Source organism: Streptomyces sp. NPDC020192 (assembly GCF_044388685.1).
GTDB lineage: Bacteria > Actinomycetota > Actinomycetes > Streptomycetales > Streptomycetaceae > Streptomyces.
Map to the genome: position 1 here is coordinate 113,263 of NZ_JBIRXG010000008.1, position 55,523 is coordinate 168,785.

A 55,523-nucleotide genomic window follows, 5' to 3' on the forward strand; every position below is an offset into this window, starting at 1 on the left:
AACACGGGCCGGGAAGCCTGCCGTCCAAACCGGGCTTCCCGGCCCGTTCCCAACGTCCCGTCGATCACACTGGTCCCATGACGGTGACGACGGACGACGGCGTACGGCGGCCGCTCCGAGCGGAGCGAGGGCCCCTGGACGACCGAGCGTTTCGTGGCCGATCTCGACGCCGTACGACGGCACTTCGGGCTGGAGCGGATGGCGCTCCTCGGCCACTCCTGGGGCGCCCAGCTCGCGTTGAGCCACGCCCTCGCGCACCCGGACCGGAGGCTGAGCCGGAAACGGAACCGCACCGAGGACGAGGCACGGCCGTCGACTCCCTCGCCGAGGCGCTGCCCCGCGTCCACCGGGTGACCCTGCCGGAGGCCGGGCACCTGCCGTGGGTGGAGGACCCGGACGGCTTCCGGGCGGCGCTCAGACTGGGGGTCCCCCCGCTCGAGCGAAGCCGAGAGTGGGGGAGGGAAGACGCCGGCCGAGAAAGTCCCGCATGAGCGTGGCGATCTGGTCCGTGTGGGTCTCCAGGGCGAAATGCCCCGTCGGCAGCAGATGGATCTCCGCCTCCGGCAGATCCCGGCGGAAGGCGAGCGCGCCCTCGGGGACGAAGATCTCGTCGTGGGCGCCCCACACGGCGAGCAGGGGGACCTGACTGTCCCGGAAGTACGCGTGGAAGTCCGGGTACAGCGCGAGGTTGCCGCCGTAGTCGGAGATCAGGTCCAGCTGGATCTCCGCCTGACCGGGGCGGGCCAGGCCGGCGGCGTCGTGCTCGTAGGCGTCCGGGCTGACCAGGGTCGGATCGGAAACCCCGTGCAGATACTGCCACTTGACGCCGTCGAGGGTGTAGATCTCCCGCACCGGCGCCTCCGTCTCGGGCGTCCGCTTCTCGATCAGCGCCAGCACGGGCGCCCAGGCCTCGGCGCCGAGCCCTTCCCCGTAGGCGTTGCCGTTCTGCGTGACGATCGCGGTCACCCGCTCGGGGTGCGCGAGGGCGAGACGCAGGCCGATCGGGGCGCCGTAGTCCTGGACGTAGAGGGCGTACCGCTCCAGGCCCAGCAGCTCGGTGAACTCCCCGGTGACGGCGGCCAGTTCGGCGAAGGTGTACGGGAACTCCGTGGCATCCGGCGTCGCCGAGCGCCCGAAGCCGATGTGGTCCGGGGCGATCACCCGGTACCGGTCCGCGAGCAGCGGGATCAGCTCGCGGAACATGTGCGAGCTGCTCGGGAAGCCGTGCAGGAGCAGCAGCACCGGGGCGTCGGCCGGGCCGGCCTCCCGGTAGTACACGTCGAGGCCGCGGACGGTCACGGTGCGGTGGTGGACCTGGTGCGTCATCAGCATGGGAGCAGTGCAGCACCTCTCGGTCTAACCAGTCAAGTATATTTTAAGGGTTAGGTGAGACAGTGGGGTCATGAGCATCCGACTGCATCTCGCCCACACCGCCGCCCTCGACCCCGCCGAACTCCAGGGCGTCCGTGCCCTGTTGGACGCGGCGTTCGACGGGGACTTCTCCGACGAGGACTGGGAGCACGGTCTCGGTGGTCTGCATGTCCTCGTCCACGACGACACCGGGCTCGCCGCGCACGGGTCCGTCGTGATGCGGCGCGTCCGGCACCGGGGGCGCTGGCTGCGCACCGGATACGTCGAGGCCGTCGCCGTACGCCCCGACGCGCGGCGACAGGGGCTCGGCGGGCGGGTGCTCGGGGAGCTGGAGCGGGTGATCGAGCGGGCGTACGACCTCGGTGCCCTCTCGGCGAGCGAGGACGGAGCCCTGCTGTACACCGCCCGGGGCTGGCAGTTGTGGGGCGGGCAGGTGCACGGCCTGTCGCCGGACGGGATCGTGCGGCTGCCGGAGGAGGAAGGGGGCATGTACGTCTGGCCCGCGCTCGCCGGAGCCCTCGACCCCGCCGGGGAATTGGTCCTCGACTGGCGTGATGGAGACGTGGCCTGACCGTGCGTCAATTCTTTGCGGCCTGAACCAGGATCTTGCCCGTGTTTCCGCCGCGCAGCATCAGCAGGAACGCCTCCACGATCCGCTCGAAGCCGTCGATCACCGTCTCGTCCGCCGTCAGCGCCCCGCTGCGCAGATGCGGTACGGCGAAGTCGTACAGCTCGTCCTGGGTGTCCCGGTAGTCGCTCACCAGGAAGCCCTCGATGCGCAGGCGCTTCTCCACGACATCGGCGTGGTTGAAGACGACCGGCGGGGCGTCCGGGGTGTTGTACTGGCTGATCGTGCCGACCCGCACCACCCGGCCCCGCTCGCGCAGCGCGCCGATCGCCGCGCCCAGGTGCTCGCCGCCGACGTTGTCCACGAAGACGTCGATGCCGGTGGGGGCCGCCTCGGCGAGCAGACCGGCCACCGGGGCCGTGCGGTAGTCGAAGGCGGCGTCGTAACCGGCCTGCTCCGTCAGGTACTTCACCTTCTCCGGAGTGCCCGCGCTGCCGATCACCCGGCCCGCGCCGAGCAGCCGGGCGAAGCGGCCGGTCGCCGTGCCGACCCCGCCCGCCGCGCCGGAGACGAAGAGGTCCTCGCCCGCGCGCAGCCCGGCGATCCGGGTCAGGGCGACGTACGCCGTCAGACCCGTGCCGCCCAGCACACTCAGATACGCCGACAGCGGCACGCCGGGGTGGTGCGGGAGCCGCCGGACCTCCTCCGGGCGGACCACGGCGTGCGTGCGCCAGCCCTGGCGGTGGAAGACGATCTCGCCCTCCGGCAGCTCCGGGCTGCGGGAGGCGACGACTCTCCCCAGGGTCCGGCCCTCCAGCGGGGCGTTCAGCTCGAAGTCCGCGTCCATCATTTCGCGGTGGTACGGGTCCACCGACCACAGCACGTTCTCCACCAGGGCCGTACCGGGAGCCGGTTCCGGCACCGGGGACTCGGCGAAGCGGAAGTGGCCGGCGGTGGGGAAGCCGGTGGGGCGGGCGGTCTGCTGCACGGTGAGCGCGGTCTCGGTCATGACAGGGGACCGTAGGGAGGAATGCCGGGCAGGTGCAGAGGGTTGCGTTCATGGAACGCGCCGATCCATGAATCGTCCTCATATGCGCAGGTGGGAGCCCTCTCGTGACAGCAGTCGACCTTGCCCCGCAGGAGCTGAGGATCCTGGTCGCGGTGGCCGACGAGGGTGGGTTCTCCGCCGCGGCCGCCCGGCTGGGGGCCACCCAGTCCGCCGTCTCGCACGCCGTGCGCGGGATCGAGCGGAAACTGGGGGTCGTGCTCTTCGAGCGGGGCCGGTTCGGGGCCCGGCCCACGGCCGCCGGGGAGCGGGCGGCCGCCCATGCGCGGCGCGTGCTGCGCATGCTCCGGGCGCTGGCCGCCGACGCCCGCGGCGCCGACACCGGGGAGGTCTGCGGGCCGCTGCGGATCGCCGCCTTCCGCAGCGCGGCCCTGCACCTGCTGCCGGCCGCCCTGGAGCGACTCGCCGCGCAGCACCCCGGCATCGAGGTGAGCGTCACCCTCGTACGGGAGCTGGGCGCCGGCACCGCGGGCGAGGTCGCCGCCGGACGGGCCGACCTCGGCATCGCCACCCTGAGCGGGCCGCCGCCGGCCGGACTGGTCGGCGGGGTGCTGCTGGAGGAGCCGTACTCCCTGGTGCACCCGGCGGGCCACCCGGACCCGCGCGCCCTGCCGCTCGTCGACTGGGCGGAGAACTGCGGCTCCTACACCCGCTCCTGGTGGGCTGCCCAGGACTGGATCCCGGCCGCGACCGTGAACGCCGAGGACGACGGGGCGGTGCTGTCGATGGTGGGCAGCGGGCTGGGCATGGCGATCATGCCGGCGCTGTCCCTGACCGGCGCGCCGTCCGCCGTCGAGATCACCGACCTGGGCCATGGGCGGCCGTACCGCTCCGTCGGCTACGTCACCACTCCCGAACTGGCCACCACCACCGCCGTACGGGCCCTGATCCGCACCCTGCGTTCCCTCTCCCAGCCGTCCCCCGAAGGCACGAACACCCAGCTCAGAGCCGTGTGACACGAGTCGCCGTCTCAGATAGTAGGAAGTCCGAGTAATTGTGCAGACAGGAGCAGGCCGCTCCCTTAGCTTTGTAGAAGCCGAACGCATCGCTCGATCCAGCGAATGGCGGTCGTGAGCCGGGCCCGTGCAGGCAACCCCTGCGGCCGTGCGCTCCCCGCCCCTCCGGCGTCGTAACCCCCCTTGCGTGCTCCATGTTCGCCGAAGGAGTCGATTCCCATGGCCGAGACGACTGTCTGCCGCCGAGTCCGCCACGTGTCCCGCACGAGCGACGACGACCGCAAGAACGCCGCCGCCGCCCTCCAGCGCGCCCTCGACCGCCGCGACAACGGCGGCGAGACCGGCCACTGAGAACGCCGACACGGTGTCCGCATCGCGGACACCGCATGTCATCACCTGGGACGAGGAGTAGGGTGCCCGCATGTCTCGCAGCCTCAATCTCGCAGTGATTCCCGGTGACGGCATCGGCCAGGAGGTCGTGTCCGAGGGTCTGAAGGTCCTCTCCGCCGCGCTCCCGCAGGATGTGAAGCTGGAGACGAAGGAGTACGACTTCGGCGCCAGGCGGTACCACGCCACCGGTGAGACCCTCACCGACGCCGACCTCGACGCCCTCAAGCAGCACGACGCGATCCTGCTCGGCGCCATCGGCGACCCGTCGGTGCCGTCCGGCGTCCTGGAGCGCGGCTTCCTGCTCAAGCTCCGCTTCGCCTTCGACCACCACGTCAACCTGCGGCCGAGCAAGCTGCTCCCCGGTGTGGCGACCCCGCTCGCCGGACAGCCGGAGATCGACTTCGTCGTCGTCCGCGAGGGCACCGAGGGCCCGTACACCGGCAACGGCGGCACGATCCGCAAGGGCACCGAGCACGAGGTCGCGACGGAGGTCTCCGTCAACACGGCCTACGGCGTCGAGCGCGTCGTCCGTGACGCCTTCGCCCGCGCCCAGGCCCGCCCGCGCAAGAAGCTCACGCTGGTCCACAAGAACAACGTGCTGACCTTCGCCGGTCACCTCTGGACGAACATCTTCAACAAGGTGGCCCAGGAGTTCCCCGAGGTCACCACCGACTACATCCACGTCGACGCGGCCACCATCTACCTGGTCACCGACCCGGCCCGGTTCGACGTCATCGTCACCGACAACCTCTTCGGCGACATCATCACCGACCTCGCCGCGGCCGTCTCCGGCGGCATCGGCGTGGCCGCGAGCGGGAACATCAACCCCTCCCGCGAGTTCCCCTCGATGTTCGAGCCGGTCCACGGCTCGGCCCCGGACATCGCCGGCCAGGGCAAGGCCGACCCCACCGCCACGGTCCTGTCCGTCGCCCTGCTGCTGCGCCACCTCGGCTACGACACCGAGGCCGACCGCATCGACGCGGCCGTCACCGCGGACCTGACCGAGCGCGCGGCCAAGCCGGCCCGCTCCACGTCCGAGATCGGCGACGCGCTCGCCTCCCGAGTAGCCGGCTGACCCGGCGCTCCCGCACGAGAAGCCGCCGGGTCGGACGACCACCCGGCGGCTTCCGCATGTCCCCGCCGGGTGCCACCATCAACCACTGGGCCGCTTTCACCCCGATTCCGTCCGCCGCAAGCCCCGCGCGATAATCGAACGCGGAGCCGCGGTATGAGGGAAAGCTCGGACGTCCTAGCACCGACTGAGAAGCCGGTGCGGGCGTGAGCGCGGCCCGGTCACTACAACCGGTGAAGGACACCCACTCATGACGACGCCCACGATCGAGCTCAAGCCCTCCGCCAGTCCCCTCGCCGCCGCCGAGCGCGAGGCGATCCTGACCAGCCCGGGGTTCGGCCGCCACTTCACCGACCACATGGTGACGATCAAGTGGACGGAGGGCCGCGGCTGGCACGACGGGCAGCTCGTTCCGTATGCGCCGATCCCGCTCGACCCGGCGACCAACGTCCTGCACTACGCCCAGGAGATCTTCGAGGGCCTGAAGGCCTACCGTCAGCCCGACGGCTCGGTCGCCCTCTTCCGTCCGGACCAGAACGCCAAGCGCTTCCAGCGGTCCGCCAAGCGGCTCGCCATGCCCGAGCTGCCGGTCGAGACGTTCATCGAGGCCTGTGACGCGCTGGTCCGGCAGGACATCGACTGGGTGCCGGCGCATGGCGGCGAGGAGTCCCTCTACCTGCGCCCGTTCATGATCGCCACCGAGGTCGGCCTGGGCGTCAAGCCGGCCAACGAGTACCTCTTCCTCGTCATCGCCTCCCCGGCCGGCGCCTACTTCCCGGGCGGCGTGAAGCCGGTCTCGATCTGGGTCTCCGAGGACCGCGTCCGCGCCGTCCCCGGCGGCATGGGCGACGCCAAGACCGGCGGCAACTACGCCGCGTCCCTGCTGGCGCAGGCCGAGGCCGCCGCCAAGGGCTGCGACCAGGTCTGCTACCTCGACGCCGTCGAGCACCAGTGGGTCGAGGAACTGGGCGGCATGAACCTGTACTTCGTGTACGGCGACAAGATCATCACGCCCACCCTGACCGGCTCCATCCTGGAGGGCGTCACCCGTGACTCCCTGCTGGCCGTCGCCCGTGACCTCGGCTACCAGTCCGAGGAGGGCCGCGTCTCGGTCGAGCAGTGGCAGCGCGACTCCGAGAACGGCACCCTCACCGAGGTCTTCGCCTGCGGCACGGCGGCCGTGATCACCCCGGTCGGCACGGTGAAGCGTGCCTCTGCCGAGTGGAAGCAGGGCGGCGGGGAGCCGGGTGAGGTGACCCTCCGCCTGCGCCAGGCCCTGCTCGACCTCCAGCGCGGCACGGCGGAGGACAAGCACGGCTGGATGCACAAGATCGGCTAACGGTCGGCGGACACACTCAGGGCCGTCCCGGACTCATCGGAGTCCGTGGCGGCCCTCGTCTGTTCCTCACCGGCCGTCAGCAGCAGGTACACCATCCCGCCCACCGCCCCCGACAGCAGGAAGCTGCAGTCCACGCCGCCGGTCAGGCGCAGCAGCGGTCCCTGGTACGAGGGCAGGGAGACCGCCAGCAGGCCGACACCGGCGCCCAGCGCCCAGGAGACGGTGGCCCGTACGTTCCAGCCCGCCCGGTACCAGTAGATCCCGCCCCGCGAGCGGCGGTTGAAGACCTGGAGGGCGTCGGCGTCGTACACCCCGCGACAGCGGGCGAAGCCGATGAGGGTGATGACGGCCCACGGGGTGCCGATCGCGGTGAGCAGCAGCACGAAGGACGTCATCGCGGACTGGGCGTTCCAGGCGTAGTGACCGACGAACACGCAGGCCGTGGCGACGACGGCGACCGTGTAAGTGGCCCGCGCCCGGGACGCCCCGGGCAGGATCGCGTCCAGGTCCAGGCCCATCGAGTACAGCATCAGACCCGCGTTGCCGACCGAGCCCGCGGAGGCGGACAGCAGCAGCGGGATCAGGTACCAGGTGGGGGAGGCCGTGACGAGGGGGCCCGCGTAGTCGGTGGCCGCCTTCGCCGCGTACGCCGTGAAGGTGCCGAACAGTTGCGGCACCAGCAGCCCCAGGATCAGGCCGAGCCAGGTGGCGTGCAGCACGCGGCGGTTGGTGTGGCGGGACGGCGAGACGTAGCGGGTGTAGTCACCGAGGAGCGTGATGAAGGCGATGGGGCCGGACAGCCCCGCCGCCACGGCCGCCAGGAACCAGGTAGGCCAGAACGAGCCCAGCAGATAGCCGCCGGCGCCGGGCAGCGCGGATGTGGTGAAGTGCGGGGCGTAGGCGAGGATCCCGAGGATCAGCAGGGCCGTCATGCCGATGGACAGCACCTTGGACATGCCGAGCAGCACCCGGTAGCCGTAGACCGCGCCCGCCACGGTCGCCGCCGCGAGAACCGCGTAGACCACGGCGTACGACACCCCGTCCGCGGGCAGCCCGACCATCCGGCCGAGCACGCCGATCATCACGTCCCCGCCGATCCACACGGTCAGCGCGGTGTAGCCGAGGGCCAGCAGCAGGCCGACGACCGAGCCGACCAGCCGGCCCCGGACGCCGAACTGGGCGCCGGAGGACGTGGACAGGTTGGTCGCGGTGCGCAGGGAGATCAGCGCCAGCGGGGCCGTCACGGCCGTACCGACGATCGTGCCCGACACGATCGCGCTCACCGACGCCCACCAGCCGAGCCCGAAGGACGGCGGCAGCCAGCCGAAGATGATCACTCCGAGGCAGAGGTTGGAGCCGAGCAGGATCGAGACGAGGTCGCGCGGACCGCTGGTCCGCTCCTCGTCCGGGATGGTGTCGACTCCGCGCTGTTCTATCGGCATGGCTGGTCTCCTTCGACGGCCGCCGGGGACTTTAGAGCGACGTTCAATGTGGGTGACCCGAATCCGGATGTCAATGTTTCCCATCCGTGAATTTACGGTTTAGAGTGGCGTTCTAAATGTAGGAAAGGCAAGGAGGTGTCGGGACGTGAGACTGACCCCCACGGAGCGTGACCGGCTGCTGCTGTTCGGCGCCGCCGAGCTGGCCCGGGCCCGCCGGGCGCGCGGCCTCAGGCTGAACGTGCCCGAGGCGACCGCGCTGATCGCGGACACCGTCTGCGAGGCGGCCCGGGACGGCAGGCGGCTCGCCGAGGCCATCGAGGCGGCCCGGTCCGTCCTCGGCCCCGAGGACGTGCTGCCGGGTGTCGCGGACGTCGTCACCGAGGTGATGGTCGAGGCGGTCTTCGACGACGGCTCGCGCCTCGCGGTGGTCCCCGATCCCATCGGGGGCGGCGGGCTGGGCGACCAGGGTCCGGGGGCGCTGCTGCCGGGTCCCGGGCACGCCGAGCCGGCGGCGGTCGTACGGCTGTCGGTCACCAACACCGCGACCGTGCCGGTCTCCGTCACCTCCCACTTCCACTTCTTCGAGGCCAACCCGCGCCTCGACTTCGTCCGGGAGAAGGCCTACGGCATGCGGCTCGCCGTACCCGCGGGCTCCTCGGTGCGCTTCGGCCCCGGCGAGAGCGTCGAGGTGGGACTGGTGCCCGTCGGCGGCGACCGGATCGCCATCGGCTTCGCCGGACTGGTCGACGGACCGCTGGACGCCCCCGGCGCGCGGGAGGAGGCCCTGCGCAGGGCCGCGGCCTGCGGATATCTGGGAGTCGATGCTCAGGGAGGACACCGATGAACCCCTACGAGTACGCCGCCACCCACGGCCCCCGCGCCGGCGACCGCATCCGCCTCGGCGACTCCGGGCTCACCGTCCGCGTGGAGTCCGACTCCCAGCGCTACGGCGACGAGTTCCTGGCCGGCTTCGGCAAGACCGCCCGTGACGGACTGCATCTGAAGGCCGCCGCCGTCCGCGAGACCTGTGACGTCGTCATCAGCAACGTGGTCGTGATCGACGCCGTGCAGGGCATCCGGAAGGTGTCCATCGGCATCCGGGAAGGCCGGATCCGCGCCATCGGGCGCGCCGGCAACCCGGACACCCTCGACGGCGTGGACGTCGTCGTCGGCACGGGTACGTCGATCGTCTCCGGTGAGGGACTGATCGCCACCGCCGGTGCCGTCGACACCCACGTCCATCTGCTCTCGCCCCGGATCATGGAGGCCTCCCTCGCCTCCGGTGTCACCACGATCATCGGGCAGGAGTTCGGCCCGGTCTGGGGCGTCGGCGTCAACTCGCCCTGGGCGCTGCGGCACGCCTTCAACGCCTTCGACGCCTGGCCGGTCAACATCGGCTTCCTGGCCCGGGGTTCGTCCTCGCACAGCGCCCCCCTGATCGAGGCGCTGGCGGAAGGCGGGGCGAGCGGCTTCAAGGTGCACGAGGACATGGGCGCCCACACCCGCGCCCTGGACACCGCCCTGCGCGTCGCCGAGGAGCACGACGTCCAGGTCGCCCTGCACAGCGACGGGCTGAACGAGTGCCTGTCGGTCGAGGACACCCTTCGCGTCCTCGAAGGAAGGACGATCCACGCCTTCCACATCGAGGGCTGCGGCGGCGGACACGTGCCCAACGTGCTGAAGATGGCCGGTGTCCCGAACGTCATCGGCTCCTCCACCAACCCCACCCTGCCCTTCGGCCGGGACGCGGTCGCCGAGCACTACGGCATGATCGTCTCCGTCCACGACCTCAAGCCCGACCTGCCCGGCGACGCCGCCATGGCCCGCGACCGCATCCGCGCCGGCACCATGGGCGCCGAGGACGTACTGCACGACCTGGGCGCGATCGGCATCACCTCCTCCGACGCCCAGGGCATGGGCCGCGCCGGAGAGACGGTCCGCCGTACGTTCGCCATGGCCGGCAAGATGAAGGCCGAGCTGGGGCCCCTTCTTCCCCATGGCGGGGAGGGCGGCGACTGCGAGGGCGACGACAACGCCCGCGTCCTGCGCTACATGGCCAAGCTGACCGTCAACCCGGCCATCGCACACGGCCTTGTCCATGAGGTGGGCTCGATCGAGGTCGGCAAGCTCGCCGACATCGTGCTGTGGCGCCCGGAGTACTTCGGCGCCAAGCCGCAGCTCGTCCTCAAGTCCGGCTTCCCGGCGTACGGCGTGGTCGGCGACCCCAACGCGGCCACCGACACCTGCGAACCCCTCGTGCTCGGGCCGCAGTTCGGGGCGTACGGCGCGACGGCGGCCGACATCTCGGTGGCGTTCGTCGCCCAGGCCGCCGTGGACCAGGGCGACGACCGGATGCCCACGCGCCGGCGCAGGGTCGCCGTGCGCGGCACGCGCGGCATCGGCCCGGCCGACCTGCGGCTGAACGCCCGTACCGGAGCGGTCGACGTCGACCAGCGCACCGGACTGGTCACCCTCGACGGCGACCCGCTGCGCTCCGCGCCCGCCGACTCCGTCTCCCTCAACCGTCTGTACTTCCTCTAAGGATCACCATGTCTGCTGCCGCCGACGGCTTCCGTATGCCCGCCGAGTGGACCCCGCACGAGCGCACCTGGATGGCGTGGCCGGGCCCCAACCCCACCTTCGACGACCCGGACGACCTCGCCGCCTCCCGCGTGGCCTGGGCGTCCGTGGCCCGCGCGATCCGCCGCTTCGAGCCGGTGACCGTGGTCTGCGGCCCCGGCGGGTCGGCGGAGGCACGGGCGCTGCTCGGTGACGGCGTCGACACCGTCGAGCGGGACCTGGACGACGCCTGGATGCGGGACATCGGCCCCACCTTCCTGACCAACGGCAAGGGCGAACTGGCCGCCGTGGACTGGACGTTCAACGGCTGGGGCGCCCAGGACTGGGCCCGCTGGGAGCACGACGCGAAGATCGCCGCGTATGTCTCCGACCTCGCGGGCGCGAAGACGTACGCCTCGAAGCTGGTCAACGAGGGCGGCGCGATCCACGTCGACGGCGAGGGCACGGTCCTGCTGACGGAGACGGTCCAGCTGGGTCCCGAGCGCAACCCGCACTGGACGAAGGAGCAGGTCGAGGCCGAGATCCACGCCCACCTCGGCACCAGCAAGGCGATCTGGCTGCCGCGCGGCCTCACCGGCGACTACCCGCCCCACGGCTTCGGCACCCTCGGCCACGTGGACATCGTGGCCGCCTTCGCCCGGCCGGGTGTCGTGGTGGCGCACTCCCAGCCGGACCCCGCCCACCCCGACCACGAGGTCACCAAGGAGGTCATCGGCATCCTGCGCTCCCAGACGGACGCCCGGGGCCGCGCCCTGGAGGTCGTGGAGGTACCCGCGCCGACCGTCCTGGAGGCCGACGGCCACTGGGCCGACTACTCCTACATCAACCACTACCTCTGCAACGGCGGCGTCGTGCTCTGCGGCTTCGACGACCCGCGCGACGAACTGGCCGCCGGGATCTTCCGCCGCCTCTTCCCCGAGCGGACGGTGACCCTGGTGGACGCGCGTACGATCTTTGCGGGTGGCGGCGGCATCCACTGCATCACCCAGCAGCAGCCGAAGGTCTGATCATGTAGGAGAGTCACAGATGGCCGGTGCGGCACGGACGCGGAAAAACGCGCCGCCGCGCGAGGAGGTACTCGCCGCCGCCATGGACATGATCGCCGAGCGCGGTCTGGAGAAGCTCACCATGGCGGCGCTCGGCCGCGAGGTCGGGATGAGCAGCGGCCATCTCCTCTACTACTTCCACTCCAAGGACGAGCTGCTGCTCCAGGCGCTGGAGTGGAGCGAGGGCCGCCTCGGCGCGGAGCGCGGCCGCCTGCTCACCGGTCCCGGGACCGCCCGTGAGCGCCTCGCCGCCTACGTCGACCTGTACGTTCCCGACGGCCACCGCGACCCCCACTGGACCCTGTGGCTGGAGGTCTGGAACCGCTCCCAGAACGCCGACGACGACGCCCGCGCCCGCCAGGCCGCGATCGAGGGCGCCTGGCATCGCGACCTGGTCGCGCTGATCGCCGAGGGGGTCTCGAGGGGGGAGTTCCGGAGGGTGGACGCCGACCGCTTCGCGGCGAGGCTGCGCGCGCTGCTGGACGGGTTCTCCATCCACGTGGCGATCGGGTTGCGGGGCACTGATCGCGAGCAAGTGCTGGCACATGTACGGGAGTTCATCGAGGACGTACTTTCGGCGGGCGACGCCTGAAACCCTGTCCAGGTTGTACGCGTTCCGGCGGATTGACCCGGCTCGCCCCCTTGGGATTGCATCCCCCCTGGGCCCTCGGCGCTGGGCCGGGGGATACGCGTCAGGGGGTACGGCATGGGGAAGAGCAGCAGAGCGGGGCTGCTGGCGGTGGCCACGGTTCTCGGTCTGGCGGTTGCGCCGCAGGCCGTCGCGGCGCCGCGGCACGGCATCACCCGCATCAGCACCACGGCGGCCGGTGCCCAGTCCGCCACCGCCTCGGCCGGAGGCACCGTCAGCGCCGACGGACACTACGCCGTCTACGGCACCAAGGGCCCCGGCGGCGAAGGCTGCCCGACCGCATACGGGTGGTGCGTGTTCGTCAAGGACCTGCGCACCGGTAAGACCGTCCAGGTCCCGGGCACCGGCGTCGAGGCCTACGACCCGATGATCAGCGGCGACAGCTCCAAGGTCGGCTACACCAGCGGCACTTACCACTTCTTCCGCGCCAAGGTCTACGACCGCCGCACCGGCACACTCCAGACCCTGTGGCCCACCGACCCGCCGAAGGACAACTGGTACGAGCGCTCCGACCTCACCGGGCTGAGCGCCGACGGCCGCTACGCCGCCTACACCATCGGCAACCGCGACGGCAACGCCAACACCGCCCACCTCCTGGTCCGGGACCTGACCACCGGCACCGACGAGGTGGTGGACCAGCCCGGTCACCCCGGCTACCTCGGCGGGGGCCGGCTCAGCGCCGACGGCCGGTACGTCGCCTACAGCGCGCAGGGCAGCGGCGTCAGCGCCCTGTATGTCAAGGACCGGAGGACCGGGAGGACGCGGAGCATCGGCATCCCCGCCGGCGGCGGGGCCTCGGTCGTCGACATCTCGGCCGACGGCCGCCACGTCCTGTTCGACTTCGGTGCCTCCTACCCGGGTACGACCGTCCAGACCTACCTCGCCGACAGCCGCACCGGCCGCGCCGTACCCGTCGGACCCGAGGGAGCCACGGCCCTCGCCCTCGACCCCACCGGCCGGTACGCCCTGCTGAAGGACTCCGCCGGCGCCCTCCGCCTGCTGGACATCCGCACCGGACGCCGGCGCACGGTGGCCCCCTCGGCCGCAGCCGCCACCGCCGTACCCGGCGCCGTCACCCGCCACGGCCGTACCGTCGTCTTCACCTCGGCCGCACCGGACCTCGTCCCGGACGACACGAACGGCGTATCGGACGTGTTCGCACGCGGGCTCGGGTAGTCCGCCCGGGTAAAGGAATCGTTCGCTCCGGGGCCGGGCAGGTAACGGCCCATGGGACGACAACACTGGAAGAAGATCTGGGTCGGCTCGGCGGGCAACATGGTCGAGTGGTTCGACTGGTTCGTGTACGCGAGCTTCGCCACCTACTTCGCCGGCGCGTTCTTCCCGAGCGGCAATCCCACCGCCCAGCTCATGAACACGGCGGGCATCTTCGCCGTCGGGTTCTTCATGCGCCCCGTGGGCGGCTGGCTGCTCGGCAGGGTCGGTGACCGCAAGGGCCGTAAGGCGGCGCTGACGCTGACCGTCACGCTGATGTCGGCGTCGGCGATCCTCATCGCCGTCGCGCCCACCTACGCGGTCGCCGGCTACGGCGGCGCGCTCGTGCTGCTCGTCGCCCGCCTGCTGCAGGGACTGTCGGTGGGCGGCGAGTACGCGGCCAGCGCCACCTACCTGACCGAGGCCTCGGCCCCGGGGAACCGCGGCTTCGCCTCCAGCTTCCAGTACGTGTCGATGACCGCGGGCCAGATCCTCGGCCTCGGCATCCAGATCATCCTCCAGCGGACCATGTCCGAGAGCGCCCTGCACAGTTACGGCTGGCGCATCCCGTTCGTCGTCGGTGCGCTGGGCGCCGCCGTCATCTTCTATCTGCGCCGCACCATGCTGGAGACCGAGGTGTACGAGGAGGACGCCTCGCACGCCGAGGAGCGCGGCACGCTGCGCGCGCTGTGGCAGCACCGGCGGGAGGCGTTCCTGGTCATCGCCCTCACCATGGGCGGCACGGTCGCGTACTACACGTACACCACGTACCTGACCAAGTACCTGTCCAACTCGGCCGGCCTGTCCAAGCAGACCGCGACGCTCGTCTCCTTCACGGCGCTGATCGTCTTCGCCTGCCTCCAGCCGCTCGCGGGCCGGCTGTCCGACCGGATCGGCCGGCGCCCGCTGCTGATCACCTTCGCGGTCGGCTCCACCTTCCTCACCGTGCCGATCATGACCCTGCTCAAGCACGCGAACGGCTACTGGCCCGCACTCGGCCTCGCCCTGCTCGCGCTGATCGTCGTCACCGGCTACACCTCGATCAACGCCTGTGTGAAGGCCGAGCTGTTCCCGACCGGCATCCGCGCCCTCGGCGTGGCCCTGCCGTACGCCATCGCCAACGCCCTCTTCGGCGGTACGGCGGAATACGTCGCGCTGTGGTTCAAGAACGCCGGGATCGAGTCCGGCTTCTCCTGGTACGTGGCCGGCTGTGCCGCCGTGTCCCTGGTGGTGTACGTCACCATGCGTGAGACGAAGGACCTGGACCTGGCCCGGGCGAGGGACCGTTCGGATTCCAGTCTGACGACCGCATCCTGAGACGGGCGCTGAGCCGGGGGCGGGGCTGTGCCAGACTTCCCCCGTGCTCTCGTTCGCCATGATTATTGGCAGCAGGCGCGCCGGTCCGCAGTGACCACACGTACGACCAGGTACGGGTGGCCACCGTCGTCCTCGACCCGCGCGCAGACCTCTCGCACCCGCGAGGGGTTTTTTCGTTTTCCGGCCCACCTTCAGCCGGGGGCGGAGCGCGAGGGACCATTGGGGGGACGGTGGAGCCGGTCATTCCGGTAAGACCGAAGATCCACAATCAGGAGCCTTGAGACCATGACCGAGACGGCAACCAGCGAGCTCGACGACTCGTTCCACGTCTTCGACACCACCCTGCGCGACGGCGCGCAGCGCGAGGGCATCAACCTCACCGTCGCGGACAAGCTCGCCATCGCACGGCACCTGGACGACTTCGGCGTGGGCTTCATCGAGGGCGGCTGGCCGGGCGCGAACCCCCGGGACACCGAGTTCTTCGCCCGCGCCCAGGCCGAGATCGACTTCCAGCACGCCCAGCTGGTCGCCTTCGGCGCCACCCGCCGCGCGGGCGCCAAGGCCGCCGAGGACCCCCAGGTCAAGGCCCTGCTCGAGTCCGGCGCCCCGGTGATCACGCTGGTCGCCAAGTCGCACGACCGGCATGTGGAACTGGCCCTGCGCACCACCCTGGACGAGAACCTGGAGATGGTCCGGGACACCGTCTCCTACCTGCGCGAACAGGGCCGCCGGGTCTTCGTGGACTGCGAGCACTTCTTCGACGGCTACCGCGCCAACCCGGAGTACGCGAAGGCGGTCGTCCGTACGGCGGCGGAGGCCGGCGCCGACGTGGTCATCCTCTGCGACACCAACGGCGGCATGCTCCCCGCCCAGATCCACGCGGTCGTCTCCACGGTCCTCGCCGACACCGGCGCCCGGCTCGGCATCCACGCCCAGGACGACACCGGCTGCGCGGTCGCGAACACCCTGGCCGCCGTGGACGCCGGCGCGACCCACGTGCAGTGCACGGCGAACGGCTACGGCGAGCGCGTCGGCAACGCCAACCTCTTCCCGGTGGTCGCCGCCCTGGAGCTGAAGTACGGCAAGAAGGTGCTGCCCGAGGGCAGGCTCCGCGAGACGACGCGGATCTCCCACGCGATCGCCGAGGTGGTCAACCTGACTCCCTCCACCCACCAGCCGTACGTGGGAGTGTCCGCCTTCGCCCACAAGGCCGGCCTGCACGCCTCCGCGATCAAGGTCGACCCGGACCTGTACCAGCACATCGACCCCGAGCTGGTCGGCAACACCATGCGGATGCTGGTCTCCGACATGGCGGGCCGCGCCTCCATCGAGCTCAAGGGCAAGGAGCTGGGCATCGACCTCGGCGGCGACCGCGAGCTGGTCGGCCGGGTGGTCGAGCGGGTGAAGGAGCGCGAGCTCAAGGGCTACACGTACGAGGCGGCGGACGCTTCGTTCGAACTCCTGCTGCGCGCCGAGGTCGAGGGTCGCCCCCTGAAGTACTTCGACGTGGAATCCTGGCGGGCCATCGTCGAGGACCGCCCCGACGGCACCCACGCCAACGAGGCCACGGTCAAGCTGTGGGCCAAGAAGGAGCGGATGGTCGCCACGGCGGAGGGCAACGGCCCGGTCAACGCCCTCGACCGCGCCCTGCGCGTGGCCCTGGAGAAGATCTACCCGCAGCTCGCCGCGCTGGAGCTGGTCGACTACAAGGTCCGCATCCTCGAGGGCAAGCACGGCACCCAGTCCACGACCCGCGTCCTGATCTCCACCACCGACGGCACCGGCGAATGGTCCACGGTCGGCGTGGCGGAGAACGTCATCGCCGCGTCGTGGCAGGCGCTGGAGGACGCGTACACGTACGGGCTCCTGCGGGCGGGTGTGGAACCGGCCGAGTAGGCACAGTGGAGGCATGACCTCACACGAGAGCGGCCCCCTCGCCGGAGCCCGCGTGGCCACCCGGCTGCCGGCCGCAGACCTGGACCGGGCCCGGCGCTTCTATGCCGGGACACTCGGCCTGGAGCCCGTGGACGAACGCCCCGGCGGGCTCCTCTACCGGTGCCAGGGCGTGGACTTCGTCGTGTTCCGCTCGACCGGAACCTCGCCCGGCACCTTCACCCAGATGGCCTTCGAGGTGCCCGACCTCGATGCGGCCGTGGCCGAGCTGAAGCGCCGAGGCGTGGTCTTCGAGGAGGTCGACGTCCCCGGTATGCGCACCCGGAACGGCATCGCCGACATCGAGGGCAACTACCCGAGCAAGGGCGCACGCGGCGAGCGGGGGGCGTGGTTCCGGGACAGCGAGGGGAATCTGCTCGGCATCGGCCAGCCGGTCGGATAGTCACGGCGCTCGCCAGATGTTGTCGAACGCCGCGTTCTCGATACGCCGGCGCGTGCGGACCGCCTCCAGCTCGTTCACCGCGTCGCCCACCGCCGCCAGGACCGTGACCACGGCCTCGTCGGCGGGGGCCTCCGCCGGGCGCTCGCTCTCGATGCCCAGGGCGGCGGCGAGGCCGGCGAGGACCGGCTCGCGGGACCACCACCGGTCGGCGGCGTGCTGCCGGGCCGGGGTGTCGGCGGGGGTGCTGTCCCCGCTGCGCCGGGACAGCCAGTGCCGGCGTCTGCCGGTGAGCTGTCCTGCGCGTTCCAGTACGTCACGATAGGCGGCGGCCAGCCCGCGCCCCCGGCGCCACAGCCAGTCCTCGACGGTCTCGTACGGCTCCCGTCGCTCGAGCGCCGCCCCGGCCTCGTCCAGCATCCGTTCACCGGTGGTCAGGGCGGGACCCGGGACGATGCGCTCACCGTCCAGGGTGAGCGCCCGCGCGCCGAGCAGGTCGACGAGTTCGGCGCCCGCGAGCGCCAGCGACAGATCGCCCTGCTCGACGGGGTGCTCACCGGGCACGTCGAGGCTGACGAGGAACAGATCCTGCGGTGTGGTCATATCCCTACCTTGTGCCAGTCAGAGCCGAAGCGCAGGTGGTAGCCGCCTTGTTGATATGTCCTATTTTGCAGGGCGTCGGGTAGCTTCGAACCATGAAGGCCGTCTCGCGGACCCGCAGCCTGTCCCTCCTGCTGCTGGCCGCCCTCGCCCTGCTCCTGGCGACCCCGTTCGCGCCCCGGGCCGCCGCGGACGCGAGCATCTCCACGATCGCCCGCGCCCTGCGCGCGAGCCCCGTCTACGTCGACCCGGCCGCCGCGTCCCAGCTGGCGAAGGCGGACGCCGACGCGCTCGCGAAACAGATCAAGAACGCGAACAAGCCCGTGTTCATCGCGGTGCTCCCGGCCGGCTATCCGACGGCGAACCTCTTCTCCAGCCTCCGCGCGGCCACCGGCATCACCGGCCTGTACGGCATCCGCCTCGGCGACCGCTTCGACGCCCGCGCCGACTCCTCGGTCATGCCGACGACGGCCCGGCGGAACCTGGTGAACAGCGTCCAGGGCGAACCGGCCAGGACCCAGCTCGCCGACTTCACCGACCGCGCGCTGCTCACGGTCCGCGGCCACGCCCCCAGGAGCTGGGGCGGCTCCTCCGGTTCCGGCGGGGTGTCCGGTACGGCGGTGATCGTCACGGGTGCCGTCCTGGTGGCCGGCGGCGCGGGCGCGTACGCGCTGGTGCGGCGCAGCCGCCGGCGCCGCGCGGAGGAGCAGCGGGCCGCCCTCGACCGGCTGCGGGTGGTCGTGGACGAGGACATCACCGCCTTCGGCGAGGAACTGGACCGCCTCGACTTCCATCCGGCGGAGCCCGGCGCCGACGACGCGATGCGCGCCGACTACGAGCGCGCCCTCGACGCCTACGAGACCGCCAAGCAGCGCATGTCCGAGGCGCGGCGCCCGGAGGACGTCCGCACGGTGACCGAGGTGCTGGAGGACGGCCGCTTCTCCCTCGCCCAGCTCGCCGCCCGCCGCGAGAGCCGCCCGCTGCCCGAGCGCCGGCCGCCCTGCTTCTTCGACCCGCGCCACGGCCCCTCGGTCGCCGACGCCCCCTGGACCCCGCCGGGCGGTGCCCCGCGCCAGGTCCCGGTCTGCGCGGCCGACGCCACCCGGCTCAAGGACGGCCGCGACCCGGTGATCCGCGAGGTCGACACGGAGTACGGCCGCCGCCCCTACTGGGACGCGGGCCCCGCCTACGGCCCCTGGGCGGGCGGCTACTTCGGCGGCGGCATCCTGCCCGGCCTGCTCGTCGGCACCCTCCTCGGCAGCGTGATGGCCACCCCGTCGTACGCGGCCGACTACGGCACCGGCTACGGCGACTTCGGCCCCGACTCCGGCTACGACGGCGGCTTCCAGGGCGGAGACGACTCCGGCACCGACTTCGACGCCGGGGACTTCGGGGGCGGGTTCGGGGACGGCGGGGACTTCGGCGGGGGAGGGGGAGACAACGGCGGGGACTTCGGCGGGGGGTTCTGAGCGCCGTCAGTCCTCTGCGTTCTGCTCCAGCGCCCCCAGCCGCTCCATCACCGCCGCCGCCAGGGCCAGCACCCCGCGCTCCGTCTCACCGAGCGTGCCCAGGGCCCCGGCGAGCCAGGCGTCCCGCTCGGCCATGTCCCGCTCCAGCGCCCGCCGCCCCGGCTCGGTCAGCGACAGCACGGACTGACGCCGGTCGTCGGTGCCCCGCTCCCGGGCGATCAGCCCCTCGGTCTCCAGCTCGGCGTAGACCCGGGTGAGTGACTGGGGCCGTTGCCGTTCCGCCGCCGCGATCTCACCGGGGGTCGCCGGGCCGTGCCGGTGCAGATGACCGAGCACGACGAGCTGGTTGAGGCTGAGGCGGCCCTCCCCGCGCTCCTGCCGCAGACGCCGGTTGAGCCGGACGACGGCGCGACGGAGACGGGCGGCTTCGGAGAGATGATCCATGAGGAGATGGTACGCAAAACTTATTAGTACGCGCTCACCTATCGCTGTATCGTCAACGAGTGCGCTTAAAACTCATACGCAATGCGTACGAAGCCGTGCTGACGATGACGGCGGTTCTGCTCTGCTGGGGCATCTCCCTGTGGCTGGAGGGCGCGGCCGGACTCCACACCGACGTGCTCGTGCTCGCGGTCGCGCTGCCCCTCACCCTGTCCTCGACCCAGCGCACCGCACCGACGAGCCGCAGGCTCACGGCGCTGGTGCTGCTGCCGGTGACGGTCGCCGGAGCCCAGTTCCTGGGCCGGCTGATCATGCACCACTACGCGGTGGGCGCGGCCGCGTTCACGGCGGGCATCTCCCTGTGCATCTGGATCCGCCGCTACGGCCCTACGGCGACCAAGCTGGGCACACTACTGACCCTGCCGTTCGTGGCGCTGCTGATCGTCCCGGGCCCGGCGCTGCCCCCGGCGGCGGAGAGCGGACTGGTGAGCTGGTTCTGGTCGGCGGTGATCGGCCTGCTGGCGTGCGGGTGCGTCTGGCTGGTCCAGTCCCTCGCCGACCGCTACGGCCCCTGGCGCCCGGACCCCGAACAGCCCACGCCCCACCGGCCCTCCCACCTCCACCCACGCCCCAGCACCCGCATGGCACTGCAGATGGCGGCCGGCGTGGCCCTGGCCTTCCTCTGCGGTCGCCTGCTGTTCGACGACCACTGGCCGTGGGCGGTGCTCACGGCGTACGTGGCGGCGAGCGGCAACCGGGGCCGAACGGACGTCCTCCGGAAGGGAGTCGAGCGCTTCGCCGGTGCGACGGCGGGCACGCTCCTGGGCACCGGTGTGGCAGCGGCGGGCATCACCGGCCGGGCGTCGGTGGCGGCGATGTTCGCGGTGCTGACCGTGGCCCTGTGGCTGCGCCCGCTGAGCTACGCCTACTGGGCAGCCGGAATGACCACGGCCCTGTCCCTGCTCCTCGGCTACTTCGGCCAGAACGCGGTGAGTCTGCTGCCGACCCGCCTTGCCGCTATAGCCGTGGGCGCGGCGTTGTCGGTGGCGGCGGCCTGGTGGCTACTGCCGGTTCAGCGGCGGATGCGGCCCCAGCCGTCGGAGCGCGCGGGCGTCGACGTTCAGGACGTACGTCCCGTGCCAACGCCCGTCGTCACGCCGCCCGCACATGAGGTCGATCCGTAGCTCCTGCTCCGCGAACATTCAGCAGGCGATGCCGTCAAGGAACTCACTCCAGGTGTCGGGGGAGAGGGTGAGGACGGGGCCGGTGGGGTTCTTGGAGTCGCGGACGTGGACGGTGGCGGGGTGGGTGGCAACCTCGACGCAGTTGCCGCCCTCGCTGCCGCTGTAGCTGGACTTGAACCATGCCAGTGCTGCGGTGTTCATGACTCTCCAAGCAGTCCATTCAGGAGGCGCACGCTCTCGTCGGGAGAGAGCGCCTGTGACCGCCTTCCCCTGCTGGACCGGGGCATGGCCGAGCAGGTCTGGAAGAGTTCCCGGTCGCGCTTCCTCTCTGCCGTCGTGGGGCCGCACTTCGAGCAGATCTGTCGCGAGTGGGTGACCCACTTCGCGGCGCCGGAGACCTTCGAGGGCATGCCGATCGACGTTTCCTGCGGCACGGTCCCGGGCCGGACGGCGCGTACGAGCCACGAGGTCGACGTCGTGGTACGAGGTGCCGTGGGCCAGGACAACGGGAAGTCGACACCTCGGCCGTACGTCTCGCCTGCTACAGCGGTGCGGGCTTCACGGACGGGCTGCGTGCCGCCGGGGAGCGGGGAGATGCGGTGCTCGTGGACCTGAGGCGGCTGTACGAAGGCGAATGAGGTCCGGGCCGGGGCGCATGACCGACCCCGGCCCCCGGACCGAACCGCCCTCAGACCTCACGCGTTCTTGATCGCCGAGATGTCGAAGTTCAGCTTGATCTTGTCGGAGACGAGGACGCCGCCGGTCTCCAGGGCCGCGTTCCAGGTCAGGCCCCACTCCGAGCGCAGGATCTCGGTCTTGCCCTCGAAGCCGACGCGCTCGTTGCCGAAGGGGTCCTTCGCGGCGCCGTTGAACTCCAGGTCGATGGTGATCTGCTTGGTCGTGCCGAGGATGGAGAGGTCGCCGGTGATGCGGTAGTCGTCGCCGCCGAGGGCCTCCGCCTTGGTGGAGCGGAAGGTCATGACCGGGAACTCGTCGATCTTGAAGAAGTCCGACGACTTCAGGTGCCCGTCACGGTCGGCGCTGCCGGTGTCGACGCTGGCCATCTGGATGTCGAGGCCGGCGGTGGACTTGCTCGGGTCCGCGCCGTCCAGGTGCAGCGAGCCCGTGAAGTCGTTGAAGACGCCCTTGACGTTGGTGACCATGGCGTGCCGGGCCGTGAAGCCGATCGTGGTGTGGGCCGGGTCGATCGTGTAGTCACCGGTCAGCGCGGTCAGGTCGGCGTCCGTGCCGGTGCTGGTCGCGGGGGTGGTGGCCTTGCGGCTGAAGATGCCCATGTTGTGCTCCAAAAAAGTGTCTGTTGAACGTTAAACGAACTCGATGGATCCGACGGTAGACCCATTCAGTTCGGTTTTCAACATCATCCGCAACGTATCTTCATCGTCGCACTCAGTGATGCCGCGCGCCCCCTGGCGGCCCGCGCGGAACTCGGGCACCATCCCGGGCATGCGCAGGACCGGACCGACCCGACGCGCTCTCCTGCTGGCCGCCGCCCTCACCCCCGCCCTGGCCTCCCACGCCTCCGCGGACGGCGATCCCTACGACACCCTGCGCCGCCGCTGGCTCGGCATCGCCCTCGGCGCGGGATACGACCCGGCCGCCGAGCCGTACGCCTCCCGGCTCGCCCAACTCGGCACCCTGGCAGGTGACTTCAGCAGCACCATGGCCCCCGCCCCCGACTCCCTGTGGCCCGGCCACCCCTTCGACCCGCCGTCCGGCATCACCTACAGCTACGGCCGGCTGTGGACCATGGCCCAGGCCTGGGCCCAGCCCGGCACCGGCCGCACCGGCGACCCCGCGCTCCTCGACGCCGTCCTGCGCGGCCTCGACCATCTCTCCGCCCGCGTCTACAACCCCTCGACCAGCCGCTACGGCAACTGGTGGGAGTGGCAGATCGGCAGCCCCCGGCTGCTCATGGACATCACCGCCGCCCTGTACGACCAGCTCGGCGCGGCCCGCATCGCCTCGGCCTGCGCGGCCGTGGACCACTTCATCCCGGACGCGATGCTCACCGACTACTCCGGCACCTCCACCGGAGCCAACCGCGTCGACCTCGCCCGCTCCGTCGTCCTGCGCGGCATCCTGGGGCGTGACGACGCGAAGATCTCCCTCGCGCGGGACGCCCTCTCGCCCGTCTTCCCGTACGTCAGCCAGGGCGACGGGCTCTACGCCGACGGCTCCTTCGTGCAGCACACCTGGGTCGCCTACGCGGGGACGTACGGCCAGGTCCTGCTCGACGGCCTCGGGCGGCTGTTCGCCCTGCTCGCCGGGTCGCCCTGGGACGTCACCGACCCCGCCCGGCAGAACATCCTGGACGCCGTCGAGCACGCCTTCGCGCCCCTGATCCACGACGGGCTCGTCATGGACGGCGTCAACGGCCGTGCCGTCAGCCGGGGTTACCTCTCCGGTGACGACCTGCACCTCATGCGCAGCGACCACTTCCACGGGCAGGCACTCGTCGCCGCGATCGCGCTGCTCGCGGGCGGGGCGGGGGAGGGGCGGCGGGGGGAGTGGTACGGCCTGGTGAAGGGCTGGATCCAACGGGACACCGTCACGCCTCTTTTGACGGCCGGTCAGTTCGGTGTGGCCGATCTCGCGCGGCTGCACGCCATCGCCGCCGCGCCCGTCCCGCCGGCCGCCGAACCCCTCGGCCACCGGCTCTTCCCGGCCATGGACCGCGCCGTCCACCGCGGCTCCCGCTTCACCGCCGCCCTCTCCATGGCCAGTGACCGCATCGCCCACTACGAGTGCGGCAACGGCGAGAACCCGCGCGGCTGGCACACCGGTTCGGGGATGCTGTACTGGTGGCCGCGAGGGCGCAGTGACCAGTACACCGACTGGTTCTGGCCGACCGTCGACTGGTACCGGCTGCCCGGCACCACCGTCTCCACCCGGCGCCTCCCCGACCGTGTCGGCGGCGAGTGGGGCGCGCCCAAGCCGGACGTGCGCTGGGTCGGCGGGACGACGGACGGCACGTACGCGGCCGTCGGCCAGCACCTCAAGGGCCTCGGCTCGACCCTTCAGGCCCACAAGTCCTGGTTCTTCCTCGACGACTGTGTGGTCTGCCTCGGCGCCGGGATCACCTGTACCGACGGCGTCCCGGTCGAGACGGTCGTGGACAACCGCAACCTGGGGGAGAACGGCACCCAGGCCTTCGTACGCGGCCGGCGCTGGGCCCACCTCGAAGGGCACGGCGGCTGGATCCTGCCGTGCGGAGGCGAACTGCGCGCTCTCCGCGAGGACCGCACCGGCGCCTGGTCCGACATCAACACGGGGAGTACGTCCGAGCGGCGCACCCGGCGCTGGCAGACCCTGTGGCTCGACCACGGCACCGACCCGGCCGACGCCGGCTATGCCTACATCCTGCTGCCCGGCGCCACCCGTGCCGAGACCGAGGTCAGGGCCGCCGACGGCCGCCGACTGTGCATCCTCGCCAACGACACCGCCCGGCAGGCCGTCGCCGTCCCCCGGCTGGGGCTGAGCGCGGCGAACTTCTGGCGGGCCGGTACCGTGGGAGACCTGACCGTCTCGGGCGGGGCGAGCGTGCTCGTCGTACGCCGGGGCCGCACGGCCACCCTCCACATCGGCGAGCCGCCGCGCACGGGCGTACCGCTGGAGGTCGACTGGGACCGCCCGGTGCGCGAGGTGGTCCGCGCCGGCGACGGGGTGGAGGTGCTCTCGGCGGACGGCCGTCTGAGGCTCCGCGTCACCCCGGGGATGGCATGTGAGAGCCATGTATGTGAGGTGGCTCTCAGGTGACGCCTTTGTGCCCTCCCTACAACCCCGGCGCCCTCTGAGCAGTCGGAACGGCTGCACGTGCCGATGGTTCTGTTCACTCGTACCAGGAAAACGGGCTGGAGACTGTACGGAGTCGACGGCTCGCTTTTCTTGGTGTCCTTCGTAAGGTCACTACATGACCGTTTTGGAAGAGACGACGGGTGAACCGACCGGCGAGCCGGCGGACGCGCGCGGACGGGTCGCCGAGCTGCACGAGATCCGTGCCAGGGCCGTGGCGGGCCCGAGCGAGAAGGCGACGGCGGCGCAGCACGCCAAGGGCAAGCTGACGGCCCGGGAGCGCATCGAGCTGCTCCTCGACCCGGGGTCCTTCCAGGAGGTCGAGCAGCTGCGCCGGCACCGGGCGAGCGGCTTCGGCCTGGAGGCGAAGAAGCCGTACACCGACGGTGTCATCACCGGCTGGGGCACGGTCGAGGGCCGTACGGTCTTCGTGTACGCGCACGACTTCCGGATCTTCGGCGGCGCGCTGGGCGAGGCCCACGCCACCAAGATCCACAAGATCATGGACATGGCCATCGCGGCCGGTGCCCCGCTGGTCTCCCTGAACGACGGCGCGGGCGCCCGCATCCAGGAGGGTGTCAGCGCGCTCGCGGGCTACGGCGGCATCTTCCAGCGCAACACCAAGGCGAGCGGTGTCATCCCGCAGATCTCGGTCATGCTCGGCCCGTGCGCGGGCGGTGCGGCGTACAGCCCCGCCCTGACGGACTTCGTCTTCATGGTCCGCGAGACGTCCCAGATGTTCATCACCGGCCCGGACGTGGTCAAGGCGGTGACGGGCGAGGAGATCACCCAGAACGGCCTGGGCGGCGCGGACGTCCACGCCGAGACGAGCGGTGTCTGCCACTTCGCGTACGACGACGAGGAGACCTGCCTCGCCGAGGTCCGCTACCTGATCTCACTGCTCCCGCAGAACAACCGCGAGAACCCCCCGCGGGTGGAGTGCGCGGACCCGGTGGACCGCCGGTCGGACGTCCTGCTGGACCTGGTCCCGGCGGACGGCAACCGGCCGTACGACATGACCAAGGTCATCGAGGAGATCGTCGACGACGGCGACTACCTGGAGGTCCACGAGCGCTGGGCGCGGAACATCATCTGCGCGCTGGCCCGCATGGACGGCCAGGTGGTCGGCATCATCGCCAACCAGCCGCAGGTGCTGGCAGGCGTCCTCGACATCGAGGCATCGGAAAAAGCTGCGCGCTTTGTCCAGATGTGTGACGCTTTCAATGTCCCGATCGTCACCTTCCTGGACGTGCCGGGGTTCCTCCCTGGTGTCGACCAGGAGCACGGCGGAATCATCCGCCACGGCGCGAAGCTCCTCTACGCCTACTGCAACGCGACCGTGCCGAGGATTTCGCTCATCCTGCGCAAGGCGTACGGAGGTGCCTACATCGTCATGGACTCCCAGTCGATCGGCGCCGACCTCACCTACGCGTGGCCCACGAACGAGATCGCCGTGATGGGCGCGGAGGGCGCCGCCAACGTCATCTTCCGCCGCCAGATCGCCGAGGCCGAGGACCCCGAGGCCATGCGGGGGCGGATGGTCAAGGAGTACAAGTCCGAGCTGATGCACCCGTACTACGCGGCCGAGCGCGGCCTGGTCGACGACGTGATCGACCCGGCGGAGACCCGCGAGGTCCTGGTGAAGTCCCTGGCGATGCTCCAGTCGAAGCACGCCGACCTGCCCTCCCGCAAGCACGGCAACCCGCCGCAGTAACCGAGCGGACCCGCCGCGGCAACCCCGCGGACCCCTTTCCCACGGAGACTGAACCCATGAGCACTCCCGACATCCGCGTCGAGAAGGGCCACGCCGAGCCCGAGGAAGTCGCCGCCATCACGGCCGTCCTCCTGGCCCGCGCGGCCGCCCGCACCTCCGTCACCCCGACCCGCCGCACCCGCCCCAGGGCCGGCTGGCGCCGCCTGGAGCGCGAGGGCGGCTTCCGCGCGCCGCACAGCTGGCACTGAGCCCCGCGTTGCCCGACCGCGGCCCCGCTTCTCCCTTCGGGAGGGCGGGGCCGCGGTGCGTGGTGGGTCAGTGGACGACGACCGTCACGCCGGGGAAGTCCAGGGCGTGGGGGTCCTCCGGGAGCGTGCAGCCGCTCAGGGCCAGGCGCTCCAGCTTGGGCGGGGTGAAGTCCGGCGAGCGCAGCCAGGCGGCGACGTCGAAGTGGTGAAGACCCAGCCAGAGACCCGGCACGGCGGTCACCGTGTTCAGACCCCTCGGTATTCCCTGCTCCTGGGTGTAGAGGTCCAGGATGGCGATGTCCTGCTGTTCGGCGAGGGGGGTCAGGTCGGCGCCCGGGCTCACGATGAGGGCCAGACGCCGGGTCTGCGGTCCCAGGCGCAGGGTGCGCAGAGTCTGTGCGTCCCGCACCTCGAGCACCAGTTGCTGCAGCCGGGGAAGATCCCGGAGCACGGCTGGGTCGGACATCGGTACATCGCCGGCCAGACCGAAGAATTCCAGCTCCGGGTGGGCCCGGAGGGCGGACAGGTCGCCCCCCTTCTTCGGTGAGACGACGGACAGACTGACGAGAGGCGGCAGTTCGCCAACCGCCGTGAAGTCGTCGAGCGGATAGGCGATGGCGACGGTGTCCACGCCTCCCAGGCGGGACAACAGACGCAACTGGCCGGAGTGGGTGACGTCGACCACCCGCCCGCGCAGCGGCACCCGGCACAGGACCTGCTCCACGTAGGCTTCCGCGTCGAAGTAGCCCCAGGCGTGGATCAGCTCCTTGACGACGGCGTTCCGTTCATCGCCCACGTAACCGGCCAACAGGTCCAGCGCCTCCCTGCCTCCGATGAGCGCCACCGTCCGAACGGTCTGAGCGGCTGCCTTCTCCGTCAGCTCCCGAAGCGAGCGCGGCAACTTCGGCAAAAGGCTCGTCCCCACCGCTGCCAGCCCGGCCGGTTCCGTCGGCCGACGCGGCGGCAGCAACGCGTCGACCGCCGCATCCAGTCGGTCCGCCAGCCCCTCGGAGACCTCTGGAACCGTCTCCTGACAAGCCGCCGCCAGCAGGCGCAGCTTCCGCGCGTGCCGGTGTTCGTCCCTCGCCCGGTCCAGGATCCCGCCCAGCAGTTCCTCCCGCTGAGGCCGGTTGGCGTGGCCCGCCGCCATGATGATGGTCTCGCGCCACAGGTCGAGGTGAGCACGCTCGACCAGATTGCCGATCCGGTCTTCCTCGGCCGCTTCCTCGGCCGCGAGGTACTCCTGAAACGTGCGGTGCACGAAGTCCAGGCGGCCCACAGCGGGGGACCGCAGCACCCCGGACCGGTCCCGCAGTTGCTCCAGCACCTTGCCGCCGTTGTGCTCCTCCAGATGCCGCATCCCCGCGAGCTTCCTGCCCACATGCACGGCCGCCTGCTCCACCGCGATCTCGCTGCGATTGTTGTCCGACAACCGCCACGCCAGGTCCCGCAGCAACACCAGCTTGTCGCCCAGGCTCAGTCGGCTGTCCACCGCACTGGGCACGTTCCGGTCCGCGTCCCGCTCATGCACCAGCGTGTGCAGCGCGTTCCGGTACAGCTCCATCCGGTCGCGCGGGAGTTGGCTGCCCCGGTTCAGGTGCATCGCGCACAGCATCGCCGCCAGCAACGGCGTGCCCGCCAGCGACTGCAGATGCGGCCGGTCCTTCAGACTCGTCAGCAACGACTCCTCGTAACGCGGCAGTTCCTCCACCGTGCACGGCAGCTCCTCGCCCAGCTCCCGTACCGCCTGATGCCACTGCCGTACGAAGGCCGCCAGGTCGGGCGGTGTCATCCGGTCCAGGTGGAGGGCAGTGAACTCCTCCCGGCGCAGCCAGTCCGCGCCGGCCGCCGCCGGACGTGAGGTGACGACCACCCGCACGTCCCCGTAAGCCATCAACAGCTTGTGCAGCCACTCCCGTACCCCCCGCCGCTCGGTGTCCAGCAGCTCGTCCACGCCGTCGATCAGCAACAGGGCCTTGCCGTCGGCCAGTTGACGCTCCACCCATGCCTTCGGCATCACCCCGGTGATCTGGCCGGCCACCGAGTCGAGCATCGCCTCCGGCTGGGGCAGGGCCCGCCCGCTGTACTCCCGCAGCTTCACGAGAACCGGTGTCAGGCCGTTCCAGTCGGCCAGCTCCCCGGTGAAGGCGCCGCGTGCCGCCGTGACAGCCAGCCAGCGCAGCAGCGTGGTCTTCCCCGAGCCGGCCTCGCCTCGCAGCAGCACCCGCGAGGAACCTCCGAGCGCCGCCTCGACCCGCATCCCGGCGCCCTCGCCCCCACCGGTCTCCCAGTCGCTCATGTCCGGCCGCAGCAGCGGCAGCGCGTGCCTGGCCGACCGGCGCCGGGCTCCGCCCTCGTCCCCCGTCGCCCGCAGGCTGATGTACGCCACCGACAGCCGTACCTGCGCGGCCGCCCGGTCGGACGTACGACGGAATAGCTCGACCTCGTCCAGGCCGGTGCTGACCAGCTCCAGATACCGGCGCCGGAACCCCCCGTCCCGGTCCGTCCCCTCCGGCGCGAACAACGACCGGTCCGGCAGCCGCTCCAGTACCCGGGCGATCTCCGCACCCAAAGACGTCGTACGACCGAGCAGTTCGGTCAGCGCACGCTCCTCGTACACCGGCAGACCCTGCACGATCCGCACGTAGTACTCGACGCACTCCGCGAACAGCACCTCGTACAGCCGGGTCTCCGCCTCACCGAACCCCACCGGTGGCCCAACTGCTCCCGTCACCCGCCGCACGAGCTCCGCCGGATGCGCGTCCGCGGCCAGGATCGCCTCGTCCGACAGATCCGCCGCCCCGAACGTGTCGCAGACCCCGTCGATCACCGCCTGCCGGCTGCTCTCCTCCAGCCCCCCGAACTCCCGCTCCAGGAACGGCGCCAGCCGGTCGTACACCGCGTCCGCGATCTCCTCGAACTGGCGCCGCACGCCCCGCTGGTACCGGAGCCCCGACACTCGCAGCCGTATCAGCTCGGACATCTCCAGCCGGCGATCCTGCTCCCGCCGCCTGCCGCCCAGCCACATGTCGGCCGCGGCCTTCGCCACGGTCGTCCCCAGCCGTAACGCCGCCGCCTCAGCGCTCATCGCATGCCCCCTCCGGTGTGGTGACCAGTGTGGCAGCCGGGTACGACAAAGGGGCCCTTCCGGAACGGAAGGGCCCCCTTGTACAGAGACTCGCTAGCGCAGGCGGGCCATCAGCGCGTGCTCCACCAGCGTGATCAGCGCCGACTTCGCGTCCGCGCGGTGGCGGGCGTCCGTCGTGATGATCGGGGTGTCGGGGCCGATCTGGAGGGCCTCGCGGACCTCGTCGGGGTTGTACGGCTGGTTGCCGTCGAAGCCGTTGAGGGCGATCACGAAGGGGAGGCCCGAGTTCTCGAAGTAGTCGACCGCGGGGAAGCAGTCGGCGAGACGGCGGGTGTCCACCAGGACGATCGCGCCGATCGCGCCGCGTACGAGGTCGTCCCACATGAACCAGAAGCGGTCCTGGCCCGGTGTACCGAAGAGGTAGAGGATCAGGTCCTGGTCGAGGGTGATGCGGCCGAAGTCCATGGCCACCGTGGTGGTGGTCTTGTCTCCGGTGTGGGTGAGGTCGTCGATGCCCGCGGACGCGGACGTCATGACGGCCTCGGTGCGCAGCGGGTTGATCTCCGAGACGGCGCCGACGAACGTGGTCTTGCCCACGCCGAAGCCGCCCGCCACCACGATCTTCGCTGAGGTGGTGGAGCGGGAAGGACCGCCGCTAGAGCTTGCGAAGTCCACTGAGCACCCTTTCGAGCAGTGTCACGTCTGGCTGGCCACCGGCGTTCTCGTCGCCGCCGGGCTGATGGATGGCGACCAGGCCCGCCTCCGCCAAGTCGGCGACGAGGATCCTGGCCACGCCGAGGGGGATCGTCAGGAGCGCGGAGATCTCGGCTACCGACTTGATCTCACGGCAGAGGTTGCAGATCCGCTGATGCTCGGGCAGCTGGCCCTGCATCTGGTGCGGAGCGGCGGTGGTGTGCACCAGTGCCTCGATGGCGAGCTGGTAGCGCGGGCGGGTCCGGCCGCCGGTCATGGCGTACGGACGCACCAGGGGGTTGTTCGATGCGGTCGCGGGGGCCGGCTCGGGGCGGCGCTGCGGTTGCACCGGCTGGATGCGGGGGGCCGGTGGCTGGTCGTACGGCGACGGACCGGGGCCCTGCGGTGCGTACGGCTGCCGGTGGCTCGGTGCGGAGGGGAAGTTGTACCGGTTCGCCGAGCCGTCGCCCTGGCCCTGGCCCTGGCCAGGGCCGTACGACCAGTTGCCCGTATGCGAACCGCCTGGGGGTGTTGCCACTTTCTCTCCTCCTCCGACTGCGCCGGGCACCCATCACTGTGGAGCCGCGTCCCGAAACCTTACGGCCCCGGGACGCGAATACGCACCGTCCGATTATTAGTTGAGAAGGCTCCCCTGGAGCTCCGCACGGAGATCCGGGGTCAGGACCGTGCCCGCGCGGTCCACCAGAAGGGCCATCTCGTACCCGATGAGGCCGATGTCCGCTTCCGGGTGGGCCAGAACCGCGAGCGAGGAGCCGTCGGATACGGACATGATGAAGAGGAATCCCCGCTCCATCTCCACAACCGTCTGGTTCACGGCGCCTCCCTCGAAGATCCGGGAGGCGCCTGCCGTCAGTGACGTCAGACCGGATGCGACGGCCGCGAGCTGGTCGGCTCGGTCGCGGGGGAAGCCTTCGGACATCGCCAGAAGGAGTCCGTCGGCGGAGACCACCACCGTGTGGGACACCCCCGGGGTGTTGTCCACGAAGTTGGTGATCAACCAGTTCAGGTTCTGTGCCGCCTGGCTCATCGGGCTCACACTAACGCTCCTGGTTGTAGGTGCTGTCAGGACCGAAGCCCTGGCCGTTCGTTTCACTGCCTGCGCTGCGTCCGCGCTGGACGCCCCGGCGCAGGTTGCTCAGCCTGCCCCGGACGTCCTCCGGGGCGCGGGAGACCTGTGGGCCCCCCTGGGGGGTGGTTTCGGCGGAACCCTCGACCAGATTGGCCTTGGGCACCCGCCGCGGCAGACCGGAGGCGGTGACCCCGCCTGCCTTCGGCTTCCTGAGCTGCGCGGCCTGCTGCCACCGCTCGTCGTTCGCCGAGCGCCAGGCACTGTTGCCGTTCGCTCCGGGAGCGCCCGTCGGTGCGGGCGCCGGCGCTTCCTGCTGCACACGCGCCGTGCCGTTCGCGGCACTCGAGCCGTTGGAACCGCTCGGGGCGGATCCGCGGCGGGGCAGCCCGGCGTCGGTCAGCTCGTGGGCGGCGGGAGAGGCCGGTCCCGGACGGTCGAAGCCTACGCGGTTCCGCTCACTTGCGTCATCGGCCTGCGAGGATTCCGTCTCCGGAGCGTACTGGGCCGGATAGCCGTTCGTGTAGCTGTCCTGCTGCGGCCAGTCGTCCTGGTAGGAGTGCGACTGGGCCGGCTCCTCGTACGCCGGATCGGGGTAACCGCCGCCCGCGGGTGCCGAGAAGCCGTCGTTCTGCGGCAGGCCACCGTTCGGCGCGAAGAACTGGTCCCCGTACGAGCCGTGCTGCTGCTCCTCGTACGAGACCTGCTGCGGCTCCTCGTACGACGGCTCCTGGAAGTTCTGCTGCGCCGGTTGCTGGTAGGCCTGCTGGGCCGGCTCCTGGTAGCCCTGCTGCGGCAGGTCCTGGTACGTCTGCTGCCCGTCGAACAGCGGGTCGGCGTACGGCGCGGGCGCCTCGGCCTCCTGCTGCGCGTGCTGCGGCTCGGCCGGCTGCTGCCCGTGGGACTGGGCCTCCAGGGCCGCCCGGCGCTCCTCGCGCATCAGGGAGCGGCCGACCGGGTCCAGGTCGCGGATGTCGTCGGGGACCTCCACGTACCGGCTGTCGTCGAAGCCCAGCTCGGCGGCGGTGCGCATCGGCTGCGCCTGGCCGAAGGGCTCACCCTGGAACTGCTGCTCCGGGATGATCTGCGAGACGGTGAACTCCTCGCGGTCCAGCGGCGCCTCGCCGCCACCGCCGTGCGTGATCGCGTCCGGCAGCATGACCAGGGAGGTCGTACCGGCCTGCTCGCCCGAGGGGCGCAGCTGGACGCGGATGCCGTGCCGGTCGGACAGCCGGCCGACCACGAACAGGCCCATGCGCTGGGAGATCGCGGCGTCCACGGTCGGCGGGTTGGCCAGCTTGTGGTTGATGTCCGCGAAGTCCTCGGCGGTCAGGCCGATGCCCTTGTCGTGGATCTCGATCATGATGCGGCCGTCGGGGAGACGGGTCGCGGTGACGCGGACCTTGGTCTGCGGGGAGGAGAACGTGGTGGCGTTCTCCAGCAGCTCGGCGAGCAGGTGCACGAGGTCGGTGACCGCGCGGCCGTGGATCTCGGCCTCCGGCACGCCGGACAGCTCGATGCGCTCGTACTGCTCCACCTCGGAGGAGGCGGCGCGCAGCACGTCGACCAGCGGGACCGGCTGGTCCCAGCGGCGGCCGGGCTCCTCGCCCGCGAGGACCAGGAGGTTCTCGCCGTTGCGGCGCATACGGGTGGCCAGGTGGTCCAGCCTGAAGAGGTTCTCCAGCTGGTCCGGGTCGGCCTCGTTGTTCTCCAGGTCGGTGATCAGGGTCAGCTGGCCCTCGATCAGCGACTGGTTGCGGCGCGACAGGTTGGTGAAGATCGCGTTGATGTTGCCCCGCAGCAGGGCCTGCTCGGAGGCGAGCCGGACCGCTTCGCGGTGGACCTGGTCGAAGGCGCGGGCGACCTCGCCGATCTCGTCCTTGGTGGTGATCGGGATCGGCGTGACCCGGGTGTCGACCCGGCCGGGGTCGGTGCGCGAGAGCTGGTCGACCAGCATCGGCAGCCGCTGCTCGGCGATGCCGAAGGCGGCGTTACGCAGCTGGCGCATCGAGCGGCTCATCTGACGGGCCACCGTACCGGCCAGGATGAAGGCCAGCAGCAGGGCGACCACGACGACGGCGCCGGTGATGAACGCGGAGTTCTTGGCGTCGTCGGCGATGGACGAGGCCTCGTTCACCGCCTTGTCGGCCATGCCCGACTCGATGTCGCGGTAGGCGTTGAACTTGAGCGTGTTGACCGCCCACCAGTTCTCCGCGGTGATGCCCTTCTGGGCGAGCACCGCACGCGCGGCGGGGTCGGTGGAGTCCAGCGTGGCGAGCGCCGTGACCATCTTCTGCGGGTCGGACGGCGGCGGGATGTAGTTCGGGTCCTTGGCCTTGGCCTGCTGGGCCATCCCCACGGCCTTGGTCTGGATGTCCTTCTTCTCCGCGTCCAGCTTGTCCGCGTCGGCCTGGGTGCCACCGCCGATGTACTCCTCGACGGCGATGCCCTCCAGATAGGCGTACGAGGAGATGGCGACGCGCTGGCTGGCAAGGTTCGGGGCGTCGGGGCCCGGCTTGACCAGGATGTGCATGCCGATCGACCGCTCCAGCGACAGGGCCGCCTTGGTGAGCGAGATGGCGTAGACGGTACGGCCGTAGGAGGTGATGTTGCCGGTGCCCAGACCGAGCTCGTTGGCGAACTCCATCAGCGGGTGGGCGACCTTGACGTAGCCCTCCTCGGTCTGCACGCCGGTGAACTTGGTGGTGTACGCGCCGGCGCGCAGCGTCTGCAGGAAGGGCTCCGCCTCGCGGAACAGCTTCAGCCGCCGCTCCAGGCCCGACTTGTGCGGCATGTTCTGGGCCGCCTGGTCGAAGGCGTCGGCGGCCTTGTCCGTCGCGTCACGGGCCGCCGAGACGGTCGCCTTGTCCTGGGCGGTCGCCAGCTTGCCCTTGAGCAGGGGAGCCGTGGTGGTGTCCCGCTCGCTGTAGAGGGCGTCGGCGTACGACAGCGAGGCGCGCACCAGACGGGCGGTGTTCTCGGCGTCGCGGGCCTGCTGCCAGGTGTCGATCGAGTTCTTCACCTGGAAGCCGCCCATGACGAGGCCGACCGCCACGGGTATGAGCAGGATCGCGTTCAGTCTGGTCGGTACCCGCCAGTTGCGCGGGGAGAAACGGCCGCCGCTCGGGGCCGGGGTGGCCGCCGGTTCCGCGCCGGTAACGGGGGTGGGCGCCGCAGCGCGCGGCGGCGGGGTGAAGTTGCCCCGTGCCGACGGCTCGGGACCGTTCTTGCTTCGCCTCACTCGACCAACAACCTCTCGGCGGTCGGCACCTACGTCGTGCCGCAGTCTCTCAGAGCCCGGTTCGTCATCGACCATTGAGTACGTCTTTGACTATTGGGCAGTTCAGGCATTCCAGCACGTGGACCAGTGCTCTTCCAAACAGCGGAAACCTCTGATGAGCCCCGATGTAAGCCCTAGATAAAACGGGCATAAAGAGCGAGCCCCGCCAAAAGGCGGGGCCTTCGTGAGCGCAGCGGTACAGCCTGACTGCGTCGCGTGGTGATACCCGGGGATTCCTCTGCCGAACTGTTATGAACACCGGAGCCGACCGTGTCAAAGGCCACAGTCGACTCCGGTCCGTTTACGACAACTGCCGTACGGCACGTCGTACTTGAGTACGTATGCGTGCGCTGACCTGGGCCCGCGCTACCGCAGGCGGGCCATCAGCGCGTGTTCCACGAGCGTGATCAGCGCACTCTTGGCGTCCGCGCGGTGCCGGGCGTCCGTCGTGATGATCGGGGTGTCGGGCCCGATCTGCAGGGCCTCGCGCACCTCCTCGGGCTGGTACGGCTGCTGCCCGTCGAAGCCGTTGAGGGCGACGACGAACGGCAGGCCGCTGTTCTCGAAGTAGTCGACGGCCGGGAAGCAGTCGGCGAGGCGCCGGGTGTCCACGAGCACCACCGCGCCGATCGCGCCGCGTACGAGGTCGTCCCACATGAACCAGAAGCGGTCCTGGCCCGGTGTACCGAAGAGGTAGAGGATCAGGTCCTGGTCGAGGGTGATGCGGCCGAAGTCCATGGCCACCGTGGTGGTGGTCTTGTCTCCGGTGTGGGTGAGGTCGTCGATGCCCGCGGACGCGGACGTCATGACGGCCTCGGTGCGCAGCGGGTTGATCTCCGAGACGGCGCCGACGAACGTGGTCTTGCCCACGCCGAAGCCGCCCGCCACCACGATCTTCGCGGAGGTGGTGGCCCGGCCCGCGTCAGAGCTTGCGAAGTCCACTGAGCACCCTTTCGAGCAGCGTCACGTCCGGAGCGCCGCCGTTGTTCTCGTCGCCACCAGGCTGGTGGATGGCGACCAGGCCGGCCTCGGCGAGGTCGGCGACCAGGATCCGGGCCACACCGAGCGGCATGGCCAGCAGCGCGGAGACCTCCGCGACCGACTTGACCTCACGGCACAGGTGGCAGATGCGCTGGTGCTCCGGGAGCAGTCCCATGAGCGCTGCCGGGTCGGCCGTGGTGCTGATCAGCGCCTCGATGGCGAGCTGGTAGCGCGGCCGGGTCCGGCCACCGGTCATCGCGTACGGACGTACCAGCGGCTGGTCGCCCTCGTCCCCGTACGGCTCCGCGTACGGATCATGATGGGCGGTGGGCGGGGTCATCGAATCCTCCGGGCGGGACAGCAAACAGCAAGTCGGTCAGTCGTGCCGTCTGACGGGGCCGGTGGGGGGATTGTGGCGGCCGGACGGTGGTTTGGTGAGGTGGGTGGTGCCGGGGGCGGTCAGTGAAGCAGACTGCCCTGGAGTTCGGCGCGCAGGTCCGGGGTGAGTACCGCCCCTGCGCGGTCGACGAGCAGTGCCATCTCGTAGCCGACGAGACCGATGTCGCACTCGGGGTGGGCCAGGACCGCAAGGGACGACCCGTCCGAGACGGACATCAGGAAGAGGAACCCGCGCTCCATCTCGACGACCGTCTGTGCCACGTCGCCGCCCTCGAAGATCCGGGAAGCCCCGGCGGTCAGCGAGGTCAGACCGGAGGCGACGGCCGCGAGCTGGTCGGCGCGGTCCCGGGGGAAGCCTTCGGACATCGCCAGCAGAAGGCCGTCGGCGGAGACCACCACCGTGTGCGACACCCCGGGGGTGTTGTCCACGAAGTTGGTGATCAACCAGTTCAGGTTCTGTGCCGCCTGGCTCATCGGACTCAACTAACGCTCCTGCTGGTGAGTGGGGCTCGGGAAGCTGCCGGTCTGGCCGTTGCCGGCCTGGCGACCCTGCGCGATGCCCCGACGGAGATTGGTCAGCCGGCCGCGTACGTCGTCAGGCGCACGCGAGACCTGCGGACCGGCTTGGTGCTGTTGCTGCTGAGCGGTGCCCGGGACGAGGTTCGCCCGGGGCACCCGGCGCGGCAGGCCGGAGGTGGTGATACCGCCCGCGGCGGGCTGCCGGACGCGCTCGGCCTGCCGGACGAGTTCGTCGTTCGGCGAGGTACGCCACGAGCCGGTGTTCGAGCCGTTGCCACTGACGTTGGTGCCGCCGTTGGCGTTGCGCTGTGGCGCGGGTGCCTGCGGCTGCTGCTGGGCCTGCCCGTTGTCCGCCTGCGGACCGCCGTGGAACCAGTTGGTCTCCAGCGTGTCGTACAGCGGGGTACGGCCGTCGGACGGGCCGCTGGCCGGCGGCAGCGCCTCCGGCTCACGGTGCGCCGGACGTTGCGGGTGCTGAGGCTGCTGCGCTTGCGGGGCCGGCGGGCGCGGGGCGCCGAAGTCGTCCCGGGCGGGCGGCTGCGGGCGCTCGAACTGGCCGGTGTGGGCCGGGTTCTGGCGTCCGGGCAGGGAGTGCTGCCCGGTGGAGCTGCCGTCGTAGCCGCCGCCGAAGCCACCGTCGTACGCCTGCGGAGCCGCGAACCGGCCGGTGTCCCGCGCGCCGTCATCCTGCCGCGCGGGCGCCGGGGTGCCGAAGATGTCGGAGCGGACGAACGGGTCGGAGCCCTGCGAGCCCTGCGCACCCTGCTGACCACCGTGGCCGTCGAACGGACCCGGCAGCTGCGGAGCCTCGGGACGCGCGAACTGGCCGGTCTGCTGGAGGCTGTCCGGGCGCGGGAACTGCCCGGTCTGCTGCGGGTTGTCGGGCAGGGCGAACTGGCCCGTCTGCTGCGGGTTGTCGGGCCGCTGGAACTGGCCCGTGTTCTGGGCGCCGTTGTAGCCGTTCAGGTCCGCGCGCGGGAACTCGCCGGTCGCGGACGGACCGTGGTCGTCGATCCGGGGAATCGCCGGGATCTCAGCGGTCGAGCCCGGACCCTGGCGGTCGTCGATGTGCGGCATGCGCGCGGTGTGCGAGGGGTCCTGCTCGTCGTGGCCGCGCGGAGTGTCCAGCGAGGCACGCGACAGCGGGGCACCGGAGTCGCTCCAGCCCGGGGTGCGCGGCTGCGGGTCGGCGCCGGGCAGTTCGGCCCGGAGACCGCCGCGCGGCGGCAGCTGGGGCTGACGGCCCTGGTCGGCGGGGGCGCCGGGCCGCTGCTGGCCACGGCCGCCGAAGGCGTCCTGCTGCGGCCCGCCCGGGTTCGCGGACTGCATGCCCTGCGGGGCACCGGGAGCCTGGCCGCCGAAGCCGCCCGCACCGGAACCCGCGGGCACCGGCCGGCCCTGCTGCGAACCGCCGAAACCGTCGAAACCACCGGGTCCACCGGGACCGCCCTGGGGACCGCGCGCTCCGCCCGGCGCACCGGGACGGCCGCCCTGGCCCGCGCCGGGCAGCGCGGCCCGGGGACCCTGGCCGGCACCGACCTGGCCGCGCGGGCCGGGGCCGGCACCGAGCAGACCACCGCCGGCCGGGGCGCCGCCGAGGGCACCGCCACCCGGGTTGCCGGTCTGCCGCCGGGCCGCGGCAGCGCCCGCCGCGGCCTGCGCGGCGGCGGGGCCAGTGACACCGGGCGCGCCCGGCTTGCCCGGAGCGGGCTTCTTGCCGCCCTGGGCCACATCCACGGGGAGCATGACCAGCGCGGTCGTACCACCGGAGTCGGACGGGCGCAGCTGGATACGGATGCCGTGGCGCTGGGACAGCCGGCCGACCACGAACAGACCCATGCGGCGGGACACCGACACGTCCACGGTGGGCGGCGAGGCCAGCCGCTCGTTGATCGCCGCGAGGTCCTCGGGGGAGAGGCCGATACCGGTGTCGTGGATCTCGATCAGCACGCGGCCGTCGGGCAGCGCGTGACCGGTGACCTTGACCTTGGTCTGCGGCGAGGAGAAGGAGGTCGCGTTCTCGAGCAGCTCGGCGAGCAGGTGCACGAGGTCGTTGACGACGCGGCCGGCGACTTCGGTGGTGGGCACGGAGGCCAGCTCGATGCGCTCGTACTGCTCCACCTCGGACGCGGCGGCGCGGAGCACGTCGACCAGCGGGACCGGGCGGGTCCACCGGCGGCCGGGCTCCTCACCCGCGAGGACGAGGAGGTTCTCACCGTTACGGCGCATACGCGTCGCGAGGTGGTCGAGCTTGAACAGCGAGGACAGCTGGTCCGGGTCGGCCTCGCGGGACTCCAGTTCGGAGATGAGCGACAGCTGACGCTGGATGAGGCCCTGGGAGCGGCGCGAGAGGTTGGTGAACATCGCGTTGACGTTGCCCCGGAGAAGGGCCTGCTCGGCGGCGAGGCGGACCGCCTCGCGGTGCACGTCGTCGAAGGCCGCGGCCACCTGGCCGATCTCGTCCCGGGAGTGCACACCGACGGACTCGACGGAGGTGTCGACGTCCTGCGGGTCCGACTCCGACAGCTGCTTGACCAGCTCGGGCAGCCGGTCCTGGGCGACCTTGGTGGCGGTCTCCTGGAGCCGGCGCAGCGAGCGGATCATGGACCGGGCCACGACGAAGGCGCCGACCAGCGACACACCGAGCACGAGCAGGATCAGCGCACCGGAGATGATGGCGTCCTGCTGGGTGGCGCTCTTCAGCTCGCGGGCCTTCTGCTCCATCTCCTCGAGCAGCGTGTGCTCGATCTTCTTCATCTGCTCGATCTTGGTCGAGCTGTCGTCCACCCAGTCGCGGTACGACCGCGCCGGCAGCTGCTGCATGCCGTTGGCGGACTCGAAGGCGCGCTTGGCGTAGGTGTCGGCGGTCTCGATCGTCGGGTTGCCCTCGTCGATCGGCTTGAGGAGTTCCTCGGCGTTCTGGCTGGCGTAGATCTTGCGGAAGATCGCCAGCTCGGAGTTCTCGCTCTCGTACGCCGACTGACCGTAGAGGCGGTCGTTCTCGGTGAGGTCGCCCTTGGACGCGGTGGTCGCGGGCAGCGCGGCGGCGATCGTCGCGCGCTGCACGGAGGCGTACTCCTTGGCGGTGGAGAAGGCCGCCAGGGCGCGGGTGCGGGAGATCATCTCCGGGTTGCTGGACGCCTCGGCCATGTCCTGGGACAGCGAGATCAGCTGGGTGATCAGGCGGTGGTACGACTCGATGGTCTGCGTCGAGTTGCCCGTGGCCGTGTAGGCGGACCGGCGGATCTTGGCCAGGTCGTCCAGCTGGTTGGCGAGGCCGACGAGCGCGTCGCGGACGCCCTGGAGGTTGCCGTTCTTGCTGGCCGCGTCGATCTGCTCGGAGGAGTTGAGGAAGTTCTCGCGGGCCCGGTCGGTCTTCTCCTGGTAGCCCTTGACCGTGTAGTCGGTCGCCTTCAGGCCGTGCGACAGCGGACCGGCGGACTGGTCGCGTTCCTCCTGGAGCGCGGCGGCCAGCTCGGTGGCCTGCTTGGTCATGTCCGTCAGCAGCTTCATGTTGTCGAGCTGCTGGATGTCGTTGATGTTCTGGTCGATGCGCAGCGCGCCCAGCGAGGTCGCGGCGACCACGGGGAGGGCGAGCAGCGAGACCAGACGCGTGGAGATGCGCCAGTTGCGCAGGGCCATGCGCGAGCCGCTGCCGGTCTGGCTCTTGGCGGGCTTCACGGTCGGTGTGGTGGCCCCGGAGCCGCCGCCGGTGGCCGACGCCGTGGACGATGCGGCCGGTCCCGGCGCGCCGGGACGCCCGCCGCGCTCACCGCCGTCCGGAGTCGGGGCCTGGCCCGGGTTCTGGGCGTGCTGGGGGGAGGAGCCGCCCTTCATGGGGCCAGTCCCGTTGTGCGGCTCCGGCTCCGCCGAAGCGCTGCCATCCCTCTTGAAACGTCCCTGCACTAGCGTCGCAACCTCTGGACCAGGCACCCCTCCGCGCGAACGGAGGGACACGGTGTCGGCGTCGTGGGGAGCGCCCTGAATACGCCCCCCGGTGGTCTTGAGTGACCGCCCTCGTTCCCCCTGTTCTCGCCCGCCACTCGGCGCTGCTGAGCGCCCCCTGTGCGCCGGCTCGATCCTGCGGCGGTCCGTGGAATTCCAGCACAGTGCCGGATCTCCAACAAGGGCCGGTGCCGAGCCGTGACCTGGGTGACGGAATGTGAACGTCAGGTCACGGCTCGTGGAAGCTTATCCCGTGCATATCGGGCGTATCCCGGCGAGTCGCCGGTCGGTGTCAGGTGTCCCAGTCGCCATGATCAGGAGCGGAATGATGGCTTCGGGACGTCAATGTCCGTTTCGTTAGGACGTATTGGTGGCGAGATTTGACCGGTTTGTCCGCGACGTCGTGAGGAAACTCACACGCGCCACAGCGGCGGTTGGCGCCGGTGGCGGGGAATCGGATGTTTAGCCTGACGCTTTACAAGAGGGTCGTATCTGTAAGCCCACACAGGACTAGGACGCGTACAACCGTGAAGACGACGATGATGTTCCACAAGATCGCGAACCCGCGGCGCACGACTCTGGCGCACCTGGCGGACCCGGGCGAACTGCAGATCCCCGAGCTGCCGGAGCACTCCGTCGACCTCCCGGCCCAGACGGCCAACCCGCGCCGCACCGTCCTGATGGACGTCCCGGTCGCGGCGGCAGCCGCAGAGTAGCCGACCGGCGCTCACCTTTTCCGCCGCATTGGCGGGACCGTGTTTTCGCGCGATACCGGGACCGGCTCCTCGGTGAGCCGGATTCCGGCACGCGCCCCCGGCGGCCGATATCCGTGACGCCCGCGCCGGACATCCCCGGTGTCATCGCCCGGGCCGGATTTCCGCGCACCCCGGCGACCGTCCGAAGGCACCGGCGCATACGCCCCACCCTCGCCGACGTGCCCCACGGCCCCGTGGACCGGCCCGCGCACGCCCCCGGAGGGTGCGTGCCCGGCGCATCGAGCGCCCTTCTTCTGCGCGGCCCCGCGACCTCGCCGGTGGAAATACCTGATCGGCCCGCCCGAATTCGCCGGCGGCCGAACACCGCGAACTCGGAATTCCGGCCACCCCATTCCCGTATCGGAAAAGCGGCGCCGCCACACCGTACCGGCCGAACACCGGACGTCCCGACCGGTTAACCTGAGGCGTCAGTACGCCGGTTCTCAGTGAGGGGCGCAAGGATCCCGTGCGCATCGCCAGGTTCTCCATCGACGGGAACGTCGCCTTCGGCGCGGTCGAGGGCGACAAGCAGGACGAACTCGTCCTCGACATCATCAAGGGCATCCCGTTCGCGGACTACGAGCTGTCCGGTACGAAGGTGCCGCTGAGCAAGGTCAGGCTGCTCCCGCCGGTCCTCCCCAACAAGATCGTGGCGTTCGGCCGCAACTACGGCGAGCACGCGCGCGAGCTGGGCAACGAGGTGCCCGACGTCCCGTTCGCCTTCTTCAAGCCGTCCACCTCGGTGATCGGGCCCGGCGACGACATCCAGTACCCCTCGTTCTCCGAGGAACTGCACCACGAGGCCGAGCTGGCCGTCGTGATCGGCCGCATGTGCCGCGAGGTCCCGCGCGAGCGCGTCAAGGACGTGATCTTCGGCTACACCTGCGCCAACGACGTCACCGCCCGCGATGTGCAGAAGCGCGAGAAGCAGTGGGCCCGGGCCAAGGGCTTCGACACGTCCTGCCCGCTCGGCCCCTGGGTGGAGACGGACCTGGATCTGGAGCGCGCGAACGACCTCACCGTCCAGTGCACGGTGAACGGCCGGCAGCGCCAGCTCGGCCGTACGAGCGAGATGATCCACTCCATCGAGGACCTGGTCGTCAACATCTCCGAGGCCATGACCCTGCTCCCCGGCGACGTCATCCTCACCGGGACCCCCGCGGGGGTCGGCCCCCTGAACGTCGGCGACGAGGTCGCCGTCACCATCGAAGGCATCGGCACTCTCACCAACAAGGTTGTCAAGCGTGGCTAGCGCACCCGGCTCCCCCGTCCGCGTCCGATTCTGTCCCTCGCCCACCGGTAACCCCCACGTGGGCCTGGTCCGCACCGCCCTGTTCAACTGGGCGTTCGCCCGGCACCACCAGGGCACCCTGGTCTTCCGCATCGAGGACACCGACGCGGCCCGCGACTCCGAGGAGTCGTACACCCAGCTGCTCGACGCGATGCGCTGGCTCGGCTTCGACTGGGACGAGGGACCCGAGGTCGGCGGCCCGCACGCGCCGTACCGGCAGTCGCAGCGCATGGACGTCTACGCCGACGTCGCCCAGAAGCTCCTGGACGCCGGCCACGCCTACCACTGCTACTGCTCCCAGGAGGAGCTGGACACCCGCCGCGAGGCGGCTCGGGCCGCGGGCAAGCCGTCGGGTTACGACGGCCACTGCCGCGAGCTCAGTGCCGCGCAGGTCGAGGAGTACACGGCCCAGGGCCGTACGCCCATCGTCCGCTTCCGCATGCCGGACGAGACGATCACCTTCACCGACCTGGTCCGCGGTGAGCTGACCTTCACGCCCGAGAACGTCCCGGACTACGGCATCGTCCGCGCGAACGGCGCCCCGCTGTACACGCTGGTCAACCCGGTCGACGACGCCCTGATGGAGATCACCCACGTCCTGCGCGGCGAGGACCTGCTCTCCTCCACCCCGCGCCAGATCGCGCTCTACAAGGCGCTGATCGACCTGGGCATCGCCCAGCAGATCCCGGCCTTCGGCCATCTGCCGTACGTGATGGGCGAGGGCAACAAGAAGCTGTCCAAGCGCGACCCGCAGTCGTCGCTGAACCTCTACCGCGAGCAGGGCTTCCTGCCCGAGGGCCTGCTCAACTACCTGTCCCTGCTGGGCTGGTCGCTCTCCGCGGACCAGGACATCTTCACGATCGCCGAGATGGTCGCCGCCTTCGACATCTCCGACGTGAACCCGAACCCGGCGCGCTTCGACCTGAAGAAGTGCGAGGCGATCAACGCCGACCACATCCGCATGCTGGATGTGAAGGAGTTCACCGAGCGCTGCCGCCCCTGGCTGAAGGCCCCGTTCGCCCCCTGGGCACCGGAGGACTTCGACGAGGCCAAGTGGGAGGCGATCGCCCCGCACGCGCAGACCCGTCTCAAGGTGCTGTCGGAGATCACCGACAACGTCGACTTCCTGTTCCTGGCGGAGCCGGTCTCCGACGAGGCCTCGTGGACGAAGGCGATGAAGGAGGGCTCCGACGCCGTGCTCCGCACGGCCCGCGAGAAGCTGGAGTCGGCCGACTGGACGTCGCCGGAGTCCCTGAAGGAGGCCGTCCTGGCCGCCGGCGAGGCCCACGGCCTCAAGCTCGGCAAGGCCCAGGCCCCGGTCCGCGTCGCCGTCACCGGCCGCACCGTCGGCCTGCCGCTCTTCGAGTCCCTGGAAGTCCTGGGCAAGGAGGAGACGCTGGCCCGCATCGACGCGGCGCTGGCGAAGCTGGCCGCGTAACCGAGCCGAACGCACAGGGGCGGCAACCGGAGTTCCGGTTGCCGCCCCTGTCGCGTCGGTCACTGCGCGTCGGCCTCGTCGATCAGGTAGGCGCTCTCGTCGAAGATCTCCAGCACGACGACGACCGTGATCGCGCCGGCCACCATGTACTCCAGCTTCAGGCCGGGGCCTGCATACGCCCTGCGCAGGTGCTCGTCCGGGCCGAGCGGGGCGCGAGCCGGGCAGGGTGTCGTACGTCGCACGGGCCTCGACGGTGAACTGGACGCGGTACTCGGTCATGGCACCGCGCTAGGACGTCCGTCCGTCCCGGGTCGGCCGGAAACCGTCACACCCGCTCCGCCCCGGCGTTACGGTCGGACCATGAGCATCCAAGCCGTGGTCTGGGACGTGGACGACACCCTGTTCGACTACACGACGGCGGACCGGGAGGGCATGGCCGCCTACCTCGAGGCAGAGGGGCTGCTGGCCTGGTACGGGGGGCCCGAGGAGGCGCTTGAGTGGTGGCGGGAGTGCACCGATCAGCAGTGGGCGCGGTTCTCGGCCGGTGAGAGCACCTTCGAGGGCCAGCGGCGCGACCGCGTCCGGTACTTCCTGGGTGAACCGCTCGCCGACGCGGAGGCGGACGCCTGGTTCGAGCGCTACCTGCGCCACTACCAGGCCGCCTGGCGGCTGTTCCCGGACGTCCTGCCCGCTCTGGAGGCCCTCGGCGGCCACCGGCACGCGGTGCTGTCCAACTCCAGCCTCACGGTCCAGGAGCACAAGCTGCGCACCCTCGGCATCCTCGACCGCTTCGAGGCCGTCCTGTGCGCCGCCGAGCTGGGCGTCTCCAAGCCGGAGGCCGGCGCCTTCCTGGCGGCCTGCGAGGCCCTCGGACTGCCTCCGCACGAGGTGGCGTACGTCGGCGACCACCCGGAGATCGACGGGCGCGGCGCCGCCGAGGCCGGGCTGCTGTCCGTGTGGATCCACCGCGGGACGGCCCGCGAGCAGGCAGGACAGGAGGCCGCGGCGGCGGGCCTGGTGCACCGGATCGAGACCCTCGCCGAACTCCCCGTGCTCGTCCGCGCGGATAGCCGTTTTGGAGCCCCGTCCACCTTCGGGTAATGTTCTTCCTGCGCCGAGGGGAGCGGGCCGAAAGGCCGGAGCCCCGAGGCGCTAGCTAGAACGAGGACCCCGCAGGGGCTTGAGTTCCAGTGGCCTATGGTGTAATTGGCAGCACGACTGATTCTGGTTCAGTTAGTCTTGGTTCGAGTCCAGGTAGGCCAGCTCGCAGAGCTTATCTGCAAAGCCCCCGTTGTGTAGCGGCCTAGCACGCTGCCCTCTCAAGGCAGTAGCGCCGGTTCGAATCCGGTCGGGGGTACTGATCCTGATCTTGTCGGGATCGCTAGGGCCCCCGTTGTGTAGCGGCCTAGCACGCCGCCCTCTCAAGGCGGTAGCGCCGGTTCGAATCCGGTCGGGGGTACGACTGGTCTAAACCATCATTGGTCTATGGTGTAATTGGCAGCACGACTGATTCTGGTTCAGTTAGTCTTGGTTCGAGTCCAGGTAGACCAGCTCGGACCTGCGGAAACGCAGAGTCCACGCCCCCGTTGTGTAGCGGCCTAGCACGCCGCCCTCTCAAGGCGGTAGCGCCGGTTCGAATCCGGTCGGGGGTACACACAGGGAAGGCCCTCCACTTCGGTGGGGGGCCTTCGCCGTACCCGGGCGTCACTCGAAACCGTAGCGCCGCCCCGACTCCTCCTCCTGGGCCAGTCGGCGCAGGGCCTGCAGCATCGGTTCGGTCAGCACCGAGCCGAGCACCGCCGTCTCCACCTTCTCCGCCTCCGACGGATGCGTCTCCACGAAGTCCAGGTCGAGTTTGGCCACCTCGTGCATCAACGTGGCGTAGGACGCGAGCAGTTCGTGCCCCCAGTCGTAACCGAGCCGGCGGAACGCTGCCACCGCGACCACCAGGGAGCGGTACGCGGGGGAGATCGTCGTCAGCAGCTTCGCGTTCGACCAGCCCAACCGGTCCAGCAGCTCGTCCGCCTCGCGGTGCGCCGCCCGCACGAACGCGTCGTCCTCGTCCGGCTCCGGCACCTGCGGCAGCGCCCACAGGGCCGCGCCCAGCCGGATCGTGCGGCCCAGGGAATCGTCGTCGACGTTGCGCAGCACCTCCCGGACCGTGGCCACCGGGAGCCCGCCGACCTGGATCATCGCGCGCACCAGCCGCAGCCGGCGCAGATGCTCCTCGTCGTACTCGGCCGTCGTGGCGTTGATCTGGCGGCCCGGCGGCAACAGCCCTTCGCGCAGGTAGTACTTGATCGTCGCGGTGGACACACCGCTGCGTCTGCTCAGTTCGGCGAGCCGCATGTCTTGCGCTCCTTCTCGGATAACGGCACTATCCAAGCATCGCTATTTGGATAGCGTCGCTCACCAACGAGGGGGACGTGGTCATGGTGACCCGTACGACCGCTGACGCGAAGGGCGAGGTCGTCGTCCTGTTGATCGGCATGCGCATCAACCGCTTCTGGGCGGTGCACCTGTGGCTGCCGGTGATGCTCGGGATGTTCCGCATGCTGCGGGATCTGCGGCGGGAACCCGAGCGGGGCCTGCTCAGCCGCGTCCTGCTGACGGCCTCGCCGCGGACGTACTACGTCGTGCAGTACTGGGAGTCCAAGGAGAAGCTGTACGCCTACGCGACCGCGCCCGACGCGTTTCACCACACGGCCTGGGCCCGGCTCAACCGCAAGGAGCGGGCCGGGAAGCTGCGCGGGCAGGTCGGGATCTGGCACGAGACGTATGTCGTGCCCGAGGGGGCGTACGAGGCGATCTACGGCGACATGCCGGCGTTCGGGCTCGCCGCGGCGCACGGGCAGATCCCGCTGGAGAAGCGGGGGAGGTATGCCAAGGACCGGTTCGCCTACCGGTCGCGGCAGGCGCCGGTGGCCGAGAAGACCGGCTGAACCGGGGGACGGGGGAGCGAGGAGGGCCTGCCGCGGCGTTGGGGCAGGCCCTCCTCGGTGTTCCCGGAAGGCCCTCCCTCAGCCCGAGCGGCGCAGGGCCTCGGAGAGGCGGGCGGCGGCGTCGATGACCGCCTGGGCGTGCATACGGCCGGGATGGCGCGTCAGGCGCTCGATGGGGCCGGAGACGGACACCGCGGCCACGACGCGGTTGGAGGGGCCGCGTACGGGCGCCGAGACCGACGCGACGCCCGGCTCGCGCTCGCCGATGGACTGGGCCCAGCCGCGGCGTCGCACGCCTGACAGGGCCGTTGCCGTGAAGCGGGCGCCCTGCAGGCCCCGGTGCAGGCGCTCGGGCTCCTCCCAGGCCATCAGGATCTGCGCCGAGGAGCCGGCCTTCATCGTGAGCGTGGAGCCGACGGGGACGGTGTCCCGAAGGCCGGACAGCCGTTCCGCCGCGGCCACGCAGATCCGCATGTCGCCCTGGCGTCGGTAGAGCTGCGCGCTCTCGCCGGTGACATCGCGGAGGTGGGTGAGCACCGGGCCCGCCGTCGCGAGCAGACGGTCCTCGCCGGCCGCCGCCGCCAGTTCCGCGAGGCGCGGGCCGAGAATGAAACGGCCCTGCATGTCGCGTGCCACCATGCGGTGGTGTTCCAAAGCCACGGCCAGGCGGTGAGCCGTGGGTCGTGCCAGTCCGGTGGCCCCGACCAGACCCGCGAGGGTGGCCGGACCGGACTCCAGAGCGCTCAGGACGAGGGCCGCCTTGTCCAGAACGCCGACGCCGCTACTGTTGTCCATGAAACGATACTTGCGTCTCACTCTGTGAAACGCAAGTTCAATTTTCCGTGGAACGCGCCACCCTGGAATCACACAGCGGCCCGAAGACCAACGGGCCCGGTGGCGGACGCCCGGATGCACGACACCTGGGGCGCGGGCGTCTCCTCCTCAAGATCTCTAGTTGGGCCGGCGCACGTTTGCCGGCCGGAGGGAAAGCGATGGGTAGGACACTCGCGGAGAAGGTCTGGGACGACCATGTCGTCCGGCGCGCCGAGGGCGAGCCCGACCTCCTCTTCATCGATCTGCACCTGCTGCACGAGGTGACCAGCCCGCAGGCCTTCGACGGGCTGCGCAAGAGCGGTCGCCAGGTGCGCCGCCTCGACCTCACCATCGCGACCGAGGACCACAACACCCCGACCCTCGACATCGACAAGCCCATCGCGGACCCCGTCTCCCGCGCCCAGCTGGAGACGCTGCGCAAGAACTGCGCCGAGTTCGGCGTGCGGCTGCACCCGCTCGGTGACGTCGAGCAGGGTGTCGTACACGTCGTGGGTCCGCAGCTCGGGCTGACCCAGCCGGGTACGACCGTCGTCTGCGGTGACTCGCACACCTCCACGCACGGTGCCTTCGGCGCGCTGGCGTTCGGCATCGGCACCTCGCAGGTCGAGCACGTGCTGGCCACCCAGACGCTGCCCCTGGCCCGCCCGAAGACCATGGCCATCACGGTCGACGGCGAGCTGCCCGAGGGCGTCACCGCCAAGGACCTGATCCTGGCGATCATCGCCAAGATCGGTACGGGCGGCGGCCAGGGCTACATCCTGGAGTACCGCGGCTCCGCCATCGAGAAGCTCTCGATGGAGGCCCGCATGACCATCTGCAACATGTCGATCGAGGCCGGCGCCCGCGCGGGCATGATCGCCCCCGACGAGACCACCTTCGCGTACCTCGAGGGCCGCGCGCACGCCCCCGAGGGCGCCGACTGGGACGCCGCGGTGGAGTACTGGAAGACCCTGCGCACCGACGAGGACGCGGTCTTCGACGCCGAGGTCCACATCGACGCCGCCTCGCTCTCCCCGTTCGTCACCTGGGGCACCAACCCCGGCCAGGGCGCGCCGCTTTCGGCGTCCGTCCCCGACCCGGCTTCGTACGAAGACGCTTCGGAGCGCTTCGCCGCCGAAAAGGCCCTGGAATACATGGGGTTGGAGGCCGGCCAGCCGCTGCGCTCCATCAAGGTGGACACCGTCTTCGTAGGCTCGTGCACCAACGGCCGCATTGAGGACCTGCGGGCCGCGGCCGCGCTGCTGAAGGACCGCAAAGTCGCCGACGGCGTACGGATGCTGGTCGTCCCGGGCTCGGCGCGCGTGGGTCTGCAGGCCGTCTCCGAGGGCCTGGACGTGGTCTTCAAGGAGGCCGGCGCCGAATGGCGGCACGCGGGCTGCTCGATGTGCCTCGGCATGAACCCGGACCAGCTGGCCCCGGGCGAGCGCTCCGCCTCCACCTCCAACCGCAACTTCGAGGGCCGGCAGGGCAAGGGCGGCCGTACCCACCTGGTGTCGCCGCAGGTCGCGGCCGCCACCGCCGTCCTGGGCCACCTGGCCTCGCCCGCCGATCTGTCCGACGCCCCTGCGCCCGCTGGAGTCTGAGAATCATGGAAGCCTTCACCACGCACACCGGCCGGGCCGTCCCGCTGCGCCGCAGCAACGTCGACACCGACCAGATCATCCCTGCTCACTGGCTCAAGAAGGTGACCCGGGACGGGTTCGAGGACGGGCTGTTCGAGGCCTGGCGCAAGGACCCCGAGTTCGTCCTCAACCGCCCCGAGCGGCAGGGCGCCACCGTCCTGGTCGCCGGCCCCGACTTCGGCACCGGCTCCTCCCGCGAGCACGCCGTCTGGGCGCTGCAGAACTACGGCTTCAAGGCCGTGATCTCCTCCCGTTTCGCGGACATCTTCCGTGGCAACTCGCTGAAGAACGGCCTGCTCACCGTCGTCCTCGAGCAGAAGATCGTGGACGCGCTGTGGGAGCTCACCGAGAAGGACGCGACGGCTGAGGTCACTGTGGACCTTGAGGCGCGTGAGGTGCGCGCCGAGGGCGTCACCGCCTCCTTCGAGCTGGACGAGAACTCCCGCTGGCGGCTGCTGAACGGCCTGGACGACATCTCCATCACCCTCCAGAACGAGGCCGACATCGCCGCGTACGAGGCCAAGCGGCCGTCGTACAAGCCACGCACGCTCCAGGTCTGATCCCTGGGCTGATTTCGGCCATCGCAACACCCCGTCTGTACCCCCGATCGCCACGATTGGGGGTACAGCCATGTCTGGCCCCGGACGGACCTGCGGGCTTCTTACGCTTCGCTCAACTTCCCACGTTAGACAGGGCGTTGACGGGGTAGGTGAGTGCAGTGGTCGCGGCCTCCGCAAGTGCCTGGAAGGCCATTTGAGGCGGCAGTTGCACCCTGGGCAGGCGACAACTCGCCCCAGATGGCACAATCTGTGCATGGAACACGACGGCCAACTCGAGCTCTATGCGGCGGTCGCGAACCAGCTGAAGGAAGCGCACACAAGAGTGCGCGCACTGCAAGTCCCGGAGGGCGTACGGATGGCGCTGACCCGGAAGCTGCTGGTCATTACGGCCGCGGCCAAGCACGATCTCGCCGCTGCGGAGAGGCGGCTCGAGCAGTTCAACGCGGACCTCGACGAGGGTCGGATCCCCAAAGAGGACCGCTGAACAGCCCGAGACCGCCGAGTCCGTTGCGGCACAAGGGTGATAAGCCCGTTTCGTGTTTGATTTGCGGTATATATCTGCCTAACGTGCGAAAAAGCTTGAACACTTTCGTTCTGGCGATGTCTCCGAAGGGGAAGACGTGAACAAGGCGCAGCTCGTAGAAGCGATTGCCGACAAGATGGGCGGCCGCCAGCAGGCGGCCGATGCCGTCGACGCGGTCCTGGACGCCGTCGTCCGCGCGGTGGTCGCGGGCGACCGGGTCTCGGTCACCGGCTTCGGGTCCTTCGAGAAGGTGGACCGCCCCGCCCGTTACGCCCGCAACCCTCAGACGGGGGAGCGGGTTCGGGTCAAGAAGACCTCCGTACCGCGCTTCCGTGCGGGTCAGGGCTTCAAGGACCTGGTGAGCGGCACGAAGAAGCTCCCGCGCGGCGGCGAGGTCGCCGTGAAGAAGGCGCCCAAGGGCAGCCTGACCGGTGGCGCCGCCGCGACGGTGAAGAAGGCCGCCGCGAAGAAGGTCACCAAGGCTGCCGCGAAGAAGGTCACGGCGAAGAAGGCGGCGCCGGCGAAGAAGGCCGCCGTCAAGAAGGCCGTGGCGAAGAAGGCCCCCGCCAAGAAGACCACGGCCGCCGCCAAGACCACCGCGGCGAAGAAGGCGACCGCCAAGAAGGCGACGGCCAAGAAGGCCCCGGCGAAGAAGGTCACCGCCAAGAAGGCGCCGGCCAAGAAGTCGACGGCGCGCAAGACCACGGCCAAGAAGGCCACCGCGCGCAAGGCGACGTCGTAAGGACGCCAGGGCACTCACGCGCCGGGCCGGACTCCCTCGGGGAGCCCGGCCCGCGGCGTGTGTAAGGGCAGTTACAGGGTCTGAAGGGTTACGAGGGTGATGCGCAGGCCGTCCCCCTCGCCCTCGGTCTCGATCCGCACCCGCTGCCCGGGCCGCAGGAGTCGCAGGCCGCCCGCGTCGAACGCGGCGGTGTCGTACGGCAGGGGGGTGCCGTCATCGAGCAGCACGCTGCCGCTCCGCGATTCCGGGTCGTAGGTGTATGCCGTTGCCTGCATGACGTTCAGCCTACGGGGCGCTCAGCAGGCGTGCCGACACGGTTGCCGTGTACGGCCCGACCCCCAGTGCCAGGGCCGCCCGCAGATCGTCGCCGGTGTCCACGTCCTGGCGTACCGAATCCACGTCACTCAGCGTGAGTTCTGCTGCCCCCGAAGCCCTGTGGTGAAGGCGGGATTCGAGACCGAACATCGGCTGCAATTCCTGTTCCGGCCCCGCGGCCAGCAGTGTCGTGCCGATCCCCGCCGCGTCGGCGAGAAAAGACCGGGGGAATTCCGCCGCCGCGTCCAGGACGCGGGCCAGTTCGCATGGGCGCAGGGCCGGCAGATCGGCGTTCAGGGCCGCCACGGGAGCTCCGGGGCGAATTGCGCGCACGGCGGCAGCGCCGTGCGTCAGAGCGGCGTTCAGGCCGTCCGCGGGGGCGTCGGGGACGATACGGGCGCCGAGCGCCGCCAGCTCGCGGCCGGCCAGCTCGTCGTCCGTGACGACCGCCACACCCGCCACGGCCGGACACGCCAGCGCCGCGGCCACCGTGTCCTGCGCGAACGCCAGGGCCAGCCCCGGGCGCACCCCGTCCGCCGCCGTGTCCGAGAGTCTGCTCTTGGCCCGCGCCAAGGGCTTCAGGGGGATGACCAAGGTCCACTGCACCGGCGTACCGCCCCTCTCTTGTCGCGCTCATTGTCACCTGCTGCAGCTGGAGACACAGACACAGGGAGGTGCGCGAAGCTCCTTGCAAGGGCGGGGGCGGGTGACGGGCGGGCGTACGGTGTTCTCGACAGACCGGCGGCCCGGGGCGACACTTGTGCGGCCCCCCGCCCGGGTGGCTGCCCTAGAGGAAGGTGTCCTTGTGCCCCGCCGCAGAATCGGCTTCTGGTACCGCTTCGCCGCGGTGATCTGCAAACCGCCGCTGGTGGTTCTGATCAAGCGGGACTGGCGCGGAATGGAGCACATTCCGGCCGACGGCGGATTTATCACCGTGGTGAACCACAATTCCCACGTGGACCCCTTCGCGTACGCGCACTATCAGTACAACACCGGCCGGGTTCCGCGATTCCTGGCGAAGAGCGGGCTTTTCAAGACGGGAATCATCGGCGCCGCCATGCGCGGTACCGGGCAGATCCCCGTCTACCGCGAGTCCACCGACGCGCTCAGCGCCTTCCGGGCCGCGATCGCCGCCGTGGAGCGCGGCGAGTGCGTCGCCTTCTACCCCGAGGGCACCCTCACCCGCGACCCGGACGGCTGGCCCATGACCGGCAAGACGGGCGCCGCCCGCGTGGCTCTGCAGACCAAGTGCCCGGTCGTCCCGGTCGCCCAGTGGGGCGCCAACGAACTGCTGCCGCCGTACGCCAAGAAGCCGAACCTCTTCCCGCGCAAGACGCATCACGTGCTCGCGGGCCCGCCCGTGGACCTCTCGCGCTTCTACGACCAGGAGATGACTCCGGAGCTGCTGAAGGAGGCCACCGAGGTCATCATGGCGGCCATCACCCGCCAGCTCGAGGAGATCCGCGGCGAGAAGGCGCCCGAGACACCCTACGACCCGCGTCGCGAGCGGATCGAACAGCGGCGCCGCACCCAGGCGCAGACGCAGGTACACACGCAGGGCAAGGAACCGGAGGGGCAGGGCAAGTGAGCAAGGCGGTCAAGGCGGCGGTCTTCAGCGCCGGTTCGTGGGGCACGGCGTTCTCCATCGTGCTCGCCGACGCCGGGTGCGAGGTCACCCTGTGGGCCCGGCGCCGCGAGGTCGCGGAGGCGATCAACACCACCCGCACCAACCCCGACTACCTGCCGGGCGTCGAACTCCCCGAGAACGTCCGGGCGACCACCGACCCCGCCGAGGCCCTGGCCGACGCCGACTTCACGGTGCTGTCCGTCCCCTCCCAGACCCTCCGCGAGAACCTCGCCGAGTGGACCTCGCTGCTCGCCCCGGGCACCGTGCTCGTCTCCCTGATGAAGGGCGTCGAACTCGGCTCCACCATGCGGATGAGCGAGGTCATCGAGGACGTCACCAAGGTCGGCCCCGAGCGGATCGCCGTCGTCACCGGGCCCAACCTGGCCCGGGAGATCGCCGCCCGGATGCCCGCCGCGGCCGTCGTCGCCTGCACCGACGAGGCCGTGGCCCAGCGCCTCCAGGCCGCCTGCCACACGCCGTACTTCCGGCCGTACACCGAGACCGACGTGGTGGGCTGCGAGCTGGGCGGCGCGGTGAAGAACGTCATCGGGCTCGCCGTCGGCATCGCGGACGGCATGGGGCTCGGCGACAACGCCAAGGGCTCGCTCATCACCCGCGGCCTCGCCGAGACCGCGCGGCTCGGGGTCGCGCTCGGCGCCGACCCGCTGACCTTCTCCGGACTCGCGGGCCTCGGCGACCTGGTGGCCACCTGCTCCTCGCCGCTGTCGCGCAACCACACCTTCGGCACCAACCTCGGCAAGGGCATGACCCTCGAGGAGACCATCGCGGTCACCAAGCAGACCGCCGAGGGCGTCAAGTCCTGCGAGTCCGTGCTGGATCTGGCCCGCAGGCACGGCGTCGACATGCCGATCACCGAGACGGTCGTCGCCATCGTGCACGAGGGCAAGTCGCCGGTGACCGCCGTCAAGGAGCTGATGTCGCGCAGCGCGAAGCCCGAACGACGCTGAGCGAACCCACCGGTCCAACGCTGTCTCGGGGTCCTACCTACGGGTACTCTCATCGCGATATGAGCACCGAGAACCTTCCCCAGAGCCCTGAGCAGCCGTCCCGCAAGCCGCGCGTGGCCGTCGTGTTCGGCGGGCGCAGCTCCGAACACGGGATCTCCGTGGTCACCGCCGGCGCCGTCCTCAAGGCCATCGACCGGACGAAGTACGACGTCCTGCCGATCGGCATCACCCAGGACGGCCGGTGGGCGCTGACCGCCGACGAGCCGGAGCGCATGGCCATCACCGACCGCCGCACTCCCAGCGTCGACCAGCTCGCGGAGTCGCAGGAGGGCGGCGTGGTGCTCCCCGTCGACCCCGCGAACCGCGAGGTCGTCTACACCGAGCCCGGCTCCGTGCCCAAGGCGCTCGGCGAGGTCGACGTGGTCTTCCCGGTGCTCCATGGCCCCTACGGCGAGGACGGCACCCTGCAGGGCCTCCTGGAGCTGTCCGGGGTGCCGTACGTGGGCGCCGGTGTGCTCGCCTCGGCCGTCGGCCAGGACAAGGAGTACATGAAGCGGGTCTTCACCTCCTTCGGGCTCAAGGTCGGCCCGTACGTGGTGATCAGGCCGCGCGAGTGGGCGCAGGACGAGTCCGCCGCCCGCAAGAAGATCATCGACTTCGCCGGCGAGCACGGCTGGCCGCTGTTCGTGAAGCCCGCGCGCGCGGGCTCCTCGATCGGCATCACCAAGGTCGACGACCTGTCCGGTCTGGACGAGGCGATCGCCACCGCGCAGGCGCACGACCCGAAGATCCTGGTCGAGGCCGCTCTGCGCGGCCGCGAGATCGAGTGCGGCGTCCTGGAGTTCGAGGACGGCCCGCGCGCCTCCGTACCGGCCGAGATCCCGCCGCCGGACACGCACGCGTACTACGACTTCGAGGCCAAGTACATCGACTCCACGCCCGGCATCGTCCCCGCGCCGCTGACGCCTCAGGAGACGGCGGAGGTGCAGGAACTGGCGGTGCAGGCCTTCGAGGCGGTCTCCTGCGAGGGCCTGGTCCGCGCGGACTTCTTCCTCACCGAGGACGGCGAGTTCGTGATCAACGAGGTCAACACCCTGCCCGGCTT

Annotated in this window: 53 protein-coding genes and 5 tRNA genes (1 of these 58 running past the window's edge); 37 read left to right on the forward strand and 21 right to left on the reverse strand. The window is 70.7% G+C overall.

The features are described 5' to 3' along the window. The first annotated feature begins 153 nt into the window (after positions 1–153). A complete protein-coding gene (locus tag ACH47Z_RS17535) occupies positions 154–354 on the forward strand; it encodes an alpha/beta fold hydrolase (protein ID WP_399074442.1) in 201 nt (66 codons plus the stop codon). A 60-nt stretch (positions 355–414) separates the two neighbouring features. On the opposite strand, the gene ACH47Z_RS17540 is transcribed toward ACH47Z_RS17535, so the two are convergent. After that, entirely contained in the window at positions 415–1,326 is a 912-nt protein-coding gene (locus ACH47Z_RS17540; protein WP_399074841.1) for an alpha/beta fold hydrolase, read from the reverse strand. A gap of 76 nt (positions 1,327–1,402) precedes the next feature. Here ACH47Z_RS17540 and ACH47Z_RS17545 point away from each other — a divergent pair, with 76 nt between their 5' ends. Continuing rightward, positions 1,403–1,942 (forward strand): GNAT family N-acetyltransferase, encoded by a 540-nt coding sequence (locus ACH47Z_RS17545; protein ID WP_399074444.1) that lies wholly within the window; start codon positions 1,403–1,405, stop codon positions 1,940–1,942. Between the two features lie 7 nt (positions 1,943–1,949). Here ACH47Z_RS17545 and ACH47Z_RS17550 read toward each other — a convergent pair whose 3' ends face one another. Continuing rightward, complete coding sequence (locus ACH47Z_RS17550) at positions 1,950–2,948, reverse strand: NADP-dependent oxidoreductase (RefSeq protein ID WP_399074446.1); 999 nt, start codon at positions 2,946–2,948, stop codon at positions 1,950–1,952. A gap of 104 nt (positions 2,949–3,052) precedes the next feature. Here ACH47Z_RS17550 and ACH47Z_RS17555 point away from each other — a divergent pair, with 104 nt between their 5' ends. From ACH47Z_RS17555 to ACH47Z_RS17570, 4 genes are all read left to right on the forward strand, one after another. Then, positions 3,053–3,961: a LysR family transcriptional regulator gene (locus ACH47Z_RS17555; RefSeq protein ID WP_399074448.1), complete on the forward strand. Its 909-nt coding sequence runs from the start codon at positions 3,053–3,055 to the stop codon at positions 3,959–3,961. Positions 3,962–4,180: 219 nt separating this feature from the next. Next, positions 4,181–4,312 (forward strand): hypothetical protein, encoded by a 132-nt coding sequence (locus tag ACH47Z_RS17560; protein ID WP_399074450.1) that lies wholly within the window; start codon positions 4,181–4,183, stop codon positions 4,310–4,312. Positions 4,313–4,382: 70 nt separating this feature from the next. Continuing rightward, a complete protein-coding gene (locus ACH47Z_RS17565) occupies positions 4,383–5,426 on the forward strand; it encodes a 3-isopropylmalate dehydrogenase (RefSeq protein WP_399074452.1) in 1,044 nt (347 codons plus the stop codon). A gap of 247 nt (positions 5,427–5,673) precedes the next feature. Next, positions 5,674–6,762 carry a branched-chain amino acid aminotransferase gene (locus ACH47Z_RS17570; RefSeq protein WP_399074454.1) on the forward strand — a complete coding sequence of 363 codons (1,089 nt, stop codon included), beginning with the start codon at positions 5,674–5,676 and terminating at the stop codon, positions 6,760–6,762. On the opposite strand, the gene ACH47Z_RS17575 is transcribed toward ACH47Z_RS17570, so the two are convergent. Next, positions 6,759–8,204, reverse strand: a complete 1,446-nt coding sequence (locus ACH47Z_RS17575; protein ID WP_399074456.1) for a cytosine permease — start codon at positions 8,202–8,204, stop codon at positions 6,759–6,761. The two genes, ACH47Z_RS17570 and ACH47Z_RS17575, sit on opposite strands and share 4 nt — an antisense overlap. Before the next feature lie 145 nt (positions 8,205–8,349). Here ACH47Z_RS17575 and ureA point away from each other — a divergent pair, with 145 nt between their 5' ends. The 8 genes from ureA to ACH47Z_RS17615 all read left to right on the forward strand — a co-directional run bounded on the left by ureA (position 8,350) and on the right by ACH47Z_RS17615 (position 17,343). Beyond that, a complete protein-coding gene (ureA, locus tag ACH47Z_RS17580) occupies positions 8,350–9,048 on the forward strand; it encodes an urease subunit gamma (protein WP_399074458.1) in 699 nt (232 codons plus the stop codon). Continuing rightward, entirely contained in the window at positions 9,045–10,745 is a 1,701-nt protein-coding gene (locus ACH47Z_RS17585; protein WP_399074460.1) for an urease subunit alpha, read from the forward strand. Before ureA ends, ACH47Z_RS17585 begins: the two co-directional genes overlap by 4 nt. Before the next feature lie 8 nt (positions 10,746–10,753). Further along, entirely contained in the window at positions 10,754–11,791 is a 1,038-nt protein-coding gene (locus ACH47Z_RS17590; protein ID WP_399074462.1) for an agmatine/peptidylarginine deiminase, read from the forward strand. A gap of 19 nt (positions 11,792–11,810) precedes the next feature. Beyond that, on the forward strand, positions 11,811–12,422 hold the full coding sequence (locus tag ACH47Z_RS17595; RefSeq protein ID WP_399074464.1) for a TetR/AcrR family transcriptional regulator: 612 nt from the start codon (positions 11,811–11,813) through the stop codon (positions 12,420–12,422). A gap of 114 nt (positions 12,423–12,536) precedes the next feature. Next, positions 12,537–13,655 carry a TolB family protein gene (locus ACH47Z_RS17600; RefSeq protein WP_399074466.1) on the forward strand — a complete coding sequence of 373 codons (1,119 nt, stop codon included), beginning with the start codon at positions 12,537–12,539 and terminating at the stop codon, positions 13,653–13,655. A gap of 51 nt (positions 13,656–13,706) precedes the next feature. Next, entirely contained in the window at positions 13,707–15,008 is a 1,302-nt protein-coding gene (locus ACH47Z_RS17605) for an MFS transporter (RefSeq protein ID WP_399074468.1), read from the forward strand. Positions 15,009–15,293: 285 nt separating this feature from the next. Then, a complete protein-coding gene (gene cimA / locus ACH47Z_RS17610; RefSeq protein WP_399074470.1) occupies positions 15,294–16,904 on the forward strand; it encodes a citramalate synthase in 1,611 nt (536 codons plus the stop codon). Between the two features lie 13 nt (positions 16,905–16,917). Continuing rightward, the gene (locus ACH47Z_RS17615) at positions 16,918–17,343 is read left to right on the forward strand and encodes a VOC family protein (protein ID WP_399074472.1); all 426 of its coding nucleotides are present in this window, start codon (positions 16,918–16,920) and stop codon (positions 17,341–17,343) included. Here the strand turns inward: ACH47Z_RS17615 and ACH47Z_RS17620 are convergent, their stop codons facing one another. Then, on the reverse strand, positions 17,344–17,943 hold the full coding sequence (locus ACH47Z_RS17620) for a GPP34 family phosphoprotein (protein WP_399074474.1): 600 nt from the start codon (positions 17,941–17,943) through the stop codon (positions 17,344–17,346). It lies immediately after the preceding gene. Between the two features lie 92 nt (positions 17,944–18,035). On the opposite strand from ACH47Z_RS17620, the gene ACH47Z_RS17625 reads away from it, so the two are divergent. Further along, positions 18,036–19,409 carry a hypothetical protein gene (locus ACH47Z_RS17625; RefSeq protein ID WP_399074476.1) on the forward strand — a complete coding sequence of 458 codons (1,374 nt, stop codon included), beginning with the start codon at positions 18,036–18,038 and terminating at the stop codon, positions 19,407–19,409. A gap of 6 nt (positions 19,410–19,415) precedes the next feature. Here ACH47Z_RS17625 and ACH47Z_RS17630 read toward each other — a convergent pair whose 3' ends face one another. After that, a complete protein-coding gene (locus ACH47Z_RS17630; protein WP_399074478.1) occupies positions 19,416–19,853 on the reverse strand; it encodes a MarR family winged helix-turn-helix transcriptional regulator in 438 nt (145 codons plus the stop codon). Between the two features lie 104 nt (positions 19,854–19,957). Between ACH47Z_RS17630 and ACH47Z_RS17635 the strand changes: the two genes are divergently transcribed. Further along, a complete protein-coding gene (locus tag ACH47Z_RS17635) occupies positions 19,958–21,034 on the forward strand; it encodes an FUSC family protein (protein ID WP_399074480.1) in 1,077 nt (358 codons plus the stop codon). Between the two features lie 18 nt (positions 21,035–21,052). Here the strand turns inward: ACH47Z_RS17635 and ACH47Z_RS17640 are convergent, their stop codons facing one another. Beyond that, positions 21,053–21,235, reverse strand: coding sequence for a DUF397 domain-containing protein (locus ACH47Z_RS17640; RefSeq protein WP_399074482.1), 183 nt, complete (start codon positions 21,233–21,235; stop codon positions 21,053–21,055). Between the two features lie 84 nt (positions 21,236–21,319). Between ACH47Z_RS17640 and ACH47Z_RS17645 the strand changes: the two genes are divergently transcribed. Then, the gene (locus tag ACH47Z_RS17645) at positions 21,320–21,649 is read left to right on the forward strand and encodes a hypothetical protein (RefSeq protein WP_399074484.1); all 330 of its coding nucleotides are present in this window, start codon (positions 21,320–21,322) and stop codon (positions 21,647–21,649) included. Between the two features lie 80 nt (positions 21,650–21,729). Here ACH47Z_RS17645 and ACH47Z_RS17650 read toward each other — a convergent pair whose 3' ends face one another. After that, positions 21,730–22,329 (reverse strand): YceI family protein, encoded by a 600-nt coding sequence (locus tag ACH47Z_RS17650; protein WP_399074486.1) that lies wholly within the window; start codon positions 22,327–22,329, stop codon positions 21,730–21,732. Between the two features lie 169 nt (positions 22,330–22,498). On the opposite strand from ACH47Z_RS17650, the gene ACH47Z_RS17655 reads away from it, so the two are divergent. From ACH47Z_RS17655 to ACH47Z_RS17665, 3 genes are all read left to right on the forward strand, one after another. Then, complete coding sequence (locus ACH47Z_RS17655; RefSeq protein ID WP_399074488.1) at positions 22,499–24,811, forward strand: polysaccharide lyase 8 family protein; 2,313 nt, start codon at positions 22,499–22,501, stop codon at positions 24,809–24,811. Positions 24,812–24,965: 154 nt separating this feature from the next. Then, entirely contained in the window at positions 24,966–26,561 is a 1,596-nt protein-coding gene (locus ACH47Z_RS17660; RefSeq protein ID WP_399074490.1) for an acyl-CoA carboxylase subunit beta, read from the forward strand. Between the two features lie 56 nt (positions 26,562–26,617). After that, positions 26,618–26,809, forward strand: coding sequence for an acyl-CoA carboxylase subunit epsilon (locus tag ACH47Z_RS17665; RefSeq protein WP_399074492.1), 192 nt, complete (start codon positions 26,618–26,620; stop codon positions 26,807–26,809). A 67-nt stretch (positions 26,810–26,876) separates the two neighbouring features. Here ACH47Z_RS17665 and ACH47Z_RS17670 read toward each other — a convergent pair whose 3' ends face one another. The 9 genes from ACH47Z_RS17670 to ACH47Z_RS17710 form a co-directional block, all read right to left on the reverse strand. After that, positions 26,877–29,897 carry an NACHT domain-containing protein gene (locus ACH47Z_RS17670; RefSeq protein WP_399074494.1) on the reverse strand — a complete coding sequence of 1,007 codons (3,021 nt, stop codon included), beginning with the start codon at positions 29,895–29,897 and terminating at the stop codon, positions 26,877–26,879. A gap of 93 nt (positions 29,898–29,990) precedes the next feature. Beyond that, complete coding sequence (locus ACH47Z_RS17675) at positions 29,991–30,572, reverse strand: ATP/GTP-binding protein (protein WP_026248371.1); 582 nt, start codon at positions 30,570–30,572, stop codon at positions 29,991–29,993. After that, positions 30,553–31,128: a DUF742 domain-containing protein gene (locus tag ACH47Z_RS17680; protein ID WP_399074496.1), complete on the reverse strand. Its 576-nt coding sequence runs from the start codon at positions 31,126–31,128 to the stop codon at positions 30,553–30,555. Before ACH47Z_RS17680 ends, ACH47Z_RS17675 begins: the two co-directional genes overlap by 20 nt. A 96-nt stretch (positions 31,129–31,224) precedes the next feature. Beyond that, a complete protein-coding gene (locus tag ACH47Z_RS17685) occupies positions 31,225–31,638 on the reverse strand; it encodes a roadblock/LC7 domain-containing protein (RefSeq protein WP_003993185.1) in 414 nt (137 codons plus the stop codon). Positions 31,639–31,648: 10 nt separating this feature from the next. Further along, positions 31,649–34,918 carry a nitrate- and nitrite sensing domain-containing protein gene (locus ACH47Z_RS17690; protein ID WP_399074498.1) on the reverse strand — a complete coding sequence of 1,090 codons (3,270 nt, stop codon included), beginning with the start codon at positions 34,916–34,918 and terminating at the stop codon, positions 31,649–31,651. Positions 34,919–35,323: 405 nt separating this feature from the next. Next, positions 35,324–35,899, reverse strand: coding sequence for an ATP/GTP-binding protein (locus tag ACH47Z_RS17695; RefSeq protein ID WP_067004841.1), 576 nt, complete (start codon positions 35,897–35,899; stop codon positions 35,324–35,326). After that, positions 35,880–36,278, reverse strand: a complete 399-nt coding sequence (locus ACH47Z_RS17700) for a DUF742 domain-containing protein (RefSeq protein ID WP_009190816.1) — start codon at positions 36,276–36,278, stop codon at positions 35,880–35,882. The genes ACH47Z_RS17695 and ACH47Z_RS17700 overlap by 20 nt, the downstream gene beginning before the upstream one ends. A gap of 119 nt (positions 36,279–36,397) precedes the next feature. After that, positions 36,398–36,811, reverse strand: coding sequence for a roadblock/LC7 domain-containing protein (locus tag ACH47Z_RS17705; RefSeq protein ID WP_005479910.1), 414 nt, complete (start codon positions 36,809–36,811; stop codon positions 36,398–36,400). 9 nt (positions 36,812–36,820) lie between these two features. Then, positions 36,821–40,762 (reverse strand): nitrate- and nitrite sensing domain-containing protein, encoded by a 3,942-nt coding sequence (locus ACH47Z_RS17710; protein WP_399074500.1) that lies wholly within the window; start codon positions 40,760–40,762, stop codon positions 36,821–36,823. 566 nt (positions 40,763–41,328) lie between these two features. Between ACH47Z_RS17710 and ACH47Z_RS17715 the strand changes: the two genes are divergently transcribed. The 3 genes from ACH47Z_RS17715 (at position 41,329) to gltX (ending at position 44,285) form a co-directional block, all read left to right on the forward strand. Further along, positions 41,329–41,517: a hypothetical protein gene (locus tag ACH47Z_RS17715; protein ID WP_399074502.1), complete on the forward strand. Its 189-nt coding sequence runs from the start codon at positions 41,329–41,331 to the stop codon at positions 41,515–41,517. A gap of 505 nt (positions 41,518–42,022) precedes the next feature. Next, a complete protein-coding gene (locus tag ACH47Z_RS17720; protein WP_399074504.1) occupies positions 42,023–42,808 on the forward strand; it encodes a fumarylacetoacetate hydrolase family protein in 786 nt (261 codons plus the stop codon). Then, entirely contained in the window at positions 42,801–44,285 is a 1,485-nt protein-coding gene (gltX, locus tag ACH47Z_RS17725) for a glutamate--tRNA ligase (RefSeq protein WP_399074506.1), read from the forward strand. The genes ACH47Z_RS17720 and gltX overlap by 8 nt, the downstream gene beginning before the upstream one ends. A 59-nt stretch (positions 44,286–44,344) precedes the next feature. On the opposite strand, the gene ACH47Z_RS17730 is transcribed toward gltX, so the two are convergent. Then, positions 44,345–44,527 (reverse strand): hypothetical protein, encoded by a 183-nt coding sequence (locus ACH47Z_RS17730; protein WP_399074508.1) that lies wholly within the window; start codon positions 44,525–44,527, stop codon positions 44,345–44,347. A gap of 118 nt (positions 44,528–44,645) precedes the next feature. Here ACH47Z_RS17730 and ACH47Z_RS17735 point away from each other — a divergent pair, with 118 nt between their 5' ends. From ACH47Z_RS17735 to ACH47Z_RS17760, 6 genes are all read left to right on the forward strand, one after another. Then, positions 44,646–45,386, forward strand: a complete 741-nt coding sequence (locus ACH47Z_RS17735) for an HAD family hydrolase (protein WP_399074510.1) — start codon at positions 44,646–44,648, stop codon at positions 45,384–45,386. Between the two features lie 90 nt (positions 45,387–45,476). Beyond that, positions 45,477–45,548, forward strand: a tRNA-Gln gene (locus ACH47Z_RS17740). A gap of 21 nt (positions 45,549–45,569) precedes the next feature. Beyond that, positions 45,570–45,642, forward strand: a tRNA-Glu gene (locus ACH47Z_RS17745). A gap of 29 nt (positions 45,643–45,671) precedes the next feature. After that, positions 45,672–45,744: transfer RNA gene (locus ACH47Z_RS17750), tRNA-Glu, on the forward strand. Positions 45,745–45,764: 20 nt separating this feature from the next. Next, positions 45,765–45,836, forward strand: a tRNA-Gln gene (locus ACH47Z_RS17755). A 28-nt stretch (positions 45,837–45,864) separates the two neighbouring features. Further along, positions 45,865–45,937 (forward strand) — tRNA-Glu (locus tag ACH47Z_RS17760). A 52-nt stretch (positions 45,938–45,989) separates the two neighbouring features. Here the strand turns inward: ACH47Z_RS17760 and ACH47Z_RS17765 are convergent. Beyond that, the gene (locus ACH47Z_RS17765) at positions 45,990–46,634 is read right to left on the reverse strand and encodes a MerR family transcriptional regulator (RefSeq protein ID WP_399074512.1); all 645 of its coding nucleotides are present in this window, start codon (positions 46,632–46,634) and stop codon (positions 45,990–45,992) included. Between the two features lie 83 nt (positions 46,635–46,717). Between ACH47Z_RS17765 and ACH47Z_RS17770 the strand changes: the two genes are divergently transcribed. Continuing rightward, a complete protein-coding gene (locus ACH47Z_RS17770) occupies positions 46,718–47,227 on the forward strand; it encodes a DUF4188 domain-containing protein (protein ID WP_399074514.1) in 510 nt (169 codons plus the stop codon). 78 nt (positions 47,228–47,305) lie between these two features. Here the strand turns inward: ACH47Z_RS17770 and ndgR are convergent, their stop codons facing one another. Then, on the reverse strand, positions 47,306–48,022 hold the full coding sequence (ndgR, locus tag ACH47Z_RS17775; RefSeq protein WP_009320373.1) for an IclR family transcriptional regulator NdgR: 717 nt from the start codon (positions 48,020–48,022) through the stop codon (positions 47,306–47,308). Between the two features lie 197 nt (positions 48,023–48,219). Here ndgR and leuC point away from each other — a divergent pair, with 197 nt between their 5' ends. From leuC to ACH47Z_RS17795, 4 genes are all read left to right on the forward strand, one after another. Then, the gene (gene leuC, locus ACH47Z_RS17780) at positions 48,220–49,644 is read left to right on the forward strand and encodes a 3-isopropylmalate dehydratase large subunit (protein WP_399074516.1); all 1,425 of its coding nucleotides are present in this window, start codon (positions 48,220–48,222) and stop codon (positions 49,642–49,644) included. Positions 49,645–49,649: 5 nt separating this feature from the next. Further along, a complete protein-coding gene (gene leuD, locus ACH47Z_RS17785; protein ID WP_399074518.1) occupies positions 49,650–50,243 on the forward strand; it encodes a 3-isopropylmalate dehydratase small subunit in 594 nt (197 codons plus the stop codon). Between the two features lie 253 nt (positions 50,244–50,496). Beyond that, complete coding sequence (locus tag ACH47Z_RS17790) at positions 50,497–50,727, forward strand: hypothetical protein (RefSeq protein ID WP_399074520.1); 231 nt, start codon at positions 50,497–50,499, stop codon at positions 50,725–50,727. Between the two features lie 136 nt (positions 50,728–50,863). Then, a complete protein-coding gene (locus ACH47Z_RS17795; RefSeq protein WP_399074522.1) occupies positions 50,864–51,508 on the forward strand; it encodes an HU family DNA-binding protein in 645 nt (214 codons plus the stop codon). A gap of 71 nt (positions 51,509–51,579) precedes the next feature. On the opposite strand, the gene ACH47Z_RS17800 is transcribed toward ACH47Z_RS17795, so the two are convergent. Both ACH47Z_RS17800 and cofC read right to left on the reverse strand, forming a co-directional pair. Further along, positions 51,580–51,783, reverse strand: a complete 204-nt coding sequence (locus tag ACH47Z_RS17800) for a hypothetical protein (protein WP_399074524.1) — start codon at positions 51,781–51,783, stop codon at positions 51,580–51,582. 10 nt (positions 51,784–51,793) lie between these two features. Then, complete coding sequence (cofC, locus tag ACH47Z_RS17805) at positions 51,794–52,429, reverse strand: 2-phospho-L-lactate guanylyltransferase (protein WP_399074526.1); 636 nt, start codon at positions 52,427–52,429, stop codon at positions 51,794–51,796. Positions 52,430–52,628: 199 nt separating this feature from the next. Between cofC and ACH47Z_RS17810 the strand changes: the two genes are divergently transcribed. The 3 genes in view from ACH47Z_RS17810 to ACH47Z_RS17820 are tightly spaced (at most 59 nt apart) and all read left to right on the forward strand, a layout consistent with a single transcriptional unit that may run on beyond the window. Continuing rightward, a complete protein-coding gene (locus ACH47Z_RS17810; protein ID WP_399074528.1) occupies positions 52,629–53,411 on the forward strand; it encodes a lysophospholipid acyltransferase family protein in 783 nt (260 codons plus the stop codon). Then, on the forward strand, positions 53,408–54,418 hold the full coding sequence (locus ACH47Z_RS17815; protein WP_399074530.1) for an NAD(P)H-dependent glycerol-3-phosphate dehydrogenase: 1,011 nt from the start codon (positions 53,408–53,410) through the stop codon (positions 54,416–54,418). Before ACH47Z_RS17810 ends, ACH47Z_RS17815 begins: the two co-directional genes overlap by 4 nt. A gap of 59 nt (positions 54,419–54,477) precedes the next feature. Then, on the forward strand, positions 54,478–55,523 hold the 5' portion of the coding sequence (locus tag ACH47Z_RS17820) for a D-alanine--D-alanine ligase family protein (protein ID WP_399074532.1). The gene runs 112 nt beyond the window's last position; 1,046 of the gene's 1,158 nt are visible here — the first part of the coding sequence; the start codon lies at positions 54,478–54,480; its stop codon lies beyond the right edge, outside the window.

Coding starts and splice junctions, on each gene's coding strand:
- ACH47Z_RS17540 (WP_399074841.1), bottom strand. CDS start 1,326: ATGACGCACCAGGTCCACCACCGCACCGTGACCGTCCGCGGCCTCGAC.
- ACH47Z_RS17545 (WP_399074444.1), top strand. CDS start 1,403: ATGAGCATCCGACTGCATCTCGCCCACACCGCCGCCCTCGACCCCGCC.
- ACH47Z_RS17550 (WP_399074446.1), bottom strand. CDS start 2,948: ATGACCGAGACCGCGCTCACCGTGCAGCAGACCGCCCGCCCCACCGGC.
- ACH47Z_RS17560 (WP_399074450.1), top strand. CDS start 4,181: ATGGCCGAGACGACTGTCTGCCGCCGAGTCCGCCACGTGTCCCGCACG.
- ACH47Z_RS17565 (WP_399074452.1), top strand. CDS start 4,383: ATGTCTCGCAGCCTCAATCTCGCAGTGATTCCCGGTGACGGCATCGGC.
- ACH47Z_RS17570 (WP_399074454.1), top strand. CDS start 5,674: ATGACGACGCCCACGATCGAGCTCAAGCCCTCCGCCAGTCCCCTCGCC.
- ACH47Z_RS17575 (WP_399074456.1), bottom strand. CDS start 8,204: ATGCCGATAGAACAGCGCGGAGTCGACACCATCCCGGACGAGGAGCGG.
- ACH47Z_RS17585 (WP_399074460.1), top strand. CDS start 9,045: ATGAACCCCTACGAGTACGCCGCCACCCACGGCCCCCGCGCCGGCGAC.
- ACH47Z_RS17590 (WP_399074462.1), top strand. CDS start 10,754: ATGTCTGCTGCCGCCGACGGCTTCCGTATGCCCGCCGAGTGGACCCCG.
- ACH47Z_RS17595 (WP_399074464.1), top strand. CDS start 11,811: ATGGCCGGTGCGGCACGGACGCGGAAAAACGCGCCGCCGCGCGAGGAG.
- ACH47Z_RS17600 (WP_399074466.1), top strand. CDS start 12,537: ATGGGGAAGAGCAGCAGAGCGGGGCTGCTGGCGGTGGCCACGGTTCTC.
- ACH47Z_RS17605 (WP_399074468.1), top strand. CDS start 13,707: ATGGGACGACAACACTGGAAGAAGATCTGGGTCGGCTCGGCGGGCAAC.
- cimA (WP_399074470.1), top strand. CDS start 15,294: ATGACCGAGACGGCAACCAGCGAGCTCGACGACTCGTTCCACGTCTTC.
- ACH47Z_RS17615 (WP_399074472.1), top strand. CDS start 16,918: ATGACCTCACACGAGAGCGGCCCCCTCGCCGGAGCCCGCGTGGCCACC.
- ACH47Z_RS17620 (WP_399074474.1), bottom strand. CDS start 17,943: ATGACCACACCGCAGGATCTGTTCCTCGTCAGCCTCGACGTGCCCGGT.
- ACH47Z_RS17625 (WP_399074476.1), top strand. CDS start 18,036: ATGAAGGCCGTCTCGCGGACCCGCAGCCTGTCCCTCCTGCTGCTGGCC.
- ACH47Z_RS17630 (WP_399074478.1), bottom strand. CDS start 19,853: ATGGATCATCTCTCCGAAGCCGCCCGTCTCCGTCGCGCCGTCGTCCGG.
- ACH47Z_RS17635 (WP_399074480.1), top strand. CDS start 19,958: ATGACGGCGGTTCTGCTCTGCTGGGGCATCTCCCTGTGGCTGGAGGGC.
- ACH47Z_RS17640 (WP_399074482.1), bottom strand. CDS start 21,235: ATGAACACCGCAGCACTGGCATGGTTCAAGTCCAGCTACAGCGGCAGC.
- ACH47Z_RS17645 (WP_399074484.1), top strand. CDS start 21,320: ATGGCCGAGCAGGTCTGGAAGAGTTCCCGGTCGCGCTTCCTCTCTGCC.
- ACH47Z_RS17650 (WP_399074486.1), bottom strand. CDS start 22,329: ATGGGCATCTTCAGCCGCAAGGCCACCACCCCCGCGACCAGCACCGGC.
- ACH47Z_RS17655 (WP_399074488.1), top strand. CDS start 22,499: ATGCGCAGGACCGGACCGACCCGACGCGCTCTCCTGCTGGCCGCCGCC.
- ACH47Z_RS17660 (WP_399074490.1), top strand. CDS start 24,966: ATGACCGTTTTGGAAGAGACGACGGGTGAACCGACCGGCGAGCCGGCG.
- ACH47Z_RS17665 (WP_399074492.1), top strand. CDS start 26,618: ATGAGCACTCCCGACATCCGCGTCGAGAAGGGCCACGCCGAGCCCGAG.
- ACH47Z_RS17670 (WP_399074494.1), bottom strand. CDS start 29,897: ATGAGCGCTGAGGCGGCGGCGTTACGGCTGGGGACGACCGTGGCGAAG.
- ACH47Z_RS17685 (WP_003993185.1), bottom strand. CDS start 31,638: ATGAGCCAGGCGGCACAGAACCTGAACTGGTTGATCACCAACTTCGTG.
- ACH47Z_RS17700 (WP_009190816.1), bottom strand. CDS start 36,278: ATGACCCCGCCCACCGCCCATCATGATCCGTACGCGGAGCCGTACGGG.
- ACH47Z_RS17705 (WP_005479910.1), bottom strand. CDS start 36,811: ATGAGCCAGGCGGCACAGAACCTGAACTGGTTGATCACCAACTTCGTG.
- ACH47Z_RS17735 (WP_399074510.1), top strand. CDS start 44,646: ATGAGCATCCAAGCCGTGGTCTGGGACGTGGACGACACCCTGTTCGAC.
- ACH47Z_RS17765 (WP_399074512.1), bottom strand. CDS start 46,634: ATGCGGCTCGCCGAACTGAGCAGACGCAGCGGTGTGTCCACCGCGACG.
- ACH47Z_RS17770 (WP_399074514.1), top strand. CDS start 46,718: ATGGTGACCCGTACGACCGCTGACGCGAAGGGCGAGGTCGTCGTCCTG.
- ndgR (WP_009320373.1), bottom strand. CDS start 48,022: ATGGACAACAGTAGCGGCGTCGGCGTTCTGGACAAGGCGGCCCTCGTC.
- leuC (WP_399074516.1), top strand. CDS start 48,220: ATGGGTAGGACACTCGCGGAGAAGGTCTGGGACGACCATGTCGTCCGG.
- leuD (WP_399074518.1), top strand. CDS start 49,650: ATGGAAGCCTTCACCACGCACACCGGCCGGGCCGTCCCGCTGCGCCGC.
- ACH47Z_RS17790 (WP_399074520.1), top strand. CDS start 50,497: ATGGAACACGACGGCCAACTCGAGCTCTATGCGGCGGTCGCGAACCAG.
- ACH47Z_RS17800 (WP_399074524.1), bottom strand. CDS start 51,783: ATGCAGGCAACGGCATACACCTACGACCCGGAATCGCGGAGCGGCAGC.